Below are 57,671 nucleotides of genomic sequence, written 5' to 3' on the forward strand. Positions count from 1 at the left end.
ACCCCAGCAAAAAATGGTTACAGATATTACTTACATTTCAGATGGTTCGAAGTTCTATTATCTATCTGTTATTCAAGATCTATTTAACAATGAAATTGTCGCTTGGCAATTGTCTGAACGAAACGATGTGGAACTTGTACTTAATACTATTGAAAAGTGGACAAAAAAAAGAGACGTAGCGGAAGCTGTTCTCCATTCGGATCAAGGCTTCCAGTATACGTCTCAGGCGTACAACACGCGATTAGAAGCATTCGGCGTTAAAGGCAGCCACTCTCGCAAAGCAACCTGCCTGGATAACGCATGCATCGAATCCTTTTTCTCGCATCTCAAGACTGAGAAGTTGTATCTTAACCAGTGTAAATCAGGAACTGACATTCATCAAGCCGTGGAAGATTATATTTACTTTTATAACTACCAACGGTTCAATCCAAACTGAAAAAACGCGCACCGATTGAGTATCGATGCGCTTTGGCAGCATAGCTTTTTTCATTTGTCTACTTGACAGGGGTATGACCATTTCTATGGCCATAAACGGTCTTTTACTTTTCTGCCTAACCTCACTTAAAAAACGCTATCACAAACTCGCGGAAATGAATGGCCGCCTGAGAGAGGTAATGTTTGCGATTCCAGGCGATACCGAAGGTGCGATGGCAGTAGGGTTCCGTTATTTTTAACTGAATGATGTCAGGATTGGAGGCTCTCTTCCCTAAGGATAGGGGAAGTGTGAAGGTGATGCCTAGCCCCATTTCGACTAAGGTTTGAATGGCGCTTACTTCTTCGAGTTCGAATGCGATGAGAGGTTCAAAACCAGCCTGACGACAGAAGCCATCGGTAATTTCCCGGAAATTCGATTGAGAGGAAACGGATATGAAGGGTTCGTTTGCGGCTTCAATTAAACGAATACTGTCTCTAGAGGCAAAACGGTGCCTCTTCGGGACGGTCAAGTACAGTTCCTCTTCGACAAGCGTTAGCCATTCGATATCCGGTCCGATCACCGGCGTAGAAGAGATACAGAAATCGATTTCGGCATTCTCGAGATCATTCTTCATTTCCAAGGCAGAAGCCAACTGACGCTGGATGACTCTTACATGAGGGTGGAGGGTCAGGAATTCTTTGAGAAGGGTCGGCAGCACATACGGAAGCGTTACGAAAAGGGAGACGACGCCATGATCGAGTCCAGCCATATCCTTGATCTCGCGCTCGCCTTCCTTTAACTCCAAAAAAGCCTGTTCGACACGGCGAAGATAAGTCTTTCCGAATGCGTTTAACTTAACATGCCGGCCTTGACGTTCAAATAAGGGGATACCCAGCTTCTTCTCCAGCCGCTGAATCGAGTTGCTCAGTGAAGGCTGTGAGACATTGAGTTCTTTGGCTGCTTGGGTCATGTGCTCAAGGCGTGCGACAGTTTGGAAATAATGAAGCTGTAGGAATTCCATGATGAATCCTCACTTTACTTATAACTTTGATGTGATCATTCTATCATATAATATGTATTATACTTTATTGAAATTCCCTCTTATACTAGTTCAACGTACAGAAAACCTTTGTGGAGAATGGAGCACATATGTTGACTAGAGAGAGAATTTGGACCAAAAATTTCGTTGTTGTATGTATGAGCAGCTTTTTCATGTTTCTCACTTTTTATATTCTTGCTACTGCATTTCCCCTATATGTAAAGGACAGCTTGCACGGTGATCAGCAACAGATGGGATTGTCGATTACGGTTTATGTCATCGGATGCGTGTTGATTAGGCCCTTCTCGGGGCAATGGGTGGATCGATATGGTAAAAAGAAAATGGCCATCATCGGAATGGTCATTTTCTTATTGGCTTGCATCAGCTACTTTGGTGCGAAGGGGATGTTCATGTTTCTAGTGATTCGCCTCATTCATGGCATGAGTTATGCGATAGCTTCAACGGCGACGAGTACGATTGCATCATCACTCGTGCCGAATTCTCGTCAAGGTGCTGGAATGGGATATTTCAGCATGTTTATGAGCGTGGGCATGGTCATTGGGCCTGCAATGGGTCTCTTTTTATGGAAAGATAAGAACATTCATGTGCTGCTGTTGGCCATTTGTGTAATTGCTGCGCTATCACTCGTATTCACGTTAGGTATGCGAGTGCCTACGCAAAAGCAAGAAAGGGTACAGCTAGTCGCTCCTGTGAAACACGAGAAACGACGCTTGCAGTGGAGTGACTTTATCGAACTTAAGGCGGTGCCCATCTCGGTGGTGGGGTTTATTCTGGCTTTTGCCTATAGCTCGTTATCGGGCTTTATGTCCTCGTTTACGGTGGAAATTCATCAATCTCAAGTTGCGGGTACATTCTTTGTCGTGTTTGCGCTGATGATTGTGGTGTTCCGCCCGCTGATTGGGAAAGTATTCGATTCCTACAACGAACATTATCTGTATTATCCCGGGATTATCTTGTTTGCAGTGGGGATGCTGCTGTTAAGTCAAGCGCACTCTGGAACGATGGTTTTGGTGGCGGGAGTCATTATGGGCGTAGGCTATGGGGCACTCTTGCCTTGTTTTCAGGCACTAGCGATGAAGCTAGCCCCCGAACACCGCAGAGGGAGTGCGACGGGGACGTTTTTCCTATTATTTGACCTTGGCTATGGCATAGGTTCCTATGTGATGGGGCTGATCGCTTCCATGGCGGATTATCGCATGATGTATGTCGTTGCAGGGCTCGTTCCTTTGCTATCCGCAGCTTTGTACTATGTGCTGCACCATCGCCCTCGCGCGAAGATGTCACTTTCGAAGCGAAATGCGAATTTAGTCTAAATGAGCTCTAGGATTGGGAGACCCACAGCTGATAGCTGAGGGTCTTTTTGCTTACAGTTGAAGGGAAAGGGCATAAATTAGTGAATTTTGCTCAAAATAAACCATGTTCGAGAATTGCTTGCAGAGGAGAAGATTTTCATGAAAAGAAGGTTCCTATTAGTAACACTGCTCGTAACGATGGTTCTCTCCTTCACTTTGATGCCGATGGGCGCACATGCAGCTGGGAAAGAGCCTGGTTCTGCGCTTTGTATGAGCCCTTCGAAAGTAAAGCTTAAGCAGGACATGAGGAGACTTTGGGTTGATCATGTGGGCTGGACGAGGAGCTACATTGTCAGCGCAATCGCTGGGTTAGAGGATCAGAAGGATGTTTTGGCTAGACTGCTGAAGAATCAGCAGGACATCGGAGATGCAGTCAAGCCATTTTACGGAGATGCGGCGGGTAATAAGTTGGCTGAACTCTTGAGGGAACACATCCAATTAGCAGGAGCTGTAGTAGACGCGGCCAAAGCTGGCAATCAAGCCGATCTAGCCAAATTTAACAAAGAATGGTACCGGAATGCGGATGATATCGCCAAATTTCTAAGCGCCGCTAACCCGAACTGGTCACAGAAAGAACAGCAGGACATGCTGTACACACATTTGCAGTTTGTTACTGATCAAGCTACGGCACGGCTGAAAAAGGATTGGACAGCCGATATCCTTGCCTACGACAAGGGTGAGGATCATATGATGATGTACGCCGATATGTTAGCGGAGGGAATTATCAAGCAGTTTCCCGCTAAGTTCAAATAAGTTCGAAAGCCAAGCTGATACTGGATGCATCCGGTGTCAGCTTGTTTGTGCTAACGGTGCGCAGAGGAGGGCTGCCGTGCTATAATCGTGCCATATGAACGAGAGGAGAGGAAAGGTCGAATGTTGTCGGCTTTTCACACCATATGGATATCAAAGAGCTCTTATCCTATTTAACTGAAGACAATCTGATGCTGCTTTTGGACAAGTACCGTTCCTTCGGTCCGCTGCCGGGGCTGCTGCTTCCTTTTATGAAATCCTTCATTCCACCGCTCCCAACACTGGTAATCATTAGCGTGAACGCAGCTGTGTATGGGCTGTGGCTCGGCTTTCTTTACTCCTGGATAGGTATTGTGTGCGGTTGCTTGGTGACGTTTGCGATTGTTAAAAAGGTGGCAGGCCACCCCTACCTCGTGCGCTGGTCGCAGAAGCCGGGCGTGCAAAAGAGCCTCAACTGGGCGCGGCGCCAAGCTTTTAATTACGTCTTTATTCTTAGTTTATTCCCTCTGGGACCCTTCGTGGTGATTAACATGGCGGCAGGGCTGGTACGGATGCGTTTTCGCTCTTTCTTGGTCGCGGTTGCTGCGGGGAAAGCGGTGATGGTGATGTCCGTTAGCTTTATTGGGTATGATCTGAAGCGGTTCGTGAATCATCCATTCGAGTTGATTTATGTGGCCTTATTCATCGGTATTTCGCTAGTTATTAGCAAAAAAGTGGAGAAACGGTTTATGTGATGGCCAATGATGACCCCCACCCTGCAGCAAAGGAGGTGCCCCAACTCATAGGAGGCGATGCCTTAGCTAGGGCCGGGGTCATTTCTATTCATTTTAGGCAAAATTATTGCGAATCGCTCCACACGAACGCTTGCTGAAAAATGCGTCCATCTCGCTTAATCATTCCAGAAAGCCAGGAATATGGCAATAAATGAGGGAAATAGCTGTAGGTAATCCATCTAACGTGAATGCCCCCAACCCCAGCACCAACTAAAAAAGAAGAACCAACGCCTAATGCAGCGTCAGTTCTTCTTTTTCGGGCGTGTCCAGTCCCGTGTACACGCGGATATGGTCTTGATCATCGATGGTTGCGAGCACGACGTGCTCGAGTTCAACTTGTGCAGCTTGCATCTGAGCCTCCAGCCATGCTAGATCTTTCCCCTGCTGCGCGAGCAGCTTTTTATCATAGGCACCCTGTATGATAATCGGCTTCACGAGGGAGAAGGGATCGCTAGGGATTGCCATATCTTTTGCGGTCACTGTCTGATGCTGCGGCTCGAGGAAGACGGAGATCATCCCGCCAGGCTCCCACAGAGCAAGCGCAACTTTCTTGATATCCTCAACTTGTTGCTTGCGCAGCTCAGAGAAGAGGTGGTCGACTGAGATTTTGGCTTTGCGCAGGCCGCTCATACGGAGCTGTCCGTGCTCAATAAGCGTCAGTGGTGACGGTTCAAAGAGATGTTTGAGGAAATTCCATTTTAGACTCAGCCATGAGGTTATGAGATATAGCACAACGAGCGCAAGGGTGGTGACCATGGAGCCTTTTAAGGCTAAGTGCTCGTCAGAGAGCGGGTGTGCCATGATATTGCCTAGAATGAGTGCAATGACGAAATCGAGAAAACGCAACTGAGAGATCGAGCGTTGGCCTAATGCTTTGGCGGTGATAAGCAGGAAAGAGTAGCCTACGATGGCGCGTAGAATCCACTGTACGGTAGTTAGTGATTCTTGACTGTGAAAAAAGTCCAAGGGTCGTCACACTCCAAAATATAGGTAAATGCTCCATATAACGTACCCTTATATATCCTCAGCTATCCGCGGTTTCTGCAGGAGGAGGGGGCGGGGAGTAAGCCCTCTAGATCCTATTAATCTCGCAAGTACGGCCTTCCCGAACCCGGTGTCGCGATCGACACCGATGTTCGTGCCCACGGCTCCCGGATGCAGCGAGTTGGCCGTGGCTGAAGTGCCTGCGGGCCGCTTCGCGAGCTCGCGGGTGAAAAGGCTATTCGCCAGCTTCGACTGGGCGTATCCGTTCCAAACCCGGAACCGTCGCTGCAGATATGGTAAAATAATTGATAAGAAATCCGATAACGGAAATGAGGGGCGTGCACATATGGAAGCGAAAAAAATAGCTGCGGAGCTTGCTGTAGATGACATCCAAGATGGGATGATCGTTGGTCTGGGGACCGGTTCGACGGCCTACTGGGCGATTCAAGGGCTTGGTGTTAGGGTGCAAAAGGGCTTGCAAATTCGGGCTGTCGCCACCTCAGTGGCTTCCGAGAATCTAGCCAAAGAGCTGGGCATTCCGCTCATTTCATTTGCAGATATCTCAGAAATCGATGTCACTATCGATGGTGCCGACGAAGTCGACCCCAACTGGAGCTTAATCAAAGGCGGAGGCGGCGCGTTGCTGAGAGAGAAAATCGTCGCTTTTTCGAGTAAGAAGCTGATCGTGGTTGTGGATGAAAGCAAGTTGGTCGCGCGACTCGGCACGTTTCCTCTACCTGTTGAAATTGTGAAATTTGGTTATGAACTTACACTGAAAAAGCTCCGTGCCTTAGGCTGCGAGCCTAACATCAGAGTCGCCGACGGACAGACGTATGTGACGGACAACGGGAATTATATCATCGATTGCCAATTCGGGAGCATCTCCAATCCCACTGAGCTTCACCAAGTCATCAACGGAATTCCTGGTGTTGTGGGGAATGGGCTTTTTATCGGGATGGCGAGTCAGGTGATCGTGGGCTATAGGGATGGTTCAGTGGCGAGGCTTTGACGATGGCAGGGTTTCTATCAAGCCCAAAAAGAGTTGTCCCACCAGTAAGGTTACTTGAGGAGACAACTCTTTTTATGATGTCCTTATCCTCCACAACGGAACGAGAGGACGCTATTTTGACAAAAAAGCTGCAAATGCCTGAGATGCGGAACGTAGGGACGCTATTTGTGCAAAAATGGAGGTTTTGCATCTAATTTTGGGCAAATAGCGGAACCACGTTCCCTTTTGGAATGAAAAGGGCAGTATTTCGCGAAATAAGGGATCTACGTTCCGTTACGCTTTCCTGGGTGTTTAACCCGTCAATCCCTCATCTATGCCTACACCAACGGCTGCATCCCACGCTCAATCCAATCTTCCCGTGTCGGACCGTAAATGTCCGGAACGCGCAGTCCGGCTTGGCGCATCAGCACGATCATTTCACCACGGTGGTGAATCTCGTGCGAGAGGAAGATCCGCAACGTAAGTCCGTTAGGCCACTGCTCGCCGTACATGTCACTGCTTTCGGACAGCTTCGCATCAGTCCATTGCGACTGAATCGCTTCGATGACTGCGGAAGCGGAGGAGCGGTAGGTGTCAGCGATGGTTTTGGCGGAAGCGGGAGCATGTTCTCCCCCTTCAGGCGCGACAAATGTTAGCCCAGTGCGCGAAAGCATTTCGTGTATCGTTGTGGCGATATGCCAACCGATTTGTCCAAGGGAACGGAAATCAGACGCAATCTGCTGAGAAAGCGAAGCATCTGTCAGGTTATCCAACACGCGCTGAGTTGCTTTCGATTCATTTGTCCATTCATTTACAAAATCTTCAATTGTTCTAAACATGGGGGGCCTCCTAAAAGTTTTTTCGCCAAAAAAAAACTGACGTCATAAGTACTTGTCGTAAGCATGGCATCTATGTAGTAGTCCAATGATGTCTGTTTCGCATACTTCATATCCCCAGTATAGACAAACTTCACTGACAACATAGTGTCAGTGAGTCGAATAGAGGGCAACTATTTTTTCGGCCTTCTCTTTGACTGCGGTTGCGATATGCGCAGGCTCTAGAATTCGCAGGCTAGGACCATAACTGAGCAGCATGCCGTGCAGCCAGGGTTCATCCGGTTGCGTAGCTTTAACAAGCAGCGTGCCGTCGGGTTGCATGGTCACATGCTCAGGACGGAAATAGTCTTCGATCTGCGCCCTGACATTCGGCTGTGCGTGCAGCACTAGCGTAATTAAGCTGGCGGGGTCTCTTTTGCCCCAACGATAATCGAGTTGCTCCAGCGTTTCTGGTTTGCGTTCGAACGTTTGGGGAAGCACGTCGACTTCATGCATACGGGATAATCGGAAAACCCGGAAATCCTCACGCAGCAAGCAGTATCCGTACAAATACCAGCCGAAGCCTTTGACCACGATACCCATGGGTTCCACGGTTCGCGCGGACGATTTACTTTGCGATGAAATATAGGAAAAAGAGACGAGCTTCGACTCTCGAATCGCGGTGCGCAGGGCTGTTAGCTGATCTATATTTTGATGGCCATTGCGCCATGGATTGATGTCGAGAATGAGTTGGTTGCCCAATTGAGCCGCAGCTGGTTGCTCGGATTTAGCCACTAACGCGCCAACCTTATCTAGCAAGCTGCTGATTTCTTGATCGCCGACGGAAGCGCGGATCCCTTTGAGGCCGACGATGATCGATTGCAGCTCTTCTAGGGATAGAAACTGACGGTCGAGCCGGTACTGGTCCATGATTTCATAACCACCGCTGATCCCTGCATAGGAAACGACGGGAATACCAGCTTGATTGATGGTTTCGACATCCCGATAAATGGTGCGCAAAGACACCTCAAACCGCTCGGAGAGCTCCTTCGCGCTAATACGGCGGCGATTGAGCAGCAGCATGGTGATGGCGAGTAAACGATCTATTTTCAAAAGGAGCACCTCATTGATCTAAGTAATGTTCTCCTTTAGTATTCGATTTCGGAGGGGAAATCCCTTTGAGACAAACTGGTACTTGTAGCTTTTAGGAAAACCCTGACGCCTAGCAGGTAAACCCGAAAGCCTAGGGAATTAGTGTAGCATGAATAGCGGAAGGGTGGCGGCGAAAAGGTGACGCATAGATCGAATAACTGGATAGCAGACGCGGATATTCTAACACTTCAACTTGCGATGGAACGGCAGGAGATAAGCTCGGTAGATTTGGTTACCTATTATAAGGAGCGCATAGAAACCTATGATGGCAAGATTAATGCGGTACTGGAGCTGAATCCAGATGCGCTAGAGATTGCGGAAGCATTGGATCAGGAGTGTAGAGAAGGTGGAAAGCGCGGCCCTCTGCATGGGATTCCTATTTTGCTCAAAGACAATATTCAGACGGCTGACCGCATGCATACTAGTGCAGGTTCGATTTGCTTGGCGGAGCATGTGGCGACGGAGGATGCTTATGTGGCTGCTAAGCTGCGTGAGGCTGGTGCGGTGCTGCTCGGCAAAGTGAATATGACGGAATGGGCCAATTTCATGGCCGTTGCGATGCCTTCGGGTTACAGCTCAAGAGGCGGACAGGTGGCAAATCCTTATGGGCCTGGTCTGTTTGAGGTTGGTGGCTCCAGCTCGGGTTCTGGTGCTGCGGTTGCGGCGGGTTTTGCGGTGGGGGCCATCGGCACAGAAACATCGGGATCCATCGTCAATCCAGCGGGTCATAACAGCTTAGTCGGTTTGAAGCCGACAGTTGGGTTGTTAAGTCGTTCGGGCATTATTCCGCTGGCCAGCTCCCAGGATACACCGGGCCCAATGACACGAACCGTAAGTGACGCAGCTGTAATGCTTGGAGCGATGACAGGTGTAGATGATTCGGATTCACATAGTCTTGCAAGTGATGGGCAGGGGCATCTAGATTATACGCCATGTCTCGACCGCGGAGGTCTTCATCAAGCTAGAATAGGGATTCCACGCTGGTATTATCGGCATTTGGACGAGGAAGAGCGCCTGCTTGCGGAGCATGCCATTCAAGTTTTGCGCGATGAGGGTGCGATTGTCATTGATGATGTGTCGCTTCCTTGCCAAGATGCCGTGTGGAACTATGATGTACTATTCTACGAGTTCCAAAGAGATCTCAACGCCTACCTGCAAAAGCTAGATCCGTCCAAGACCCCAGTACACTCGTTACAGGAGGTTATCGCGTTCAATGAAGCGCATGCGGAGAAGGCGCTTGTCTACGGGCAGGATACGCTGATTGGGTCACAGGATACGAGCGGAATATTGACAGAAGAGGCATATCTGACGAGTTTCCATAGATACAGAGAGCTCACGCGTGCACAAGGAATTGACCATGCTCTTCAAGCATATCAACTAGATGCGTTGTTCTTTCCGAGGGATGAGGGATACGATCTCGCTGCCCGTGCAGGCTATCCGCTGCTCATCGTACCCGCCGGTTACACAAGCAAAGGTCCTATGGGTGTTATGTTTTCGGCGGGGGCATTCAGTGAGCCTATGCTGATTAAGCTTGCGTATGCGTATGAACAGGCAACGCTTCATCGTCGACCGCCAATTTTGTAGTCCTTCTTCGCATACCCCATGGAAAAATTTGAAATAATAAACCGAATTCAATTCCATGATGGGAAGTGCGATGAATGTTTCGGATTAGAAAAAGGTTTAAAATCGTGCTGCACACGGCAGCAATCAGTGTTTTCTTGAGCGGGGGCTTGGTTTTAAGCGGACCTGTAGAAGCTTTTAACCAAGCGGAGCCTCCGCCTCCTTCACAACTAGCACCACCGCAGGGTGGGCAGGGCCAACTCATCCAAACGCGTGAAATCGATGTGACCGGCGATGGCAAATTTGAAATGGTTTCTCTTGTTGGTTTAAAATCGGACATGAACAGTCCCTATTATGAAAAGCTATTTATCTCCGTCGTTGGCCAGGGACAGGCTCAGGTGGTCATTCCGCTGGAGGGCGGATATAACCCGAGAATGGACTTTTGTGATTTTATCCACGACAAGCTCCCTCAGATCTATGTGACCTCTGATACCGGCGGTAGTGGTGGTTTTACTTCGAATTACATCTATTCGCTCAAAAATAATGTGCCAACCGCAATTCCGATGCCGGAACCGCTGCATGTTAAAGCGACCTTTAAGAATAACTATAAGGTGAAGATGAAAATTGAGGAGACCGGCAAATCGTTCACCCTCGATATTGCGGATCGGAAGGACGCATATGAGCGATTTGGCATCTACAACCAGGGGAAGATTGTGAAACCTATCATCGTTAATGTCGATGCGTATAGTTTGTTGAAGCCCGTTGATGTGGATCGGGACGGCTTCTGTGAGCTGAAGGGTGTTCAGCGAATCACCGGTATTGCGAATGCGGATACCCTCGGTTATGTCACCTCGGTGTGGAAATGGCACAAAGACAAGTGGAAGCTGAAAGAGGCCGCCGTCGTCCAAACCTTAAAGACCAGCATGATGCTTGCTCCGAGTCCAGAAGACGAGGACTAGGGGACGTGAAAAAAGACCGCACTTACTCGGAGAGGACTCCAAGTAGATGCGGTCTTTATACGTTGTGCAGAGGGCTTTCGTCGTAGCCTTAAGCCCAGTTCCCATTACGGAATAGCGGCTCACGCGTACCATCTGCTAGAATGCCGTCAATCGCCATCTCCGCAGAGCCGATCATGAAGTCCACGTGGATTAAGCTTTTGTTATAGCCGTTCTGGGTGAGTTCCTCGGCACTCATCGCAGTTCCGCCCTCAATCGTGAATGGGTAGGAATTACCGAGCGCGACGTGACAGGAAGCATTTTCGTCAAATAGGGTGTTGTAATAGATGAGGCCTGACTGTGAAATTGGTGAGTCATAAGGCACGAGGGCCACTTCACCCAAATAACGAGCGCCTTCATCCATGTTCAGCATGTTGTTAAGTACTTCTTGACCCACTTCTGCGTTGGCTTCGACGACGCGGCCATCTTTGAAGGTTAGGGAGAAGCCATCGATCAACGAGCCTTGGTAGCTCAGCGGCAGGGTGCTGCGAACAGTACCGTTCGTTCCGTTACGGGCCGGCATCGTGAACACTTCTTCGGTCGGAATGTTCGGCACGAAGAAAATGCCCTTCTCGGATTCGCTGCCTGCGGCAACCCATTGATGCTTCTGTGCTAGCTCTATGTACAGGTCCGTGCCTGGTGCTTGAAAGTGTAATTGCTTGAACTTCTTGCTGTTGAGCAGGTTTTGCTTTGCGGTTAATGTACCAATATGCTCTTTCCATGCCGCAACAGGATCGGCTTTATCTACACGCGTCAGCTTGAAAATTTGCTCCCACAGCTTCGTAATGCGCTCGGACTCGCTCAATTTGGGGAATACCTTGGCAGACCATTCTGCCGTTGGGTAGGAAACTAACAGCCAATTGACTTGGTTGCTGCGCATGTATTTAAGGAATCCTTCGCGTGCAGTAGCTGCTGTTTTGCTGGAAATCGCTACGCGTTCAGGAGCAACATCTTTGAGTAGATCCGAGTTGGGTGCATAAATTTGCAGGAAAGCTGCGCCTTCCTTGGCCAGTTCCTCCAAACCTGTCGCGCGCCACATAGGGTACGTTCGAAGGGTATCCTCCGGAGCGTGTTTAAGGCGTAGCGCCTTCACCTCATCATCGTCCCAGTCTACGACAACGTCTTTGGCACCGGCCTCATAAGCTTTCTTCGTAAGCTTGCGAACGAAATCAGCACAGGCAATCGGCGTCGTGATGACGACCGTTTGATCCTTTTGTACATTTAATCCGACGCGTATGGCAAGCTCTGCATATTGATCTAAGTAATGCTCGAATGATTCCATCTCATTGGCTCCTTTATATTTGAGTACCATTTAGTGTATGATAGAAAATAAAACTTTAACCCGTGGGAGAAAGGCTGGGCACATATGGAAACGAAGAGTACAGTAGCAACGGCAAGTACACCCTCTAATTTCATTAAGAACATTGTAAACGAAGATTTGAAATCAGGCAAAGTTAGTCAGATCGTGACCCGATTTCCCCCGGAGCCGAACGGTTACCTTCATATAGGACATGCGAAGTCAATTTGTTTGAATTTCGAGCTAGCGGATGAATTCAAAGGGAGAACGAACCTGCGATTTGATGATACCAATCCGGTTAAGGAAGATACCGAATACGTGGAGTCCATTAAAGCGGATGTTGCTTGGCTCGGCTTTGAGTGGGACGGCTTGTTTTTTGCATCGGATTATTTCGAGGAAATGTACCAACGCGCGCTTATTTTGATTCGCAAAGGTTTGGCTTTCGTAGATGACCAAACGGCAGACGAAATCCGTGAAACGCGTGGAACACTGACTCAACCGGGAACGAACAGCCCTCACCGTGATCGTACAGTAGAAGAGAATCTTGCGCTGTTTGAGCGTATGCGTGCAGGTGAATTTAAGGATGGAGAGCGGGTGCTTCGTGCCAAAATTGATATGTCCTCACCGAATATCAACTTGCGCGATCCGATCATTTACCGTGTTGTTCATGCGCATCATCATAACACAGGGGACGCTTGGTGTATCTACCCGATGTATGCTTATGCGCATCCGTTGGAGGACGCCATTGAAGGCGTGACGCACTCCATTTGTACGCTGGAATTTGAAGATCAACGTCCGTTCTACGACTGGGTCATTCGTGAGTGCGAGATGCCGAATGTGCCGAGACAGTATGAATTTGCACGCTTGAACTTAACGAATACGGTGATGAGCAAAAGAAAGCTGAAACAGCTCGTCGACGAGAAAGCCGTTGACGGTTGGGACGATCCGCGGATGCCGACCATCTCTGGTCTTCGCCGCAGAGGCTACACAGCGGAATCCATCCGCAATTTCGCACGCGAAATCGGTGTTGCCCGCAGCTACAGCGTTGTCGATGCGAAAATGCTCGATCATTTCATCCGCGAGGATTTGAAGCTGAAGGCGATGCGAACGATGGGCGTGCTGAATCCGCTCAAAGTGGTCATCACCAACTACCCAGAGGATGGGGTTGAGATGCTGGAAGCGGAGAATAACTCCGAGAATCCGGAAATGGGCAATCGCCAAATTCCGTTCTCCCGCGAGATCTACATCGAGCAAGATGATTTCATGGAAAATCCGCCGGCCAAATATTTCCGTCTCTTCCCTGGCAACGAAGTACGTTTGAAAAACGCCTACTTCATCAAGTGCAACGACTTCATCAAGGATGCCGATGGCAACGTTGTTGAGTTGCATTGCACCTATGATGTGGAGACGAAAAGCGGCAGCGGCTTCACCGGCCGTAAAGTCAAAGGCACCATCCACTGGGTGGATGCGAAAAGCGCCGTACCAGCGGAATTCCGCCTGTACGAGCCGCTGATCTTGGACGATGAGGAAGGCGAAGAAGGGGCATCGTTCCTCGAGAACTTGAACCCGAACTCCTTGCAAATCGTGCAAGGCTTCGTCGAAGACAACATGAAGAGCGCGAACCCGCATGATAAGTTCCAGTTCTTCCGCCACGGCTACTTCAATGTGGATCCGAAGTATACAACACCGGATCATCTGGTGTTCAACTTGATCGTTTCGTTGAAGAGCTCATTCGTGGTGTAACGAACGGATATAGATCTTACCCCCTAGCTGTTGCTAGGGGGGGTGCCTTACCGAAAGCCCACAAAACCTGCGAAAGTGCAGGCTTTGTGGGGCTTTTTATATGAAAAGGACAGGAAACCTGGAAATGCAGGTATTCACCATTTTTATGCGAGCAATTAATTAGAAAACGAAGCCCGCAAAAAAACCGCGTGGCTTCGTTTTCTTTGGTTCCAAATGCATTAGAATTTGAGTATCTCCTCGGAAGGAATACTTATTTGACCACAACACGTACGCGGCATATATTCAACACTTGTGTATACAAGTCACTGCTATTACCTTCTCTGCTTGACCCCGCGCGCAATACGGGAAAGTACGTGCCGGGTTTGGTGAACGCATAGGTTGCCTCGACAACCGCTTGGGATCTCTCTTCGTTGACGTAGCTGATGGTCGCATCGATTGGATAGGTAGCATCCCCTTCAAAATCCCATTGTGCAGATACGATCTTACCTGTATTTGATGGGACTTCGACCTCGGCCTTGAAGAAGACTGTTTCGCCCACTGAAACTTCTGTACGCTCGCCGCCGTCTGCTTTCAGCGTAATAACAGGCTGAATGCCCCTACGTTCTAAGGCTTTGGACGGAACAACAACCTGGCCATCCACAACTTCGTAGCTTGTACTAGCAGGAGGAGTTACCCCTCTTTCTACCCAAGCACTCAGATCGCGAAGCGCCTGATGAAGCGCGGGGATGTAGGTTACGATATGTAGTCCGTCTAAAACATCATTCGAACTCGTATCGGCGTGCAAAGCGTGATCCACGAACCAAAGTCTAAACCGGTCATCCAACTTCTCTCCGAGCGATTCTTTGACTTTGGCACGATACCAGTCGGCTTGCCAAGGGAATGCGCTTTCGTCCATCAGCGTCTGCACAACGATCATTTTGCCTTCATAACGGCCGCTTTGAACCGAGCCAGCCCCACCGAAGGCAACGGCAGGCCCCACCAGGATTGGACGCTGCGGATACAATGGCTCGCCATTGTCGTCCCGAAACTGATCCCATACGAGGTAATCGCGGGTCGGAACCTGGTGCCGGTGATAGGTTTGGAGAGCAAGATAGTCCGAGTTATCCAGTACGATCTCGTCGCCCGGCTTAATTTTGTCCAAACTTTGAGCTGACAGATAATAACCAAATGCGGATCCGATCGTAACGACGTTTCCTTTCATCTCGCCTAAAGGGATTTTCTCGCCGGCGGCATCGCCACTAGTTATGTGTATAAATGCACCATCTAGATAGACATCCCCCTTAGGAACATTATCCAAGCGGAAGGAAGGCACTTTCCCCTCAGCCTCCGTAAGCATTTTCCAAGCTTCGTCGACTCCCATATTCACCGATTTGTCAGAATCCGAAGTACCTTGCTTTTGGGGACGAATAACCTCCGTTATTATGCTCTTGAATGTAAGACGTGCCCGAGAGACTGTACTTTCGGGATCGGACCCAAGGTATCCGGGAACGGTCCAGAAATCCTCGAAATAAGAGGGGTCCATCTTCATGACGGCGGGAGCAAGTACCGTAAGCGCTCCATCACCAATTTCTTTGTAGGCAAACCATGCCTTAGGCGGGAATCCCATTCTGGTCACTTCTTCAAGTGCTTGTCTTTCTTCTTCATTCAATCCGTCATACATATCTCCACTGCCGCCGGGCTCAATCGCGTCAAGGATTGCAGGAAACTTATCCTTAAGGATTCGCATCGCGTGGACGCGGACCGTGAAGACATTTGGGATCGCCATAGGCGTTCCGATGACAAAGGGTACCGCACCGTCCCATATGCCTGTCGTGTTCTCCATAAAGCTTATGGTTTTAAATCCACCGCCGCTTCCGCCGTAAATATAACCGTAAGGGCGGTGTGAGCCGTATAACTCCGCCGCTTTAACCCGCGAATACTGTGCCACGGCAGCGCTTGCACGATAAACAAGGGTAGGGTCAGGAGACATTCCGCCCATATTGGTTTCTACCAAATAAGCGCCGCTGGAAATGGCAAAGCCAATTTTGTTATCCACACCGTCGCAATGGCTTTGCGCTGCGTTTTCACTGCCTTGAACAGGGTAGACAGGCTGAAAAAAGCGTCCCTCATAAACCTCTTTGGATGGGAAGTAAAACGAAAATCTGGTATCGTTCCCTTGGAATCCACCGTGAATGTACCGATGGCGCTCGGGCTCATTCCGCCACTCATCGATGTCCACATAGGGATGTTGGAACTGCGCGTCTTGTAACCCATTATAGAGCGAGTTTCCAGTTTTCGCATTTTCGGTTTCATGCATTGGCATAAATCTTCCTCCTACTTCAAATTATGATTTTATTATTTCTTGTCTCTTCGATTACGTTATTGACATTGCCAACATTGGCATCTTTCCTTCTAGCTTCAAGGTCCCTTGCAATTAGGGCTTGTTTTTCTTCTGTAAGATCAAACCATATCACGCATATTGAAAGTGCACCGAAAACAGCAGGAAGTACACCGGTTATTAGCCTAAACCCAAACAGAGTTGAACTGCTTTGCTCGACTCCGGGTACATAGCCAATAACGCTTAGTGCAACAGCAGCTAGTGCACCTGAAAGAGCAGTTGCAAGGGTTTGGACAAATCCATTGAAGGAACTCATAAATGCATTCAACTTCAATCCAGTCTTCCACTCGGTATAATCGATTGCAGCCGGCATCATAGCCCCTTGAGCAGGGCTGCCAAATCCACCGATGATACAAGTGATAACTGTTATAACAATAAGAATGATGAGACCCGTATTATTGGCTGGAATGAATAAGATGATGGGACATGTTGCCAAATTAACGATCACACCGGCCAAAACGGTGGTTTTTAAACCAAAACGCTTGATGATCGGTTGACTGAAGACTACGCCAATAAGCGTTGGAATCAACGCAACGATTCCCATAATCGCCATTAAGCCTTCATTATTGAAAAAATATTTATAGAAATGGATTTGGACACCAGCCCGGATCCCGGCGGATAAAGCGTTTGCAAACAAAAATACATATACGATTACAGCAGCTTTATTTGTAAAAGTAGCTGCGACCATTTGTTTGACTGAAGGTCTCTTCTCGTCTTTGTTATTTTCTACTACGTATCTTTCTTTAACTTTCATCCATTGAAAGATGGATAGTAGGATTGTAATGACAGCTGCCGCTGCCATAAATAAGGAGAAGCCTCTAGCATCATTTCCTCCACCTAAAGCTTTGTATATAGGTACTGTGCCTACTTGAACGATCACAGCTCCTGCAAGAATAAAAAGGAAACTTAACTGACCTATTGATATTCTTTCATCAACTCTTTTGGTAACGGCCGGTACTGCTGCATTGCCTGGTATCGTGATGATTGAGGAGAAAATACTATAAACCGCATAGGTGACAACAGCATAGACTAACTTTCCTGTGGTGCTTAGATCAGGAACTGTGAAAGTTAACCATCCGAAAATGCCAAACGGGACGCCTAAGATGACGAACCAGGGTGTGTATTTCCCCCATGGTGTCTTTAACTTATCCATCAAAGCTCCAAAGAATGGCGCAGCGAAAGCATCGACAATACGAACAACTAGAAATAACCCCGCTATGAAAGCCGGATTTATTTTCATCATGTCAGTGTAGAAAAATAACAAATAGACCTGAATGATTTGATAATGAATCGTATTAGGCGCGTTACCGCTGACTAGGGCGAGCTTTTCACTTAATTTAAGTTTTGGATGTTCATGCTCAGTGGCGACTAGCTGCGGGACCACCGCCTCTACAGTTGCCATAATATCCCCCCCCGGCAAATCATGATTTGTAAGTACTTACATATGCATTATGACATACATTCAGATCTTAATATGGTATGCTATTTAGAAAAATTGTATGGAATCGAGTTGCATGCATGGTTACAATGAGTGATTTTCCTAATTTGTCTTATTTATGTAAATTGGTTCATGAAAGTCTGCAGCTTCCGGTTTTTTGCAAAACGGATGCGGACTTACATGAGGAATTGATCTGGATCACCGGCATGCCAATGCATCCCTTCATTTCTGATCCATATGAGCTTTTCCGTTCTGTGGTCAATCAAGAAAAGGGTATAAATGGTCCGGTGCTTCATGAAACCCATTTCATGGAGCAGTTTGTCGTTTTGCCGGTAAGTAGAAACGGCCAGCGTCAGGCCGTCATCGTCATCGGTCCAGCCACCCGACAAAAGCCGAGCGATCAGTTGTGCACCAAACTCTTGAACGATTATGGAATTCCGAGCCAAGAGCGGTCGAAATGGATGGATTATTGGTGCAACCTTCCTTTTATGAACCGCCTCCGACTACTCCATATCTGCGTGTCGGCAAACTGGATGATTAATCAGGAGGTTCTGGAGATTACGGACGTGTTCCAATCCAGCTTTCAATATGGATTGTCTAATCAACAGAAGGAGAACGAGCTTGTGCTTGCGGAACGTCGAGAGTATTCCATCTTCCATGAGGGAATGGAGGATACGAATCACATGTTTGCTTTAATCCGAAATGGGAATAAAACCGAGTTGATGAAGATGCTGGCAAAAGCTACGAATGATAACAGCCAGGCCGGGAGGCAGTCTAAAAAAAGCTACCTTCGCAGCGTGAAAAATCTCGCTATAGGCGGAATTACTTTAAGCAGTCATGCTGCCGTAGAAGGAGGGTTGAATGAGGAATTAGCCGCTACGCTGTGCGAATTACATGTTCAGCATATCGAAGAGTTGAACGATCTGACGATGATAGAGGCTGCCGCATTCGGAGCCATTGTGGATTTTGTCGATCGTGTCGACCAGTGCCGCAAAAACAGATCATCAAAACCGATTCAAGCATGTAAGGAATATATCTACCTTCATCTGTTCGAAGAAATTACGTTTCAGCAGCTCGTAGTTGTGTCTGGACTCAACCCTAGCTATTTATCTCAGTTGTTCAAAAAGGAAACCGGATTGACATTGACGAACTACATCCAGAGGGAACGAATCGAAGAGTCAAAGAAGCTGCTCGACCATACCAATGACACGATGTCAAGGATCGGTGCAAGGCTCACCTTCTATGACCAAGCCCATTTTGTTAAAGTATTCAAGAAACACGCGGGAGTAACGCCAAAGCAATACAGAAACCGTAGTCGAACGATACAGTGAATTTTGTAACCATTGATTTCACCTCCTCCCGTTTTCTAATCTGCTTATGTGTGTATGGATCAGAAGGCGACTACGAGAACGCGCTTAAAAATAAATTTTTCCTTCACAATTAACCAGTATGATAAAGAGGATGAGTTGTAAAAAAGGGAGCGTGTGCGCGCGTGACAACGGTATTAGTCGTAGATGATGATTTGAATATATGTAAAATTACGAAGCTGTATCTGGAGAAAAACGGCTACGAGGTGGCCACGGCGAACGACGGGGAGCAGGCGCTCACGAGGTTCAAGGAGGTGCAGCCCGATTTCATCGTGCTGGACATTATGCTGCCGAAGCGCGACGGTTGGTCGGTCTGTCAGAATATCCGCGCGCAGAGTGATGTGCCGATTCTGATGCTGACGGCGAGGGGCCACGTGGATGAGCGAGTCGAGGGCTTGCAGATGGGGGCTGACGACTATCTGGTGAAGCCATTTGACCCGAACGAGTTGGTCGCACGCGTAACATCGATCCTTCGTCGGACGGGGCTTCGCACTCAAGTTGTGCCTGCGGCAAACGTATATGAGATCGGCAGCTTGCGCATAGACAGCATGGGCCATGAAGTAACGGTCGAAGGGCAGGTAGTACCACTTCCGAAGAAAGAGTACGAGCTGCTGCTGTTTTTCGTGCGGAATCCGAATCAAGTATTTACCCGTGAGGATCTGATCACCAAGATCTGGGGGTGGGATTTCGAGGGCGAGGACCGTGTAGTTGATTTATATATCAAACGATTAAGACAGAAGCTTTCGGTACTAACGGAGCGTAAAGATGACTGGAGTATCCGCACCGTATGGGGCGTTGGTTATAAGTTTGAGGGGCCTGGCGCATGCTGAACTCCTTTTATCGCAAGCTGTTATTTATGTATATTTCCATTACGGTGGTGTCGATTCTAGCGATTTCGGGCACGATCGGCTACACCATGAAACAGAAGACGTATGCTCGGAGCGAGAAGCTCTTGCTGGAGAAGGTGGAGCAAGTGGAGGAGCTGGCGAAGGATTTGTTCGATAATTCGACGGCTCAGAAGGATTTCCGCAAGCAAATTACTGCCATCGAGAAAACATCGAATGTGCGTGTTTCCGTGATTAGGCATCCCAAGGTTGCCTTGGATAAAATCCAGACCATTGGCGAAGTACCTGCGCGACTCGGTTGGGTGGAGAAGGTACTCTCGGGTAATCCGGTGACGGTGAGGAGTAATTTTACACAGAATAGTAATGTCAAAATGCTCATCGTCGGACGTCCTGTCCTACAGGACAGCCGGGTCGTTGGGGCGATTTTCCTATACACGCCGATTGTCAACATTCAAGGCACGATTCGGGAGATCAACCGGGCGATTTATGCATCTGCGCTAGTGGTTGCCCTACTGGCCATTGCCCTCCTGTACTTCGTGTCGAGGCATTTTGTGAAGCCTTTACAGCAGATGAGTAAGACGGCGGAGGCACTGGCGCTCGGGGATTTTGGCGGCAGGGTCCCTGTGCGCGGAAAAGATGAGATCGCCTCGTTGTCCGTTTCACTAAACCGAATGGCCGGGAAGCTGCAAAAGGTCGAGGAAGGCCGCAAGCGGTTCCTCTCTGAAATTTCTCACGAGCTGCGGACCCCGCTGACGACGATTCGGGCCTCCCTGCAGGGGATCACCGATGGTATCGTGGAGCCGGAGGATGCGAGGGAGTTCATCGATATCTCCCTCCAGGAGACACTTCGATTGAGTCATCTGGTGGATGATCTGCTGGAGTTGTCTTCTTTTGAAGAGAAGCAGGTGAAGTTGACTATGCAAGCTGTGGATCTTCCCGATCTGATCGGACTCGTCGTGACGCAGCTGAAGATGAAGGCGAAAGGCAAAGGGATTGAGCTGAGTGCCGATGCGGACGGGCCATATACGGTAAGGGCTGACGCAGACCGGCTAAGGCAGGTATTCATCAATTTACTGGACAATGCGATTAACCACATTCCAGAGGGCTCACAAGCGGGGATCCGAGTGAAGGCGGTCAGGCAGGAACGTTGGGTCGAGGTGTGGGATCACGGGCAAGGTATTGCGCCGGAGAAGCTGCCGCATCTGTTTGACCGGTTCTACAAGGCGGACGAAAGCCGCAACCGCACTGGCGCGGGGCTGGGTTTGACGATTTGTAAACACATCGTAGAGGCACACGGGGGCTCGATTCGCGTGGAGTCGCAGCTCGGGGCTGGGACGGTTTTCAAAATCTTTTTGCCCATCGCATAAATGACCTCACATGACAAACTTATGACATAACTATGGGATAAGATAGGATTCGTAGGGTGAAGGAAAACAACCCATTAAACGAATCGAGGAGTGATTCCACATGTTGAAGAAGTTAGCAGGACTCGTGTTGGTAGGTGCGATTGTATGTTCAGTTCCGGTTGCGGCTTTCGCCGAAGGAGATACAACTGCGCCTTCGACAAGCAAAGTTCATCCCGTGAAGCAACTTTTACTAGAAAAAGCGCATGCTTTTGGCATATCGACGGATGGGAAAACAAGTAAGGAGATTAAAGCGGAGCTGAAAACGGCTAGCACCGCTAAACACACGGAGCATTTGAATGCGGCGGCAGCCAAGCTAGGTATCTCCATAGATGGCAAAACAGCGGAGCAATTGAAAACGGAGATCAAAGCCGCTGTTGGCGTGAAGCTGCAAGCGAAGGCAACGAAGCTCGGCGTGAGTGCGGACGGGTTGACGAATAAAGAGCTGAGAGCAGCGCTGAAAGCTGCCGCTTTGACCAAGCTGCAAGCGAAAGCGACCGAAGCGGGTATCGCGACGGACGGCAAAACAGCGAAGGAAATTCGCGCAGCTTTGAAAGCCGCTAAAGAGGCAAAGAAATCGACAGCGGTGAACAAGAGAGCAGCCAAATTAGGTATCTCCACGGATGGTAATAGCAGGACATAGCAAGAAACCCCAGTGCCACAATGAACTTGGCGCAGGGGTTTTTGTCTATATGGCAGCTTTATCAATAATTATGAAAGATCAAATGACATTAAATCTCTAGCCATCGTTATTCGTCCCGAGTAGATGTCTCGCATGCCTTCTGTATAGGCGGCCTCCGCCTCCTCATTGGCAGCAGGCGCAGGAATATGGTGGGTGAGAACCAAATGGGCTACACCTGCTTCACGAGCGATTTCAGCCACTTGGTGCGTAGTGGAATGATACTTAGCTGGGTTGGAAAGGCCAATGGTCTGCTCAGGGAATTTGGCAATAAGCGCGTCCAGCCATGCTTTGTTGTAAGATTCATGTACAAGTAAATCCACGCCGCGACTATGTTTGATCATATTCTCAACAGGGATCGTATCCCCCGAAATGACAACCGACTTCCCGTTGAATTCGAATTTATAGGCGATGGCTGGATAAACAGGTCGATGATCCACTTCGAAAGCGGTGATTTTAATACCGCCTTGGTCATAAACGACACCGTCGTTGCTTTCGAAATAATGAATGTCCGCCCCTTCACCCGCAGAGAAGTTATAGTTCACTCGGAGATTCACGTCGAAATCGAAAGACGCTCTCATTTTGCCGATAATTGCTTTCGTCGTGGTGGGTCCATACACATTCATAGGACCTTTCCGCCCCTCAAATACCCGATCCGCGATCACGTGTGTCCGCCAGCTCGTAATGAATACATCGAAAAACCCAGAATTATGGTCGCTATGATGATGAGTAAAAAAGACATCCGAAATCCGTTGCGGCATGATCCCGGCCTTAATCAGTTGATCAACGGTCGCACCTCCGCAATCGAATAGAAAGGCTTTATCCCCTGCGAGTACAGCGACGCCTGCTTTAGCCCTTCCATAAAAGGCCCTCGGTGTGCCTGTGCCAAGGATTACGACTTTGATATGCTCATGAAAATCCGGCAATAGGTTTTCTTGTGGTTGTATATACATAGGAAGACCTCCTCAGTCACATAAGGTTATTTTTCTTTTCGCGCTTCATTCAACAGCGATAAATCCAGGAATTTACTGAAATCCAGCTCTTCTGCTTTCACTTTTAAGTACCCTGCATCAAAAGAGGCTTTGGCTTGCTCGTTGATATCATCTAACGTGATATCTTCCGTTAATTTCAAATGATCAATGGCTGCTTTGATGAGCGCCGGGTCCATTCCTTTGCCGGTTAACTGTTTCAGTTCATCACTAATCAGATCATAAGCTTTGCTCGGATTTTGCTGGATGAAATCGATCGCTTGTTTGTTGGCTTTCACGGCTTTTTTGGCCAAGTCACGGTGATCCTTCAGGAACGTATCGCTGGCTACGAGAATCGTTAACGGGTAATTGCCGTCTTTTGGTGGAATCTTATTCCAATCTACTAAAATCGTACCTGACCCTTCTTGGATAATCTGTGTACCCCAAGGCTCTGCAATTAAGGTGGCATCTACTTCTTTCTGACGTATCGCAACTAATGTATCTGCCGGGGCGCGTGTAACGATTTGGACGCCAGAAGTATCGGTCGACACTTTCAATCCTTCCTGTTTGAGCAGCAAGCGAAGAGATAGATCTGGCGTGCCTCCTTTGGCAGCAACAGCTACCGTTTTTCCAACGAGATCCTTAACGGAACGGATGCCTGCATCCTTGCGTGCAACCAATACCGCTCCGCCGTTATTCGCCCCAGAAATAACCCTGATATTTTTGCTTTTCAAATATTGATTGATGACCGGTCCCGGGCCCACGTAGCCCAAGTCGATTTGATCCGTGGCAATCGCCGTTGCGAAGTCTGCTCCGTTGTCAAAGGCAGTGACTTCAATCTTGGCATTTTGGCCAAAAGCTTGCTGAAAATAGTTGTTTTGCAGCGCAATAAATCCTGGAGCGTGGGTGACATTTTTCAAAATACCGATTTTCACAGTCGTACTGACAGCACTTGAAGCTGCTTCTTTACTCTGACCGCAGGCCGACAAAACCAATGATACGAATAAGACCAAACTCATGATCCAACCTAATTTTTTCAAAATAATTCCCCCTTATTGGTTCTATGGAACGTCATTTATTTCTTTAGCTGAAAGCGAAGGACAATTTTATCCTCGAGCTGTTTAAAACAAAAATGATCAGAAATCGTACCGATAACGGCGATGATAATGACCACGCACAGGATCGTTGCCGTATCCCCCAGTCCTCGCCCATCTTGCAGCAATTGCCCTAGGCCTACGCCTTTGGCAATCAGCTCCCCAGCTACAAGTGCCCGCCAAGCGAAGGCCCAAGCCACGCGGATCCCGGTGATCCAATGGGGGAATGCCGCCGGCAGCTGCACTTGGAAGAACAAGCGGTATCCGCTGCCTGTTCCCAGCATTTGCGCAGCTCGCAGATGAATCGGCGAAATATTCATGATCCCTGTACGGCTCGCCATCGACATCGTCCATGTCGCACCGATCGTCGTAATGAAAATGACCGAAGTGTCATTAAGTCCAAACCAGATAATTGCGAAGGGAAGCCATGCGATACTTGGGACGGTCTGGAGGGCAACAACGACAAAGCCGAAGGTTTCGTCAAAATACCGGTATCGTGCAAATAAATAGCCTAATATCGTTCCGATCCCAATAGATAAGGCAAAGGAGATGAGCAAACGACGAAGACTAGCCCCAATGGCGTTAAGGAGATGCCCGTGTGCAAAGCCATCATAGAAGGCCTGGAAGGTTTGCAACGGTGAAGGAAACTTCCACCCCCACTGGAAAACCCTAAATCCCAACTCCCATATGATCAGCAGAAGAATTAGAAATAGTGTTCTTCTTAAGGCTGTATTCATGGCCCAACTCCTCTCTGACAACCTTTTCGAGCTCATCCGTCAGAGCTTCCATAATTCTACTCTCCAAGGCGTGAATGAGCGGGTCACCGCTTTGATGAGGTCTTGCCGCCTGCACGGCAAATTCCTTCTTGACCCTGCCTGGCTGTGTCGCCATCACGACAACTCGATCTGACAGCAGGACGGCTTCACGAATGTTGTGCGTAATAAACAAGATGGTTTTACCCGTTTTAAGCCAAATCTCTTCCAAATCCTTAAGTAGAATCAAGCGCGTTTGCTCATCCAATGCGGCAAAGGGTTCATCCATCAAAAGAATATCAGGATCCATAACGAGCGCTCTGGCAATAGCGACTCTTTGCTTCATCCCCCCGGACAGTTCATGTGGATAACGATCGATAAACTTGCTCAAGTGAACGGCTTTAATTTGCTCCGCAGAAAGGGCATATCGTTCTTTCTGCGATAACCCTTTTTGCTTCAAGCCGAAGGCCACATTATCAAGCACCGTAAGCCAAGGAAACAAGCCGTGCTCTTGGAAAACAACAATACGGTCGGCTCCTGGTGCCGTAATTTTGTGCCCATTGACGGTAATTGTGCCACTACTCGCTTTGTCGAAACCAGCTATTAGGTTTAGAAGCGTAGACTTCCCGCAGCCCGAAGGTCCTACGACGGAGACGAATTCCCCTTTCCCAATCGTGAGAGAAACTTGATCTAGAGCCGTGTAGGCATTGCCCTTCCGCTGCGAAAAGGATTTATTCACATTGCTGATCGTAATCATGTGGTCAACCTCCAGGCTGATGTTGGTCTATAGGTCTGAGAAGAAACGGTTCGGATGAAAAATAACGATCTTCTTTTTGGAGTAATCAATGAGCGCTTTATCTCGCCATTTATTGAGTGTTTCCGTGACGGTTTGTCTGCTGCAGCCAATGACGTAGGAGATTTCTTCATGACTGAGCGGCACCTGAACCTCAAGCTTTTCGTTCGTCGGTTTACCCAGCTGCAGGAGGAACCAAGCTAGCCGCCAAGCGACGGGGCGGGAGATTAGTGTTTCAACCATTTTCTGTGTTTGCAGGAGTCTGCGAGCGCTTAGAACGGCAACGGAATAGGAAAACTCAGCATTCTCCTTGGCCAATTCGAGAAATTTTCGACTGTCTAGCGTCATGATTTGGCTGTCCACGAGGCACTTGGCGTAGCGCTTCCGAGGAATGTTCGTCAACACCTCCGCATTACCGAAAACTTCCCCCTCATAGCGAAGAAATAAGGTAATTCCTTGCCCTTCCTCGGAGGATTGGGAAATTTTAATTAATCCCGATTGCACATAATAAACACCGCCGGGCAGATCATTCTCTTGAAAAACAAACTCATTCTTCTTGTAAGTATGGATAACACCATGACTTCGGAAAGCCGCCACCATGACTTCTTTAGTTGGGTCCTTTTCCTGAAGTTCGGCAAGTTCATTCAATGGGTCCATAGGATAAATCCCCTTTTCCTTGTTCAACTGACCATGCACTCGTTTAATGTTGAGTATTCCGATGAGATATATGTATATTATCACATGAAATCGCGTGAGAATGTCGGATTCCCGACAAATTTTAAAAAATTCGTTCCATGATGCTTTTCAGGATTTGCTGAAAAAGGGGGCCACACTGATCTCAGATGGGGAGCATCTGAATATTAACAAGAGGCTCCATGAGAAGATTCCACAGGGAGCTAGGCTGTTCGTCATTTGTGATAAGGAAACTTACGGACGGCTGAACGGATAGGGAAAAGAGCCAGGAGGGTGACCTCTTGGCTCTTTTTTGAGCTGTTTGTGGTGGGGCGCCTACGAAGTTGTACAACGTACAACATTATGTTGCTGATTCGAAGGTTTTACGGTAGGATGTTGTATTTTATACAACAAAAGGAGCACATTTGGGCTGATTTGGCCATTTCGGAGCAATATTGTTGCACAAAGTGCAGCATTATCTCCAGATGATCTTAAAATCGGCCATAATGTTGCACAACGTACAACTTCCAGCTCGCGGAGGCTGTGAACTTAGGCGCTGGCGAAAAGGCTCTCCATGTGCCTTTGTCCCTCACTTCACCTTCAAAAGCCTAACCAACCGGCTCAACGTCGTCCCTTGAACTAACAGCGAGAACACCACATTGCTGAAGGTCATCGCGAGAAGTAAGTCGCGACCCTCGAAATCCGGCGAAACGCCCAGCAGGAGCGCAATCGACAGCGAGCCCTTGAGTCCGCCCCAGGCAATGATGGGCTTCCACGCTTTTGGCATGTCGCGATCCATAGCGAGACTTACATAGACGGCGATGAAACGTGCAACTAGGACGACCAGAATGCTTCCGCCAATGACAGGCCATTTGTCTGTGAAGTCGATGTTCGATATTTCCAAGCCGACCATGAGGAAAATGAGCGCATTGCCGATGAAGGCGATGACCTCCCAGAAGGAGTCCATTTTCTCCAGGGTGATGTCGGACATGCCGATGTTTTTGCCGTAGGTGCCTAGTAACAGCCCGGCAAAAACGACCGAGATCACACCGGATAGATGGAACATCTCGGCGATCTCGAAAACGCCATAGAACAGCACAATGGAAAGGCCGATTTCAACGAGATAGTTATCGATGCGCGAGGTGATTCTGGAAGCTAGGAAGCCGCCGGCAATCCCGATCAGCATCCCGCCAAGCACCACCTTGGCAAACTCTAAGGTGCCATCCATGAGACTGGACATGCTGAGCATCGTGGTGACTAGCGCGATTTTGAACAGGACGACGGCGACGCCGTCATTGGCTAAGCTTTCGCCTTCGACGATGGTAGATAATTTCGAATTGAGCCCGAGCGATTTGAATATACTGAGCACGGAAACCGGATCGGTGGCCGCCATGAGGGCGCCGAATACAAGCGATTTTTGTAAGGAAAGACCTAAGAAGAGAGAACACATTACGGCAACGAGAACAAAGGTAATCAACGTGCCAAGCAGGGAGAGAAGCAGGATCGGACGTTTGCTCTCTTTTACCTCATGGAAGTGCAGCTTAATCGCGGCATCCCCTATGAGGGCTGATAAGAAAATAAGGATAACCGTCGTTTGGAACACGTGATCCGATGCGATATAATCCTTCAGCTCCTGCATGGCAGGAATGGGTAGGAGTCCAAGGAGTAAACCCGCTATAACCAGCAGAGTTGGATAAGGTTGCTTCGTTTTATCAGCCAAATACGCAATGGCCACCGCGATGGCAAGTAGGACAAGCCAGTAGTGGATCATGTAGTTCCTCCTTTCATCGAAGTGTTCAAAGAATCCGTCACATTGACTTTATTCCATGTTTGCCAGAATTGTCCTGAGTTATGTGAAAAAGACAAAAAGAGCCCGCTGTTGGCAGGCTCCTCCGGGTCAATCCGTATTTAGCGTAACTATACCTGTTCGATAGGAAGTTGTAAAGAAAATGTCATGGGGGGCTCGGACGCTTAGCGATCACCTAAGGCAGCGACGACAGATCTTATTTGTTCATGTTGTAGGAAACTTATTAAGGGTTAGTTCTTGATTCTGCCTCTCCGGTCTTTACCTCAAGTCCAAGTTTTCGAGCCACAAAGGCCGTTGTACTAGCCTGGAATAAGATCGTAATCAGCACAGCCATGAAGGTAACACTGGCTATTAGCTCGCTATGTTGGACTCCCATACCTGCCACCATCCCGCACAAAGCCGCGGGAATTACACCTGTTTCTCGCACCCAAAACATAAAAACAATTTCATTCCATTTCCACTTGGCTTTACGATCTGGTAACGTGCAAAGTAATACCGTTAGAGGACGCGCAATAAACATAAAGACAAAAATAACCCCCAAACTTGTCCAGAAGTGCTCTAAAATAACGGTGAAGTTGACTTGACTCCCGAGAAGAATGAAAATCAGCATACGCATAATCAGCGTAATATTTTCGGAAAAATGCTCCATTTCGTGCAGCTTATCATTCATATCCAACTTGAATGTTCCCGCATTTCCCCAAATGAGTCCCGCTGTAAAAGTCGCCATGAAGCCGCTGACTCCTATCAGTTCCCCGGCTATATAAGCACCCAAGGAAGTTACTACCATTGCAATCGTAGCATAATCTCTGAGGAAACCTAACTTCAAATGCGCAGTCATATAAGTCATTACATACCCGATGATACCACCAAGAAGAAGTCCGCCCAGCGCTGTTTTCGCAAATTCACCGACACCGGATGAGAGGGATACGGCCTGGGTTCCCATAATAATAGCCAGCAGTGAAAAGGTAAGAATCGAACCGGTCGCATCATTAAAAGCCGACTCACTCTCTACGGTTTCCCTAACTCTCGTACGAATTCGCACCTGTTTAAACACCGGAATGAGCGTAGCAGGATCTGTCGAACTGATAATAGCTCCCAACAGTAGCGCATATAACCACGGAAGATCCAAAAGCAGATGCGAGGTAATCGCAACAGCTCCGCAAGTCACGATAACACCTGGAATACTGAGTAAGCTCACTGTTATCCATACTTGGCGAAGACCCGATAGTCTGATATTGCGACCACCATCAAATAAAATAAGCGTAGAGCCAATGACTAAAATAAATTGATTCGTAAAAGATGTGCTGGATTCATTAATCCAATGAAAACCTTGACCGATTAACATACCAGCAACTAGAAAGAGTGCAACATCTGGCAGTTTTAGAAGTTGGGCGATTTTACCGAACAGCATCCCCAACCCAAAAATTAAAACAAGAAGAATAATGATATGGTCAATCAGGACTGAAGTCGTATTTTCCATTAGCCGATCACTTCTCTCTCGAACTCTTCAATATGATCATTCGTTCCGATGATGACCATAATATCTTGTTCATTGCTAATATCTGTTGCGGTTGGGGCAATGATCACGCCAGTTTTCTTGTTAATGGCTACGACGCTGCAGCCATATTTCGCACGCTCGGAACTCAACTCATTTACTATTTCTTCATCCTTATCAATCCCAAGCACTTCGTTTCCAAGCTTGATGAGTTCTTTGGAAATACTAGCATCGAATCTACCTAAGCCAATCACCGTATATTGATTCTTCATTTTTCCTTATCCCCTATCCAATGGCTTTAACGGTATGGTTCCTGGCGTAAGGCTACGAGGTTTTATCAATTAATATGAATTATATAACTGTTTACGTTCACGCACAAAGTTTAGACCGTTGTCGCAATAAAAAGAGGCATTGCCCTTAAGACAACGCCGATTACTCCAATCCATGAACAGACAGTTCGAGGGGTGTTTTTTTGCTTCCTGCGCTTCGTTGGATAGGTTCCTCTATCTTTTACAAATTCTTAACTATACAAATATAATCAAGTAATTATATAATAATAAACAGATGGAAAGTGGATTTACTAAAAGGCTTGAATGTACCATTGTAAGGAGGATAATGATGATTGAAATTGAAAATATGGTCGATACTTTAAAGTTAGTTAGTGATAAATGCAGACTATCTATCCTTCTATTACTTCAAGAAAGAGACTTATGTGTCTGCGAAATTGTAGAGATTTTACAAACCAGCCAGCCTAATATTAGCCAGCATATGCGCAAATTAAAAGATGGCGGTCTCGTCAAAGAAACAAGAAAAGGTCAGTGGGTATACTATTCACTTTCTATCCAAGATAAGCCTTTCCTGACTGACTTATTCAAGCACCTCCCTTCCCAAAAAGATAAAGTGGAGAAGCTAACCTGTGAAGATTCAAACTGCTGCGATTAAGGGGATAATTGAATGTTAAAAAAGAAGTTGATTGCTGAGTTTATTGGTACTTATTTTTTAGTTTTTGCAGGTCCAGGAGCGATGGTTATTGACGATATCACGAAAAGCATCTCCCATGTTGGTGTCGCAATTACCTTTGGACTTGTCATTATGGCTCTGATTTATACGTTTGGACATATTTCAGGCGCCCATTTTAATCCTGCTGTCACGATTGGCTTTTTGGTTAGAGGAGATATCTCTTTGCGAGACAGCATCTGTTATATAGTCGTACAATTTGCAGGGGCGCTTTTTGCGAGTTTTACTACGTTACTTCTTTTTGGCAATGTCGCCAATTTAGGGGCTACTCTTCCCAGCTTTTCGGAAGGGCAATCCTTCACTTTGGAATTCATTTTAACCTTTGTTCTAATGATGGTTATTTTGGGTTCTGCTGTACATGGTAAAGCGATTAAAGAATTTGCTGGTGTTGCTATTGGAGGTACCGTTGGTCTAATGGCTATGTTTGCAGGTCCGATTTGCGGAGCTTCCATGAACCCAGCGCGTTCACTTGGACCTGCTATCGTATCGGGTGCAACACAACATTTATGGTTATACCTAGTTGCAACAGTTCTTGGAGCTATCTTTGCTTCACTAGTTTATAAAACAATACAGGAATAAGGAGATGTTCCTCATGGACAAAAAATTAGTTTATTTTCTTTGCACAGGAAACTCATGCCGCAGCCAAATCGCTGATGGATTTTTGAAAACTTTAGGCAGTGATCAATACGAAGTAAAAAGCGCCGGTTTGGAAGCGCACGGATTGAACCCAAGAGCGGTTGCCACGATGAAAGAAGCAGGCATCGATATCTCGAACAACACCTCTGACGTGATTGATTCTGAGCTCCTAGGTCGCGCTGACTTTATCATTACGCTATGCGGTCATGCGGACGAACACTGCCCAGTTGTACGCAACGAGAAGGCGGAGAGATGGCACTGGGGCTTCGATGATCCTGCGAAAGCAACTGGAACAGAAGAAGAAATCACGGCTCAATTCCGTAAAGTTCGTGATGCCATTAAGAGTCGGATCGAGCAATTCTTGAAGGAAGGCAAGTAATATGACCGTAAGAGAGAATTATGCTAAATTTGAACTAACAGTGCCCCACCCTCTGCGCCATCCGCGCCTATAGCCATTGAATTTACATCTTTCAAGAAAAAATAAGGAGTACATCATCATGCAGAAAAACTATCAGGCATTAATCGAGGATCGTATCTTTTTAGGCGGAGCCACCGACGTCGAAGCTATGGTCAAAAATGAAGGCGTTGAAGTCATCGTGGATTTGCGAGGCGAAGCAACGGAGTGTGCCTACCCTGCGGGTAATGTAGAATGGCTTCAAGTTCCCCTAGGAGACAATGCAGAAGGACCTCAGGAAGTGCTATTCCAACAAGCCATCCATCACGTTATCGAAGCGTACCAAAGCGGCAAAAAAGTCGGATTCCACTGCGGTGGCGGCAAAGGACGAACAGGCGCTGTTGCAATTGGAACGCTGATAACGTTAGGTAAGAGCCACACCATTGAAGAAGCTGAGAAGGTGGCGCAAAGCATTCGCCCCCTTATCAACATTCGACAGCCTCAACGGGAGGCGCTAGAGAAATTGTTTAAGAAGTGATACCCCGAGGAGTCCCTCTAGCATGAATATTGCTGGCGGGGCTATTTTTCTGTTTGGATTGTTCCCTATTTACCGATAAAATAGAATAAAGACTTTTAACTTGTCAAAAGTGGTGGGGAAATGATTTCAGTAGGACTTGCTGGATGGGGAGATCACGACGAGATTTATACACCTGGGGTTAGAGCGCAAGATAAGCTCAGAGCCTATAACAACTACTTTTCGGTGGTTGAAGTAGATAGCTCTTATTACGCGATTCACAAAGAGGGCCTATATCAGAAGTGGGCTTCAGATACCTCGGCGAACTTCTCTTTTGTAATCAAAGCCTTTCAGGGGATGACGGGTCATACGCGTCAAACCTATTCGGAAGCGGAAACAGAGGGCATGTTTCAAAGCTTTAAGGAATCGATCAAGCCTGCGCTAGAAGCGGACAAAGTGAAAGCAGTGCTTTTTCAATATCCACCGTGGTTTGAGTGCAACCGTGAGAATGTAGCCTTGCTGCGAGCAGCTAAAGAGCGAATGGAAGGGATCCCGGTAGCTCTGGAATTTCGCCACCAAAGCTGGTTCACCCCAGAAATGACCGAAAAGACAGTCTCCTTCATGCGCGAGGAAGGCTGGATTCATAGCATTTGTGATGAGCCGCAGGTTTTTCCTGGGTCGGTGCCGACGGTCTTGAAGCCAACCTATGATCGGTTAACCATTGTTCGATTTCACGGCAGAAACACGTCAGGTTGGACCTCAAATGGAGCACGGGAGCGGGATTGGCGAGAAGTGCGATACCTGTATAGGTATAGTGAAGAAGAGCTAATCGAGTGGAAGGAGAACCTCCTTGCGATTGAGAGAGAGACCGATGAAGTTTGTGTTATTTTCAATAACAACTCCGGTGGGGATGCGGCAGCAAACGCTTTGCGACTCATGGAAATGCTCGATATAGAGCGTAAAGAGTTTCCACCGCAGCAAATGGATATGTTCGAGTAAGGGTCAATTCGTGCTGTCGTTGAATTGTCGAAGTCAGCGCGGTTCATGTAGGTAACTTTTGTTACAATGAGTGTAAGAGCAAATGAGGGGGAAGTGTGGCAGATGGTTGGTGCGGTTATCGGAAGTGTGTTTGCGATTATCATCGTGATTGGGTTGACGATTTGGATAACGAAGAAGGCGTACTCACGTAAATGGGAGGAAGAGGAGTAAAAGGTTAAAAGACGTGCAAATGCCCCTGTAGGGAGCACTTTACTTAAAGTGCTTACCTGCAGGGGCATTGTTTGTAGCGGGATACTAAAGCTCGCTGCGCTTTTGAGCGAAGTCTGATGCAAGCTGTAACGGGCACAAGCAGAGTAGCGATTAGCCACTCCACTTGTACGGTGTATTAATGCTTTTAATGTGCGCTGACTTCCGATGATTTGCTAATCTTCGTCAACTCTTTATTCAGTGCGTACATCAGTGTTTCGCTGAAAGCACCACCTGAAAGTGAAGCCAGTATATCGAGTTTCATTGCTTTTGTCATACCAAACGTCGGTTGCTCATAGAACTTGCCAAGATATTTCTCAAGCACAGCTCGCGCCGCATCATTCTCCATCATTTCGCCCATAGAGCAGCGAGTGGAGTAAACGTCATCCGTGATGACAAGCTCTTCGATCTGAACATCGGAAAGATCAGGGCCCTGGAACCAGTTCTTCACGGACCCATCTTTGTTCCCAGGTGCTTCATAGCTTGGGTTCGCTACTGCCACTTTGTTGAAGAAGGCTGTATCTTCGATCGTCTTGCCGTCTTGGTGAGATACGACGTTGATTTCATTGTTGCCAGCATGTAGGGCCACGTTCTCGAAGGTGAAAATACGATTCTCGCTCGTTTGTGTAGCCAACTCTGTACCATTCACATAGAGCGTAACAGTATCACAGTTCGAGTAAACTTTCATTTTGATGACGTCGTCCGCACGGTCGATATAGCGTTTGCTCGTGATATGCACGAACTTCTCATCGGACCAGTTCGCTTTATACATATAGAAGGCATCCTTCTTGATCTTACGATCGTAAGTGACCAAGCCTTTGTTATTACGGCCTTTCACGCCGCCTTCATCTCGAATGTTGGCACCGAAATCGAACATATTCCATACATACGTTGCCCAGAGGAAAGGACGTTTGGCGAAAATATCCCACACAATTTCATGGTACAATGCATGGTATTCTTCGGTGTAATCTTTGACCTTTGGATCGTTGCTGTGGTACTGGATAATCCCTTCAGCACCGTATTCCGAGATCCCTAGCTTCGCGGTTGGGTTCGTCTTGCGGAAGCCATCGATCCATTCTGCGAAATCTTCGGCCTTCCCGTTGTACCAACCATAGTATTTATTATAGCCAATAATATCTGTGACTCTGTTGTAGTCATCGTTATCTTCAACGAACAACACGTTCGCCATCGTCGTCAACCGCGTAGGATCTTCCTTCTTCGTTAACTCATTCAATTCACGAACAAGCTTGCGAAGCGCTGGCGTGTCCCCGCCGATTTGAATTTCATTTTGGATTCCCCAGAACATGATGGACGGATGGTTAAAGTTTTGGCGAATCAATTCGATCATCTGTTGCTTCGCGTTGATGCCTTCCAGCTCTGTTTTGGACATGACTGAAATGAACGGAATCTCTGCCCAAATGACCATACCCTCTTGATCGCACAAATTGTAGAAATGTTGATCGTGTTGGTAATGAGCCAAGCGGATGGAAGTGGCCCCAACCTCTTTAATCAAAGCCATATCTTCTTCATGCTCTTTCGGCGTAATCGCCCAGCCCATATCCTTGCGATCCTGATGGCGGGAAACACCATTCAAGGCAAGATGCTCGCCGTTCAAAAAGAAACCTTTATCTGCATCTACTTCAAAATAACGCACACCGAATGGAATTGTAAGTGCATCAATCGTATCGTTAAAAGAGATCAAGGATACGTTCGCTGTGTACAGGTAAGCATTTTTGAGGCCATTCCATAGCGTTGGGTTCGTGATCACAATCGGCACGTCAACTTCCTGTGTTTCCCCAGCGGTTAGCACCACTTCTTTGGCTGCATAAGCCGCATGCCCGCCAGTTGCATCGTGAATATCGACCCAAAGTCTTACTTTTTTATCTGCAGATTCATTATTGGTTAGTTTAGACTTGATCGTAAGTACCGCTTTCGCATGGCTAATGTCCTCTTGAATCACATAAACACCCGTAGAACCATAATCCATGAGGTCGAAATGGACAGGACTCGCAATGATCATGTTCACATTCCGGTAGATCCCGCCGAAAAACGTGAAATCGGCCCTTTGCGGATACACATCATCTACAACCGTGTTGTCGACTTTTACACTTAGTGTGTTCAGAGCGTCAAACGTAATCGCATCGGTCATATCAAAACGGAATGCAGAGTACCCACCGCGGTGCTGTCCTAAATGCTGACCGTTTACATATACGTCTGTGATACTATTGGAGCCTTCGAATTCGATAAATACTTTATTCCCTTGAGCCGAAGGATCGACCACAAATGTTTTGCGGTACCAACAAGCACCTTTATAAAAATCGAAACCGTTTGCACCATCGATGGCGTTCCAGGTATGAGGGACGGTAACCGATTCCCACTGGCTGTCGTCATGTGCGGCTTCCATAGCGGTTAGATCGGCTTGCTTGCTAAATTTCCAAGAGGCATTCATATTTATGAGTTTTCTCATCGTACCTATCCCTTCCTTTTCGTTTTGTAGTATGACGCTCTAACTGAAAACGATTACAACATCATATTAATATTAATGGATTTCACATCTCCCTGATCGCACGATTTTGATTAAATTAGCACAGAAATTGCTTTCTGCGATTGGTAAGTTTTAAAATAAAGAAAGGACGACAAGGAGGGTGATCGTGGTGGAAGAAGAGGCTGATTTCGATATAAAAGATTTCAGTAAAATCTTCAATTTGTTGCATACCATGACAAGAATGGATGCCAGGTTTATTGATAGAGAGAATCAGGTGGCGCTGCAAATGGTCGATCATCGTATTCCGGCGGTTATTCAACCGTCAGACACGGTGTACCACTCCCTTGGAGAAACGCTTAGGTCCTCAAAGCCGAATTGCTATTTTTACTATACGAATGCCTTCAATCTCGAATATCTAGCGGTTGGTGTGTGGCGAAATCAAGCCTTCCATGGATTCGTACTGCTCGGTCCTTTCCTTTCCATTTATCCCGATACAGCTTTCATCAGTGATCTGATTGCTGGGCATTATTTGCCCGTCAGTGAGCGTAAGCAGCTCCAAGAATTTTATAGCTCCTTAACGGTGATCAGCTCGAACGATTCGAACAGCTTGGGTGATCTTCTTGTTAATTTGTGCGCCCATCCGCATACGGATTCTCAGCTGATTACTGCAGATGTGATCCAACCTGTGCTCAATAAGGAGCAACAAACAACAGATATTGCGGATAATAAAACGACGATCGAGCGCAGATACCTCAACGAAAAGAAACTCATGGAAGCGATTGCTAGAGGGGATAGGGAAGAAATAGCGACAATGATGAGCGAAATGATCAGCTATTCGAACCTGCCAGATCGTATTCCGGAAAGCCCGATTCGGTCAACCAAAAACCTGCTAATTACACTCAATACCTTGTGCAGAATTGCAGCCGAAAGAGGCGGGATTCATCCCGTGTATCTGCATCATATTTCCGAGAAATTTTCTATCATGATTGAAAGATCAAAGAATCTTCCGAAACTTAAGAAGCTAGGCACTGTTATGATTGTAGAGTATTGCGAAGCCGTTCATACTTTCTCAACACGGAACTACAGTGCTATTGTCAAAAACGCCGTCAATCATATTGTTTTAAACCTGGAAAAGCCGTTAACCCTGCAAGGAATTGCCGCAGATATCCATGTAAATGCTTCGCATCTTTCGCGGAAGTTCAAGCAAGAGGTCGGGATGACGATGATGGATTTCATTAACCATAAGCGGGTCGAGGAATCCAAGCTGTATTTACAAAGAGGGAATACTGCCATCACGGAAATTGCGTTCATGGTAGGTTTTAATGATCTGAACTATTTCGCTAGAGTGTTCAAAAAGTTCACCATGATGACGCCTTCCCAGTATGTGAAAGCTAGTAGATAGGCGGTAGAAGTAGTGCCTTAGGGTGTTGTCAGCTAAGGGCTTTCTTGCTATGATGAAATGAGTACAAGCTAGTAAACATAAAGGTGGCTGGCCGATGAACCGTATGGAGGCCGAATTCAGTAATCTCGTGAAGGCGTATCGCAAGAGGCATATGGGCAAAGGGCCTGAACGTGTGATCACGACCTTCTGTAAAAGCTGGGCGATCTGTGAAATGGCAGGGAACCTTTCTCCTGTTGAGAAGTTTATGGCGAAGACGGGCGATGGCAGACAAATGCTCCGCACGACGCGCACGGAAATGGTCAAAGAGATCTACAAGGATCATCCTCCTGTAGAGATGGAAGCGCTGCTTGGCGCGAAATTCGTCCAGCTATTCGTCGATATCGATATTGAGCAGGATGTGGGCATGTCGATATTCGTCTTTGATGAAGATTTGGAAAAGAAATTTGGTACAAGAATCGGATAACTAACCGCTCGTACATCTACATATACATAAGTAAGGTGCTTGGCACTTGGTAGCGAACCTGCCGGAGACTAACCACTGTGAGACAACTTGAGACTTCTCTTAAAAGAGAGGGGCTTGGGGTTGTTTTGCGGTGGTTTTTTGCTTTCTGGAGCTGAGGAGCACTGGCGATGAGCGGAATAGAATAGGGAGAATCAGATTTACATAATAGGAGAGCGGGATGGATGAGGTTGGCGAGATGAACGAGACGAAATAGAAGAACAAGATCAGTGAGATGAAAAATGCAAAGAAAAATAACAAGTCAGAGATGAAAGAGCAAAGAAAAATATCATGAATCTAGGAGGTGTTTCACTTGGGGAAAACGAAGCATACGGGGCCGATTAAGCTGCCCGCGAAGCCGGATCCGAAGCTCTGGGTCAGCAAAATACCGTTTGGACTGGGCAAGGTGAAGCCGAAGCATATTCGGGAAACAGCCAAAATCGCTTGGCAAAATCGGGATAACCTGCCCTATGCTGTGAGGATTCTGACACAGGGGGTGTGCGATGGCTGCGCGCTTGGTGTGTCCGGACTCTACGACCAAACGCTGGCTGGGCCGCATATCTGTACGACGCGACTGAACGTACTGCGGCTGAATACGATGCCAGCCATTCGCGAGGAGCTGCTTCATGCGGACATTGACAAGCTCAGCCGCTTGAGCTCCACCGAGCTTCGCCAGCTCGGTCGTATTCCGTATCCGCTCATCCGCAGGAAGGGAGAGCGGAAGTTCCGCCGCGCCACTTGGGACGAGGCGCTGGACACGATTGCAGCCAAGATGCGCGGGTTGAACCCGAAGCAGATGGCGTTCTATTTGACAGCGAGAGGCATCACGAACGAGTCGTACTACGTGGCAGCGAAGGTCGCGAGATTACTCGGCACGAACAACATCGACAACGCTTCGCGCATCTGCCACTCGCCGTCGAAGACGGCTCTGAAGCGCTCCGTAGGCGTGGGCGCTTCGACTTGCAATTACAAGGACTGGATCGGCACGGACGTCCTTGTGTTCTGGGGCAGCGTGGCCGCGAACAATCAGCCGGTTTCGACGAAGTATATGTATGCGGCCAAGCGCAAAGGGACGAAGATCATTGTCATTAACCCGTACTACGAGCCATCGATGGAGCAGTACTGGATCCCTTCGATTGCCGAATCAGCTCTATTCGGCACCAAGCTGGCGGACGATGTGTACCAAGTGAACATCGGCGGAGATATTGCCTTCATGAACGGCATCATGAAGGTGTGGTTCGAGATGGAGGCGTGCGAGCCTGGCTCCGCGATTGACCATGCGTTCGTTGAGGCGCACACGAACGGCTTCGAAGAGCTGCGTGCCCATGTGGCGCAGCAGGATTGGACGACGCTGGAGCAGTCGTCCGGACTCACCCGCGAGCGCATGAGCGAGCTCGCGGAGCTGCTGGCGCGTGCCGCTAGCGCGGTTTTCGTGTGGAGCATGGGGCTCACACAGCACCGCTTTGGCACGGACAACATCTCGCAGGTGGCGAATCTCGCCCTCCTGCGGGGTTTCCTCGGCCGCGAGCACTGCGGGCTGATGCCCATACGCGGCCACAGCGGCGTGCAGGGATCCGGCGAAATGGGCGCCGATCCGTTCTCCTTGCCGGGCGGCGAGATCTCTAGCGCCGCCGACCGCAAACGCATCGAGCAGCTCTGGGGCTTCGAGCTGCCGAGCTGGCAAGGTGACATCGTCGGTGTCACCCTCGAGAACGCGCTCCTGCCCGAGGAGCAGGAGCGGAAGCTCCGGCTGTTTTACACATCCGGAGGCAACTTCCTAGAGACGATGCCGGACCCGGATTTCGTCCGCCAATCCCTTACAAGCATGGATGTCCGTGTTCACCAGGACATCATTCTCAACACTTCCACGCTGCTCGACGCGCGGGAGGCTGTGGTGGTGCTGCCCGCGATGACGCGTTACGAGCAGCCTGGCGGAGGCACATCCACCTCGACGGAGCGGATGGTGTACTTCTCGCCCGAGATCGCCGGTCCCCGCATCGGCGAAGCCCGCGCGGAGTGGGACATCTACGTCGATCTCGCCCGCCGCGTGAAGCTCGAAGCCGCCGCGCTGTTGGGCTGCACAAGCGCGGAAGCGATCCGCGCGGAGATCGCGCTGGCCGCGCCGAGCTACGACGGCATTCAGCACCTGCGTGAGCGCGGTGATGTGTTTCAGTCCGGCGGCGCGTGGCTGTGCGAGGACGGCGTCTGTCCGACGCCGGACGGCCGCGGCGCGCTGCTGCCGATCGAGCTTCCGGAGCTGCGGAAGCCGGAGGGGCATTTCGCGGTGACGACGCGCCGCGGCAAGCAATTCAATTCGATGATCTACAGCGACATCGATCCCTTCAATGAAGCGGAACGCTACGATGTGCTGATGCATAAAGAAGACGCGAAGGCGCTCTCTTTGAACGAAGGGGAAGCCATTGTGGTATATAACAGCTTCGGCAGCATGCATGGCAGAGTGAAGCAGGATGAGGTCAAGCCAGGCAACATCGAAGTACACTGGCCTGAGGGTAACTGTTTGATACCCAAGGGCGTATATGAGCCATTTGCGGGCATCCCGGAGTATAACACAGCTGTCATTGTTGAAAAGGCAGAAACCTATCACGCCCACAAAGACACACGTTATGTCGAGAAGCGCATTTTAGAGCTAGAAACGGAGATGGAGGGATAAGGATGGAGGAGAAGGAGCTAGACCATTTGCAACCAGATAGTTGTTCACAGCATGAAATAGGGGATATCACGCTTCCCGCACGCTCCTTATCAACGGATCCTGACACGCTTCCCTCGGACTCCCTAGCTACAGATTCTGCCGCCCTTCCATCTACAACCATGTGGTCCATCCACCGCTATAACGGCTCGGAGGTGCTTTCCCAAGAAGATGCGATCGCGATTGAAGCGCCACTGACGATCCTACTCGATGGCGAAGAATTCGCCACCCTCGTCTATACACCAAGTGACACAGTCGATCTGGTTACTGGTTTTCTTGCCTCCGAAGGCATGATCCGGTTCGTGGATCAGATTGAATCCCTATCACTGGAGGAGGACCGAGGCTTCGCCCACGTGAAGCTGCGCCATCTTCACCAGCTGAGTCGTGAAATGGTATCTAAGCGATTCATTGGGTCTTGCTGCGGGAAGAGCCGTCAGTTCTATTTTCACAATGATATGCGCACGGCCAAAACAGTGACGACCAAGCTCAGCCTCACCATTCCCCAATGTTTTCATCTGATGAACGAGATGCAGGAGCAATCGGCGGAATTTCGTCTTACGGGAGGTTTGCATAATGCGGCGTTGTGCACAGTGAACGAGCTTCTTATCACGAGAGCAGACATCGGCAGGCATAACGCGTTGGATAAAATATACGGGCACATCCTTCGGGAGCGGATACCCGTTCGGGATAAGGTTCTTGCTTTTAGTGGAAGAGTCTCTTCCGAGGTGGCGCTTAAGGCGGCGAAGATCGGCGTTGGCATTCTTTTGTCCAAATCAGCCCCAACCGATCTAGCCCTTCGTTTAGCTCAGGATCTAGGGATTACGGTTGTCGGCTTCATTCGGAGGGACCATTTAACTGTGTATACGCATCCAGAACGCATTGCGGAATGTCACTGAAGTTACCTTTTTGTGGAAATATTTATATTGTCTCTCTACCAGAATTGTGCTAGATTCTAGCTATTGCCAACTTTTGTTAAGAGAGGAACGACACAATGGGGAAATGGACAGCTTGGATGAAAAAAGGAGGCATAACGCTGGTTGCGGCCTTCGTACTAGTAACGTTTGCACAGCCTATGTCTTCGCGTGTTTACGCAGCTGAAGTGAATGCAGAGATTCCGCAGGTGATTGAGAAAGCCTCGCCTTCCGTGGTCGCCATTATTGGGAAGCCGTCCTCGGAGATGGACAAGTCGTTAGAGAAGAATCGCTTTAACCTCGCACACGGTACAGGTGTGATTGTGGCATCAAATGGCGTAATTGTAACGAATGCACATGTTGTGAAAAATATGAAAAATATCGTCGTCGTGACCTCAGAGGGGACTACCTATCGCGGGCACGCGTCGAATATCGATGAGGAGAGCGATCTTGCACTAGTCAAAATCGACGCTGTCGGTTTAAAGCCTGCCACTTTTGCATCCTCCTCGGATATTAAAGTTGGTGAAACGGTTGCGGCGATAGGTACGCCGATTTCGTTCGCCTTACGGAACTCCGTTACGGTCGGTATCGTCAGCGGTCTAGACCGCTCGGTAAGCTCGCAGTATCAGTTGATTCAGACCGATGCAGCCATTAACCCTGGTAATAGCGGCGGGGCTTTGATCAATATGAAGGGCGAAGTCATTGGGATTAATACGATGAAATACGCCGATATTGGCGTCGAAAATCTCGGTTTTGCGATTCCGGTAGATACCGTGAAGTATGTGTTGAAGCATTTTGAACTGTATGGCAAAGTGAAACGCGCCTACACAGGACTGGAATTGGAAGAAAGCTGGGAGGCCGTTGTTGGTTTGCCAAGCTCAACAGGGTTAAGAATAGCTTACGTTGATGCTGATTCGCCGGCGGCAGAGGCAGGGATCGAACAAGACGAGGTGTTAGTCTCTATTGGCCCTAATTCTGTGAAAACACTCGTGGATTACAACGAGGCGATCAAATCGTATTTGCCTGGCCAGACCGTGGAGATTACGCTGCAGACCGCTAGTGGTACAACGATTACCAAAACGGTAAAGCTAGGCGAGCTGCACAGCGCTGAAGCTACGTTAACCGAGGACACCGAGGGCAGCTCTTTGGACACGGATAGCGGCAAAACGAAGATCGGCGACAGCCACTTCGGTTGGTCCATGAAATATCCTGCGGGTCTTGTCAAAACACGACAATCCGATGATGGCGATTCGGTTAGCTTCGTCGACGCGAAGGGTGAATTCGCGCTTTCGATTCGCGTAGACAGCGATCAAAGTGAATTGTCGCCTTCTGCGCTGCTGAACAAAGTAGCCGGTGACAATGGTGATGATTATTCAGGTTATGGGTACGGCGCGACGATTTTGGAGCGACAGTACGTGAAACGTGTGGAAAGTCCCTATGCCAAGATTGTTAGCCGATCTGGGCAAAATGGTTACATTCAAACACGTGGGTACTTGCACGGCGGCCGCTTGTATACGGTGCAATTATACGTAACCAAAGAGCAGTACGCGAATCGTTCCAAACAAAATAGCTATAATGATCTACTGGATAGCTTCAAACTTGCTTTTAATACGGGAGATAGCTCCCTGAAGGATATTTCCGTGTTTAATTCCGATGATGTGACATATACCAGTGAGTATGGGCTATCGATTGATTTGCCTGCGGATTGGGAGCAGGATTATCGCGGAAGCACGTCTTTCAATAACGATGATAAATCACAAACGCTCCATGTCAAAGTCACTTCTGCGTCTTCTGGTGATACGCTGCAAGATTGGCTTGATCGGGCGATTGAGGAGTTTGAAACGCAATATACGCCCGATTATCGTCGTGTGGATAAGCCAGTTGAATTGACTGTAGATGGTGTGCCTGCATGGAAGGTAAGCTATGCGAGTTCCTTGGGGGATGAGTGGGATGCGGGTATTTCGCTCTTTTTTATCAAAGACAAGTACAAATATGAAGTGCAAATGACGTACCCTGAAGCTGAGCAAGATGATGAGTTGGAGAAGGTTTGGAATAAAGTGGTAGCATCCATCACCGTGGATAAAGAGACGATGGATGGGGAGCTCGGCTTCATTCAGGATCTGGATGAGCTCACGGATCTGGAACAGACAACGCTGTATAAGAACGAGAAGTTCAATTACTCCTTGCGTATCCCAGAAAAATGGATAACGAACAGATCTTTCGGTGGCAACGATCAGGAGTTTAAGTCTTTCAACTTCACAGGCGGTTATTTGCGCGTGATGACAGATAGCAAAAAAGCCTACACGGATGTGTTGAAGGATGCCGAAGACGAGCACAAGGAAGGTCAAGCCAATGACAGTGACTATAAGTACACGTCAGAGGACGTCACGCTTTTCGGGGATGTGAAGGCGAAGAAGTATACCGTGAGCTACATCAAAGGACATATTCCGTACTCCGAAACAGTGTATCTATTTAACCGTAAACAGATCACCTACACGGTGACGCTTCGTATCGATGATGCGGTGCGCACGGACGCGAATGTTGCGCGGTTGAACAAAGCCTTTGAATCGTTCACCTTTGTGGACGGTTCGGGTGGGAAATAGCGTGTCGCTGGTACGCGATATCCATATTCGCGATTCCCACCGGAACGGAACATCAGTTCGCTATTTGTGGGAAAGAAGCTGATTTCGGGGTTATAGGGAACGTAGATCCGCTATTTTCCACTTTTGGTGGGTTTAGCGACGCTTTATAAGCAAATAAGGTACTGACGTTCCGTTTCGAGGCGATTTTCGCGATTTTGGTTGAAATAAGGGATCTACGTTCCCTTTCATGGTTGCTCAAGCATGTTGTTGGGAAACTATTGCGCAATAGATATTAGCTAACCTTTGGACCTATCCATCCGAACCTGCATCGACATCCCCCCAACTAGCCAAAACCAACCAAAGCCCCCAAGGAAAACACCTTGGGGGCTTAATCTTTATATGCTCTTTGACCGTACTTGTCTCACTTACGATACAACGCATAGCCAGGATCCTCAGGCACATCGATAGCAATGATGCGCAGTCCTTGCTCGCTGCCCGCCTGCAGGTGAAGGGCTTCGCCTTCACCCGTCGCTTGCGCCACCACAAAATCCTTGTGGGACAAGGTCTTCCGCTCTTCGCCTTGCTCTTGCTCTTGCCCTCGCTCTTGCCCTACCGCAGCAACTACCCCCGCGCCTTCCCCGCGAATCACGAGCATAGCCAGCCTGCGGCCCTGCTCCAATCCATAGCTAAACGCCGCGCCAGGCTCTATTGCCCAATCATACATCCGTACATCGGTATCCAGCTGGATAGGAGCATCGCCGCCGATCACGGTTTTGAGGGTTGCACCAACCTCCTGGCTTACTGGGAACTGCTCGTGTTCATATTGGTGATAGGCAGCAGGTTTCTTCACGGTCTCGCTCAAATGAGGCTCGAACCAAATCTGCATCGCTTCACTGCCCGCTCTGCGGAACGCTTCGGAGTGATAGACGCCAGAACCAGCCTGAATCACTTGCGCGCCGCCGTTCGTCACAGTTTCCAAGGAACCGAGGGAGTCGCGGTGTTCCACAAGCCCGTCGATCACATACGTAAGGATCTCGAACGCTTTGTGCGGGTGCATGCCGATTTCCGATACATCGGATGCTTTGCCCCATGCCCAATAGAATAGAGGGCCGACGCGATCTACCGCCGTCTTTTCGCCAGGGAAGCTGATGGCCCGTTGTTCGACAAATTTTCCTCCATCAAATGCGCCCACGCCCTGTTCACTTGCGGAATATATATGAATGCTCATGAGAATCACTCCTTAACTATACAATATTTAATAACTAACTTTATGTAAGTAGTATATCAATGTTTATCTCCAATGTCAAAAGTATTTCCTTACGCACCGCGATGATTCTTGACTTCCCCCTATGCTCACACTACAATCTATAGTGTAAGGAGTGTGGCCTAACATGAAGATGCAAAACTTTAAATTAAAGGAAAGCGGACTTAACCGCTTTTTCGGTCCTCTCGAGTCCAAAATCATGGAAATTCTCTGGACCAGCTCCTCAGAAATGACCATCAAAGACGTCCAACAGAAGCTGGACGAAGACAAAGCGATCAATTTCAATACCGTGATGACGGTTATGAACCGTCTAGTGGACAAAAAGATTTTACAGAAGCATTCAGTTGCAAGATCGTTTCACTATAAGCCGGTTGTGACCATCGACGCGTTCATGGAAATGCAATCCAAAGAGCTGGCGTATGACCTCATTGAACAATTTGGCTCATTAGCGGTTACCCATATGGTTGATGCGCTAGATAAAGTTGACCCTGAACTTCTTGACCAGTTGGAGCAGCACATTCTACTTCTGAAAAAGGATCGATAACGATGACGGAATCGCGGTTCAAATGGCTGTACGCGGCTGCACTGGTGATTGGAGGCACGATTGTATGGCAGATGGTTGCCTTCCTGCTAGGGCATTTGTTTCACTGGAAACCTTCTCACAATCTATTTGATTTGTGTATGATTCTCTTTCGCTATCTGCATGTGCCGGGCCCTGTGCCTATGACCTTGGTAAACCTATTGATCCTCTACACGATGGGGACGATGGGGTGGCTCGCTGTTAAGCATGGCTATGATGTCGTCAAGGCGAATAAGCTCGTGAAGAAATATCATGACGCTGCCCTGTCCGCAGAGTATGCGGAGAACTTCCAGCTTGCAGGGCATCAACTCCAAATCGTCCGCTACAAGGCACCGCTCGCCATGACTATTGGGCTATGGAAGCCGCGAATTCTAGTCTCGACGGGACTCATGGACATGCTGGAGCCGAACGAACTTCGCGCGGTTATTGAGCATGAGAAATGCCATGTCCAGCACCGAGACCCTGCGGCTATTTTCCTGCTTGCGCTGATCTCGAAGTCGATGCGGTATATCCCTATTTTTGAATGGATTGCGCATAAATATCCCATGATGATCGAACTCCGTGCGGATAAGTATGCCATCGAACAGATGGAGCAAGCCGCGGACTTGGGCAGTGCGCTGCTGAAGCTGCTCAAACAAACAACGAAGCCTCGGTTTCCGCTCTCGCATGCTTCCTTTGCAGAGACCTCAATGAATGTGCGTATTCAGCATATTTTGGACCCGCAGAGGGAAGTTACCTTGCGCTGGCCGCATATTCGGCTGGCAATGTCTGCACTCATTTTTATAGTTGTGATGGGGCTTATTTAAATAAGCCCTTTTTCGCATGTTTTTGCCCGTGTGGCGGGGTTTGTCAGAAAAGAATTGACAATTTCAACATTAAACACTACACTTTGTAGTGTAAATTATTTTCCGAGATGTGAAGGAGAGAATAGCATGGACTACATACTAAAAAATCTACATTTTATATTTACACACGTACCGATCGCGCTATTAATTTTCAGCTTTGTTTTTGATGTGGTGGCTCTTATTTTTAAGAAGAAAGAATGGCACTCAGCAGGTATGCTTTGCCTTGTAGTTGGTGCACTTGGCGCAATTGCCAGCGTTTTGACGGGACCGGAATCACGGAATACGCTTGTTGGCTCCCATGAATTCTACGCCAAAATAACGATGATACTTGCCATTGTGCTGGCTGTTGTGCGCGTAGGCTTTCTTGTTTGGAAAAAGCTCGAGCTAGGCCGCAACCCCATCTACCTCGTTGCTTCTCTTGCCGCGGTGCTTCTCGTTAGCTATACGGGGCATCTTGGCGGAAAAATGGTGCATCGCGACATGCAAGGCGGTCCTGGGATGATGCAGGGCGGACCTGGCGGCGGTGGAAATGGCGGATTTCAGGGTGGACAAGGTGGACAAGGACAGGGTCAAGGTCAAGGCGGCCCTGGTACAGGCGGGCAAGGAGCCCAGGCTTCCGCTGCGCCAGCGAAATAACGAGGATTCGTAAGGGGTTAACTCCGGGGAAGATAGTCCTCGGGTTAGCTCTTTTTTTTACTTGGAGGTTAATAAGTATAAAATAGGCCGAAATATCTCATGATAGCGGTTGTAGTACATACTGTTGAGGAGGTAACGACCACAATATGACAAAGGTTGACTCAAGCTTACAATCGCAAAATCCGATCTCATCCGCACAAAATTCCGTCGATAACGTTCACCAAGCAGTAAATCATGCCCTATCTCACCCGACTGCTCAAACAACGGAAGAAGCTCAAAATGCCATTTCCAAGGCAGAAAATTCTGTGGATCAGGCGTGTGACCAATCAGATAGCCCTGCTGTGCAGCAAGCCGTGGAATCCTTGGACGAGGACAAGGCAAGGCTGAGCAATTTGGAATAAAATCATTAAAACCCCGACGCACCTCACACATGAGGGCTCGGGGTTATTTGCCTACTATTTTAGAACAATCGTTCATCCCGCTAGTTACTTTCTCTGCAGTTCTAATTCCTCCAACGTAAACCGGTTGTCCCACACGAAGATCATGTCATACTGTGTTGAGTCCCTCGAGACGAACCTAGCGATGGCTGCAATGACACCGCCTATGATCACTCCGAATCCCGCAATCCATCCCATCAACGCAAACACTTGATCGATCATGTACATTCACTCCTTTGAGGCGTGATGAACTCCTAATCTAACAATATGCTCGTCGATTTTGAAACATGTGTGACATTTGAAAGGCCGATCATCACGATTGTGTAACAATTGAAAGCCCTCTCATCACAAGTATAGACATCGGAAATGTCGGGCTCTGATAGTTACGTTATAGTTTTTTTCTCCGATTGACACGTTCGGAAGAGGGATGGTAAGATCACCCTGTAAGGTTCGAAAATACATCTTTTGGAAAAGTTGGCGGGCACGCTACGTGCTTATTCAAAAAACGCAAAGGGGGGTTTCACGATGGATATTATGGTTGTTGCATTTAACACACATCATAAGCGGACACACGTCCAACCTAATTTCATACATGGTAACCCGCTGGCTGGCCCGAGCATCTGATTTGCATGCTCAGCTGCTAGCACCCCTTCTTATACGCTAAGTCATGAAGCGCGGGTTACGAAGAAGTTCGTAACGAGCGCTTTTCTGTTTCATAGAAGGCATATCGCTGCGTGCGGTATGTCTTTTTGCGTCTATAGGCGTATATGCAAGACTTGAGAGGAGTGAAATCACACATGTTTACGGTTTTAAAGAAATTAGCTTGGTTTTTCAAAATGAATTGGAAACGCTACAGCATCGCAATAGGGCTGCTCATCATCGTGGGAATTATTGATGTCATGCCGCCGAAGCTGATTGGTTATGCGATTGATGGTATACACATGGGCACGTTAACGGGGTCCAAAATGGTCCAATTACTCGCCTTCTGGGGCGTACTTATCGTAGCGGGCTACGGGCTGTCTTATGTTTGGTTGTATCAACTGTTTGGCGGCGCTTTCGTACTCGAGCGGGTGCTTCGATCCCGATTCATGAGGCAGCTGTTGAAGATGACACCAACGTTCTATGAACGTAACCGTACGGGCGATCTGATGGCGAGAGCAACGAACGATCTGCAAGCGGTATCGACGACAGCCGGTTTTGGCATTTTGACCTTCGTGGATTCCACGCTGTTCATGTTAACCATCCTGAGCATGATGGGCTTTTTCATCAGCTGGAAGCTGACCCTTGCTTCAATTTTGCCACTGCCGATCATGGCCGTAGCTATTACGATCTATGGGGGGCGTATCCACGAACGATTTATTCTTGCTCAGGATGCTTTTGGGCAAATGAATGACCGCGTTTTGGAGACTATTGCAGGTGTGCGGGTCATCCGTGCTTTTGTACAGGAGAAGGCTAGTGAACATAATTTCGCGACGATGACGGACGACGTTTATCGGAAAAATATCGCCGTAGCGGTTATTGATGCTCTTTTTGAACCAACGGTCAAAATTTTGGTAGGAATTTCCTATCTGATCGGGCTGTGTTATGGAGGCTATCTGGTGTTCCACAGTGAATTGACGCTAGGAGAGTTGGTGTCTTTCAATACCTTCCTAGGTATGCTGATCTGGCCGATGTTTGCCATTGGTGAGCTAATGAATATTATGCAGCGAGGTAATGCATCCTTAGATCGCGTCAATGAGACCCTTGGCTACAAGCCAGATGTCAAAGAAGTGCCGAATGCTGCTACGCAGCTGAAGCCGGATTCTATCTATTTTGAAAATGTAACCTTCCGGTACCCGTCCTCATCCATTGATAATTTAGTGGGCATGACATTCCGCTTAGAACGCGGACAGACGCTCGGCATTGTCGGCCGCACAGGCAGTGGTAAAACAACCCTCCTGAAGCAACTGCTGCGCGAGTACCCTGTTGGTCAGGGCAGCATCACGATTACGGATACGCCGATCGAGCAGATCGCAATCGACACGCTTCATGGCTGGATCGGTTATGTGCCGCAGGAGCCGATTCTTTTCTCCAAAAGTGTGCGAGAAAACATCATGTTCGGCAAGGGGCAAGGCACCGAAGAAGAACTGCATCGAGCTCTTGATTTAGCTGCATTCCGCAAGGACGTCGAGTTCCTGCCGGAAGGCTTGCAAACACTCGTCGGGGAAAAAGGCGTCGCCTTATCCGGTGGACAGAAGCAGCGCGTTTCCATCGCGCGGGCGCTATATGTCGATCCGGAGATTCTCCTACTCGATGATGCGCTCTCTGCGGTCGATGCGAAGACCGAAGCCGAGATCATTCGCGGCATTCGCTCCGAGCGCGCTGGTAAAACGACCCTGATCACCACGCACCGTCTCTCCGCCGTGCAGCATGCCGATTGGATTGTCGTGCTGGATGAGGGATATATCATCGAAGAAGGCACACATGAGCATCTGCTTGCGCTTGGTGGCTGGTATAAAGAGCAGTATGACCGGCAGCAGTTGGAAGAACAAACGGTTGGGTAAATCCTAACCCTAGCTATACGAAACAAAAGAAAAGTAGGTGAGACTCCTGATGAAACAAACGGGGAAGCGTTTATTCCAATATGCAGTAAAATTCAAGAAAACCTTGCTCATCGCCCTGGTATTCTTATCCTTGGCTGTAGCGACCGAGCTGGCGGGACCGTTCATTGCCAAGCACATGATCGATACCCACATTCTTGGCATCGAGAAGCCGTGGTATGAGACCCAGTCCGCGACGAAGAGCGATAAGGCTGTTGCGTATGAAGCAACTTTTTATAAGCGGAGTGATAACTTCGCGGAAGGCGAGCCGAAGGGGAGAGAGGTTCGTATTCTACAAGTGGGGGGCAAATTCGTATGGCTAGATGGGGCACTCCCTTGGGACGGTGTACGCAAGTTAACGGACGATGGCAAGCTGCTCGTCACACAAGATGGTAAGCAGGCCGAATATGTGGTGAAGAAGCTGAGTGTGCAGGAACTATATAGCTTTTATAAACCGCAATGGGCGGATCTAATGACGCTGGCGGGATTCTATGTGATCCTGATTTTCGTAGGAGCCGGCTTTACGTATGGGCAGAAATTTCTGCTCCAATCCGCGGCGAATCGCATCATTCAGCGTATGCGCAGGGACGTGTTCGCGCAAATCCAGCGACTGCCGATCAATTATTTTGATAATCAGCCTGCGGGCAAAATCGTTTCACGCATCACCAATGATACCGAATCTGTTCGGGATCTGTATGTGCAGGTGTTAGCGAACTTTTTTACGGGTACGATCTATATCGTTGGTATTATCGCCGCTATTTTTATTTTGGACTATCGCTTGGCGCTCTTCACACTGCCGGTTATCCCTTTGTTGATAGCGTGGATTATCGTTTATCGGAAGTATGCTTCCACCATCAATCACGAAATCCGGGAGCGCATTAGCGCAATCAACGGTATGATCAATGAGGCGATTCAAGGGATGACGATCATTCGTGCTTTTCGCCGACAAAAGGAAACGACCGAAGAGTTTGAAATTCTGAACGAGGAATATACACGGTACCAAAATAAGCTGCTCAGCCTGAACTCTTTGACCTCTCATAATCTGATGAACGTGGTACGGAACTTGTTCTTCTTTGGATTGATCTGGTATGTCGGCGGCAGTTCGCTGAATGCGTTGATTACCGTGGGCGTGCTCTACGCCTTCGTTGATTATCTCAACCGGATGTTCCATCCCATGGTAGGTATCGTGAATCAGCTGCCAAATTTGGAGCGAGCGCTTGTGTCGGCTGACCGGGTATTCGAGCTGTTAGATGAGCAAGGCATCGACGTTGTAGCTGAAAAAGACGACCGTTACAAAGGTCACGTGAGTTTCGAGCACGTTCGCTTCGCCTACAAAGAAGGGGAAGATGTGCTGAAAGACATCTCCTTCGAGGCCAAACAAGGGCAAACCATTGCGCTGGTCGGGCACACCGGCTCAGGCAAAAGCTCCATCCTGAACCTCCTCTTCCGTTTCTACGAGGTCAGCGAAGGGCGCATTACGGTGGATGGCCGGGACATCCGCGAGCTATCGAAGCAGCAGCTTCGGCAGCACATGGGCATCGTGCTGCAGGATCCGTTCCTGTTCACGGGGACGATTGCGTCCAATGTTTCCTTGGACGATCCGTCCATCACCCGGGAACGGGTGGAGGCGGCGCTGCGCGAGGTTGGCGCAGCGGAAATGCTTGGGGCGCTGCCGCACGGCCTCGATGAGCCTGTCATCGAGAAGGGCAGCACGCTGTCTGCTGGGCAGCGGCAGCTGATTTCTTTTGCCCGGGCGCTGGCGTTCGACCCAGCAATCTTGATCCTCGATGAGGCGACGGCCTCCATCGACACCGAGACCGAGGCCGTCATTCAGGCCGCGCTCGATGTGTTGAAGAAGGGGCGGACCACCTTCATCATTGCGCACCGACTGTCGACGATCCGAAGCGCCGACATGATTCTTGTCCTCGATCACGGCGAGATCGTCGAGCGTGGCAACCATGAGGAGCTCATGGGGCTCCTCGGGCGGTACTACCAGATGTACCAGCTGCAGGCTGGACATCCGGAAATTGCTGCGGCTGCGGAGGACGCAGAGCCGAGCCGTTTGTAGGCGGGGCGGATTGGGCGTAAGGACTAGGTCGCGAGTCGTGGACGAAGCTCGACAAAAGGCTAACGACTCCGACTTTCCATTATGTTACAATGAAACCAATTCAGGTTTGCACGAAATGGAGGAGTCGTTATGCGTTCCGATACGAAACGTTTGTTAAACTTGTTGCAGTTGCTATCCGAAATTGCGATTGCAGCAGGGTATTTGCTTGGCCTTATTCCATTTGTTTATGCGTGGTCATGTTCATGGGTGATCCCGCTCGTCTTCGTCAATCTGGTATTTGCCATCCTCACGGGCAATGGGACTACGGTGAAAACGATCATTAATATTGTCATGGCGTTCCTCAGTCTGATCCCTCTGCTCGGATACCTTTTCCGATTCGGCGGACTACTGATGTCAGGACTAAATTTGAAAGAGTTGTCCAAGGCAAGAAACAGCTAAATAGAAGTGGTGAGAAAAACGGATGGTGCCGACTTGGCGCTCATCCGTTTTTTATGTATGGCGTGGTGAATTCAAGCAGAGGATGTAGGGACAATAAGGGAGCGCCAGTAATTTTCGCGGCAGGCTCAGCCTGTGGAGAGCTAATACGCCAGCCCCACGCGGCAGCCCACATACGTGCCCTCCACCGCGACGCGGTAGGTGAATGCCGCCGTGTCGCCGACGGAGATGGACGTGCCGCCATCTGGCAAGAAGTCGCGCTCCGCGCGGAACTGACCCTGCGCCTCGCCGTCGGGCAAATAAGTTGGACACACAACGGTCCAACTGAGTCCCGACGCGGCGAGCAGCGCCCACGCCTTGCGGTGCTCCTCGGCCGCGCGTGTGGAGGAGCGCCGCGTGTCCGGCGCCTCAAAGCGCAGCAGCCCCGGATGCTCCCGGCTCTGCAGGATGCCGGCGGTGCCGACGGTCACCACGCGGCTCACGCCGGCAGCCTTCATCGCCCCGATGAGCAGGGGCGTCGCCTCGGTCAGCACCGTGCCGCCATCGGTGCCAAGGCAGCTCACGACCACGTCTACGTGCACACCGTTCATGGCCTGCTCAAGATCCGCTGCGGAACAAGCATCACCTTGCAGCAAGGTGAGTCGATCGGATCGCAGGGTTACTTTTTCGACATTCCGCACGACTGCTGTAACTTCATGGCCATCCTGCAAAGCCTGCACAAGAATGCGCTGCCCCACACGGCCAGTTGCTCCTAATAATAGAAAATGCATAATTGTTCTCCTTCAATATGTAGTCTGTTTTACGTTATTGTCATATGCGTCTTTCTAGGCACTTCCCGTCTTATTTGCCCTCTTATACCCCCAGTATAACAAACAAAGTACACAATGAAGAAAACCCCGATCATACCTTTTCGGGCATGAGGGGGCTATCCTGGTTGCTTCTTCTCAGTTGATCGAGTCCCCTATTACAGTTTAGCTACGAATGTAAAGGCGATAGAACGTGTGAAAATGGTTGGGTTGAACACGGTGATGACATAAACAGTGTCGGATTGGTTGTAGAAGCTAGTTGCGTAAGCAGGCAAGGAGTTTTGATTGGCGATGAAAAATCCGGCACTTACAGGTTTGAAAGCTCCGCCTCGGAACGTGAAAGTAAAGAAGGTGTTCGGCGAGATGGTACGGAAGAAAGTGAAACGTTGGAACCCGTTACCTAAATCTGTTTTGCGATTCGCTTTTTGAGGCGTGGAAACAGCTTTAACGATTTTTGCTTTTTTTACGCTCATGGGTCATCCCTCCTTCTAATCTAGTAGATGCTAAATTGCGAGATTTGGTGTGGATGAATCTACCAGTCGGTTCATATCATTTTTGGTAAGAAGAGACCAGACTCTCGCTTTCATTGGAAGGTTTGGAAGGGCGACTTGAATCGAAGTTGCGAATCCAGCATAATAGAAGGTATTGAGTTCGATGAAGACGGGATAGAAGGGAATTTCGGGGGCATGAGAATTAATAAATTTATTAGTGAAACTGGCGTTTGCTCCAGACGTGAGGCAGACAAATGGGTTGAAGCGCGGCGTGTAACGATTAATGGTGAAGTTGCTGGGCTGGGCAGTGTAGTAGGTCCTGGTGATGAGGTAAAAGTCGATGGTCGTGCGATTGGTGAGAAGAAAGAACACGTTTATATTGCGCTTAATAAGCCTGTGGGGATCACGAGTACGACAGAAGCGCATATTCGTGGGAATATCGTGGATTTCGTGGGGCATTCGGAGCGGATTTTCCCTATCGGCAGATTGGACAAGGACTCGGAAGGACTCATCCTGCTGACGAATAACGGGGATATTGTGAATCAGATTCTCCGTGCGGAGAACAATCATGATAAAGAGTATATCGTTACCGTGAATCGGCCGATTACGCAGATGTTTTTGCGGGGCATGGCAAGCGGGGTACGTATTCTAGGCACGATGACGAAGCCTTGTGAAATCGTTCAAGTGAATGAACGGGTGTTTCGCATCATACTGACCCAAGGCTTGAATCGGCAAATCCGGCGAATGTGTGAGGCCTTTGGCTATCGCGTAGTGCGTCTGCAGCGTGTTCGGATTATGCATATTCATTTGGGTGCTTTGAAGGTGGGTAAATGGCGGGATTTAACGCAGGGCGAGCTGAAGGATCTCATGCAGACACTTAGCCAAGAGAATGCCAAATCCAATCCGTAGCTTCATAAAATCATAGCCATCTAACGTAGGAACGCAAGCATGATCATTCACTTAAAGGGATGATTATGCTTGTGTTTTTTTGTTAAAAATTTCTTGGAGCGACTGCAACCTTTTTCCAGAATTCACCGTCAAGTACTATATGGCAATTGGACACGTCTAAGCAGCTGCCAGTCATGTGGATCCACATGTTGTATGGAGAACACTAAGGAGGAAGATGACTTTGAAATTATTGAAACAAGCAGGCACGATGGTACTCGCTTCGACATTGCTGCTCACGGTTGCCCCAGTCGGGGTATGGGCGGATATGGCATCTGGTACAGAAATGGTTTCTATGACTTCTCCTGCCTTCCCTGGACAAGTCGATGCGTCCGCGCTCGATGCCAAAATTACGAAAGATCAAGCTCTTGCACGTGTCAAAACCTACATAACATTACCCGATGACTATACATTTCAATCGATTAGTTTGAATGCTTACTACGGAATGAACGGCAAAAATATCCCAAACTGGAACATTAGCTATGTCAAAAAGGTGAAAGATCGTTATTATGGCTCTGCGAATGTCTCCATTAATGCGCTGGACGGGACGTTGACTTCGTATTCCATGAATGACAATGATCCTGAGCATAAGCCAAGTTATCCGCCAAAGGTGGATTTCCAAGCTGCGAAGGAGCTGGCTGCTGCTTTCGTTGCGAAAGTGAACCCGGAGAAGCAGAAAGAGCTTCTCTACGATGACACCGTAGAAAAGTCGTTCCGCACACCGCTCGATGGCAATTATCAATATAATATCCGTTATGATCGTTCCGTAGGGGGAGTGCCTTTTTCAGGAAACGGACTCAATGTCAATGTCAATGGAGACGGTCAGATCACAAGTTATTGGTACAATTGGGACGATAATGTGATTTTTGATGGGGCGAGTACACCGATTTCGAAGGAGAAGGCGGTTCAGCTTTTCCGTGATAAGACCGATCTTTCCTTGCAGTATCAAATTCCTTATAACGCCAGAGGGAAGAGAGCTCCGATCATTACGTATTCGATGAATGGTTTTGCTCTGGATGCTGTAACAGGAGAAGTGTGGAGCCCAACGCCAGTAGTGAATCCTGGAAAGGGGAAGCCTTTAACCGATAAACCGCTTGGCGCCAAGCCTCATGCTACCTTGAATCTGACGAAGGAAGAAGCGATTAAGAAGATTACAACGACGTTTAACCTGTCTTCCGATTATATGCTGCAAGAAGCCTCTTATAATGAATCCACAGATGCTGAAACAGGTGAGACAACTTCGAGCTGGAATATGAGTTGGAACAAGTCTTCCGCGGATGCATCGGCTAGCGGCAAAATGATTTCGGGCAGCTCCATCTGGGCAAATGTAAATAGTAAAACCGGAGAAATCACCAATTTCAACTCCTACGTGCCATATAGTCCTGAAAACGACAAACCTGTTGAGGGTAAAGTTTCTTTGGATGATGCGATTAAGAAAAGCACGGATTTTGTTAAGGCGCAGCTGCCTGCTTCTACAGATCAACTCGTGCTTAATGTTCAGAAGGAGTACTCCGAAGATATGTTGAAGCAAATGCGCACATGGGAAATTCACTTTACGCGTGAACTTGATGGCGTCAGCGTCAATAATGAAGAGGTAAGGGTAAGTATTGATCGTGTAACTGGAGAAATTACGAATTATTATGTATCTCTAAGCAATGTGGCTTACCCAACGCAAAAGCCAGAGGTCATTTCCATCGATAAGGCGAAGGATCTGTGGCTTGGACAATTTGATATAAAGCTGGGCTATGTGCTGGAGAGCAATGGTTACCTCGGTGCGATTCCAATTGAGAAATACCGCGTGATGGTGGCAGCAGGAGATCTTCCTAAGTCAGCTATAAATGAAAAGGGAGAATTGAAGGCGAAGCTTGTATACTCCCTTATTTCCAAAAACAATAACCGTGAGGCATTCCTTCTGGATGCGCAAACCGGTCAATGGCGCAGTGCGCAATCTGGTGATGTTATTTCCTTGGATAAGATCACGGTGAGTGATATAGATAACCATTGGGGCCAAAAAGAATTACAACTCATGCTTGATTATCAAGCATTGGATGTGAAAGATGGGAAGGTAAATCCGGATCAGACGATCAAGCGCGGTGAGTTGGTCAAAATGCTTGTTATCGCCATGAATGGCGGAAACGGTGGCATTTATTACGGCGCGGAACGGAAAGCTTCCTTCTCGGATGTAAACAATGGCTCGCAGTATTTTGCCTACGTTGAAAATGCTGTCGATCGTGGTTTGCTGGATGCAGGTACAGAATTTAATCCTGAAGCTATGATGGATCGTGAAGCCATGGCGCAATTGATCGTGAAGGCGCTCGGCTACAAAAACCTAACGAAATATGACGGTGTATTTAACAGTCAATTCGCTGATGCTGGAAAACTGGCACACGTGGGTGATGCTGCTATCGTCGTTGGACTGAATATTATGTCGCTTACCGACGGTTATTTTGCTCCACAAGAAGAAGTGACGAAAGCACAGGCCGCAAGCGCGTTCTACCGTTTCTTACAAAAAAGAGCTGAACTGCAAGATAAACCGGGATATTACTACTAATCGAAACCGATACTAAACTACGATTTTGATATAGGTAGAACGACAAAAGACCTCTCAAATGAGAGGTC

General features: G+C 48.4%; 52 protein-coding genes and 1 pseudogene. 32 read left to right on the forward strand and 21 right to left on the reverse strand.

The window, feature by feature from the left end:
- Nucleotides 1-436, forward strand: a 436-nt coding sequence (locus AC58P7_RS16790; RefSeq protein ID WP_497344756.1) for an IS3 family transposase, incomplete at its 5' end; no start/stop codon positions are given.
- A 121-nt stretch (nucleotides 437-557) separates the two neighbouring features.
- On the opposite strand, the gene AC58P7_RS16795 is transcribed toward AC58P7_RS16790, so the two are convergent.
- Nucleotides 558-1,436 (reverse strand): LysR family transcriptional regulator, encoded by an 879-nt coding sequence (locus tag AC58P7_RS16795; protein WP_497344758.1) that lies wholly within the window; start codon nucleotides 1,434-1,436, stop codon nucleotides 558-560.
- 128 nt (nucleotides 1,437-1,564) lie between these two features.
- On the opposite strand from AC58P7_RS16795, the gene AC58P7_RS16800 reads away from it, so the two are divergent.
- From AC58P7_RS16800 to AC58P7_RS16810, 3 genes are all read left to right on the forward strand, one after another.
- Nucleotides 1,565-2,788, forward strand: a complete 1,224-nt coding sequence (locus AC58P7_RS16800; protein WP_497344760.1) for an MFS transporter — start codon at nucleotides 1,565-1,567, stop codon at nucleotides 2,786-2,788.
- A gap of 138 nt (nucleotides 2,789-2,926) precedes the next feature.
- Complete coding sequence (locus AC58P7_RS16805) at nucleotides 2,927-3,580, forward strand: glycosyltransferase (protein ID WP_497344762.1); 654 nt, start codon at nucleotides 2,927-2,929, stop codon at nucleotides 3,578-3,580.
- Nucleotides 3,581-3,723: 143 nt separating this feature from the next.
- A complete protein-coding gene (locus AC58P7_RS16810) occupies nucleotides 3,724-4,311 on the forward strand; it encodes a TVP38/TMEM64 family protein (RefSeq protein WP_497344764.1) in 588 nt (195 codons plus the stop codon).
- 270 nt (nucleotides 4,312-4,581) lie between these two features.
- Here AC58P7_RS16810 and AC58P7_RS16815 read toward each other — a convergent pair whose 3' ends face one another.
- Together AC58P7_RS16815 and AC58P7_RS16820 are read right to left on the reverse strand one after the other, a co-directional pair.
- Nucleotides 4,582-5,316, reverse strand: coding sequence for a DUF421 domain-containing protein (locus tag AC58P7_RS16815; RefSeq protein ID WP_497344766.1), 735 nt, complete (start codon nucleotides 5,314-5,316; stop codon nucleotides 4,582-4,584).
- A gap of 93 nt (nucleotides 5,317-5,409) precedes the next feature.
- A pseudogene (locus AC58P7_RS16820) lies at nucleotides 5,410-5,631 on the reverse strand (short-chain dehydrogenase); the annotation flags it as partial.
- Between the two features lie 49 nt (nucleotides 5,632-5,680).
- Here AC58P7_RS16820 and rpiA point away from each other — a divergent pair.
- Nucleotides 5,681-6,343, forward strand: a complete 663-nt coding sequence (gene rpiA, locus AC58P7_RS16825; RefSeq protein ID WP_497344768.1) for a ribose-5-phosphate isomerase RpiA — start codon at nucleotides 5,681-5,683, stop codon at nucleotides 6,341-6,343.
- A gap of 317 nt (nucleotides 6,344-6,660) precedes the next feature.
- On the opposite strand, the gene AC58P7_RS16830 is transcribed toward rpiA, so the two are convergent.
- Entirely contained in the window at nucleotides 6,661-7,161 is a 501-nt protein-coding gene (locus AC58P7_RS16830) for a DinB family protein (protein WP_497344770.1), read from the reverse strand.
- Nucleotides 7,162-7,308: 147 nt separating this feature from the next.
- Complete coding sequence (locus AC58P7_RS16835) at nucleotides 7,309-8,259, reverse strand: helix-turn-helix transcriptional regulator (protein WP_497344772.1); 951 nt, start codon at nucleotides 8,257-8,259, stop codon at nucleotides 7,309-7,311.
- A 168-nt stretch (nucleotides 8,260-8,427) separates the two neighbouring features.
- On the opposite strand from AC58P7_RS16835, the gene AC58P7_RS16840 reads away from it, so the two are divergent.
- Together AC58P7_RS16840 and AC58P7_RS16845 are read left to right on the forward strand one after the other, a co-directional pair.
- The gene (locus AC58P7_RS16840) at nucleotides 8,428-9,873 is read left to right on the forward strand and encodes an amidase family protein (RefSeq protein WP_497344774.1); all 1,446 of its coding nucleotides are present in this window, start codon (nucleotides 8,428-8,430) and stop codon (nucleotides 9,871-9,873) included.
- 74 nt (nucleotides 9,874-9,947) lie between these two features.
- Nucleotides 9,948-10,808 (forward strand): YybI family spore inner coat protein, encoded by an 861-nt coding sequence (locus AC58P7_RS16845; RefSeq protein ID WP_497344776.1) that lies wholly within the window; start codon nucleotides 9,948-9,950, stop codon nucleotides 10,806-10,808.
- Nucleotides 10,809-10,896: 88 nt separating this feature from the next.
- Here the strand turns inward: AC58P7_RS16845 and AC58P7_RS16850 are convergent, their stop codons facing one another.
- Nucleotides 10,897-12,126, reverse strand: coding sequence for an aminopeptidase (locus tag AC58P7_RS16850; RefSeq protein ID WP_497344778.1), 1,230 nt, complete (start codon nucleotides 12,124-12,126; stop codon nucleotides 10,897-10,899).
- Between the two features lie 84 nt (nucleotides 12,127-12,210).
- On the opposite strand from AC58P7_RS16850, the gene AC58P7_RS16855 reads away from it, so the two are divergent.
- Entirely contained in the window at nucleotides 12,211-13,884 is a 1,674-nt protein-coding gene (locus AC58P7_RS16855; protein ID WP_497344780.1) for a glutamine--tRNA ligase/YqeY domain fusion protein, read from the forward strand.
- Nucleotides 13,885-14,134: 250 nt separating this feature from the next.
- On the opposite strand, the gene AC58P7_RS16860 is transcribed toward AC58P7_RS16855, so the two are convergent.
- Together AC58P7_RS16860 and AC58P7_RS16865 are read right to left on the reverse strand one after the other, a co-directional pair.
- A complete protein-coding gene (locus AC58P7_RS16860; RefSeq protein WP_497344782.1) occupies nucleotides 14,135-16,186 on the reverse strand; it encodes a Tat pathway signal sequence domain protein in 2,052 nt (683 codons plus the stop codon).
- 16 nt (nucleotides 16,187-16,202) lie between these two features.
- Nucleotides 16,203-17,663, reverse strand: a complete 1,461-nt coding sequence (locus AC58P7_RS16865) for a glycoside-pentoside-hexuronide (GPH):cation symporter (RefSeq protein ID WP_497344784.1) — start codon at nucleotides 17,661-17,663, stop codon at nucleotides 16,203-16,205.
- 125 nt (nucleotides 17,664-17,788) lie between these two features.
- Here AC58P7_RS16865 and AC58P7_RS16870 point away from each other — a divergent pair, with 125 nt between their 5' ends.
- The 4 genes from AC58P7_RS16870 to AC58P7_RS16885 all read left to right on the forward strand — a co-directional run bounded on the left by AC58P7_RS16870 (nucleotide 17,789) and on the right by AC58P7_RS16885 (nucleotide 21,957).
- Nucleotides 17,789-19,030, forward strand: a complete 1,242-nt coding sequence (locus AC58P7_RS16870) for a helix-turn-helix domain-containing protein (RefSeq protein WP_497344786.1) — start codon at nucleotides 17,789-17,791, stop codon at nucleotides 19,028-19,030.
- 161 nt (nucleotides 19,031-19,191) lie between these two features.
- Nucleotides 19,192-19,896 carry a response regulator transcription factor gene (locus tag AC58P7_RS16875; RefSeq protein ID WP_497344788.1) on the forward strand — a complete coding sequence of 235 codons (705 nt, stop codon included), beginning with the start codon at nucleotides 19,192-19,194 and terminating at the stop codon, nucleotides 19,894-19,896.
- The gene (locus tag AC58P7_RS16880) at nucleotides 19,890-21,278 is read left to right on the forward strand and encodes a sensor histidine kinase (protein WP_497344790.1); all 1,389 of its coding nucleotides are present in this window, start codon (nucleotides 19,890-19,892) and stop codon (nucleotides 21,276-21,278) included. Before AC58P7_RS16875 ends, AC58P7_RS16880 begins: the two co-directional genes overlap by 7 nt.
- Nucleotides 21,279-21,378: 100 nt before the next feature.
- Nucleotides 21,379-21,957 carry a hypothetical protein gene (locus AC58P7_RS16885; RefSeq protein WP_497344792.1) on the forward strand — a complete coding sequence of 193 codons (579 nt, stop codon included), beginning with the start codon at nucleotides 21,379-21,381 and terminating at the stop codon, nucleotides 21,955-21,957.
- A gap of 68 nt (nucleotides 21,958-22,025) precedes the next feature.
- Here the strand turns inward: AC58P7_RS16885 and AC58P7_RS16890 are convergent, their stop codons facing one another.
- From AC58P7_RS16890 to AC58P7_RS16925, 8 genes are all read right to left on the reverse strand, one after another.
- On the reverse strand, nucleotides 22,026-22,946 hold the full coding sequence (locus AC58P7_RS16890; protein WP_497344794.1) for an MBL fold metallo-hydrolase: 921 nt from the start codon (nucleotides 22,944-22,946) through the stop codon (nucleotides 22,026-22,028).
- A gap of 26 nt (nucleotides 22,947-22,972) precedes the next feature.
- Nucleotides 22,973-24,001: an ABC transporter substrate-binding protein gene (locus tag AC58P7_RS16895; RefSeq protein WP_497344796.1), complete on the reverse strand. Its 1,029-nt coding sequence runs from the start codon at nucleotides 23,999-24,001 to the stop codon at nucleotides 22,973-22,975.
- A gap of 35 nt (nucleotides 24,002-24,036) precedes the next feature.
- Nucleotides 24,037-24,792: an ABC transporter permease gene (locus AC58P7_RS16900; RefSeq protein ID WP_497344798.1), complete on the reverse strand. Its 756-nt coding sequence runs from the start codon at nucleotides 24,790-24,792 to the stop codon at nucleotides 24,037-24,039.
- Complete coding sequence (locus AC58P7_RS16905) at nucleotides 24,725-25,564, reverse strand: ABC transporter ATP-binding protein (RefSeq protein WP_497344800.1); 840 nt, start codon at nucleotides 25,562-25,564, stop codon at nucleotides 24,725-24,727. The genes AC58P7_RS16900 and AC58P7_RS16905 overlap by 68 nt, the downstream gene beginning before the upstream one ends.
- A gap of 27 nt (nucleotides 25,565-25,591) precedes the next feature.
- Nucleotides 25,592-26,257 carry a Crp/Fnr family transcriptional regulator gene (locus AC58P7_RS16910; RefSeq protein ID WP_497344802.1) on the reverse strand — a complete coding sequence of 222 codons (666 nt, stop codon included), beginning with the start codon at nucleotides 26,255-26,257 and terminating at the stop codon, nucleotides 25,592-25,594.
- A 604-nt stretch (nucleotides 26,258-26,861) separates the two neighbouring features.
- Nucleotides 26,862-28,043 carry a cation:proton antiporter gene (locus AC58P7_RS16915; RefSeq protein ID WP_497344804.1) on the reverse strand — a complete coding sequence of 394 codons (1,182 nt, stop codon included), beginning with the start codon at nucleotides 28,041-28,043 and terminating at the stop codon, nucleotides 26,862-26,864.
- Nucleotides 28,044-28,302: 259 nt separating this feature from the next.
- On the reverse strand, nucleotides 28,303-29,559 hold the full coding sequence (locus tag AC58P7_RS16920; RefSeq protein ID WP_497344806.1) for a cation:proton antiporter: 1,257 nt from the start codon (nucleotides 29,557-29,559) through the stop codon (nucleotides 28,303-28,305).
- Nucleotides 29,559-29,846, reverse strand: coding sequence for an NAD-binding protein (locus AC58P7_RS16925; RefSeq protein ID WP_497344808.1), 288 nt, complete (start codon nucleotides 29,844-29,846; stop codon nucleotides 29,559-29,561). The genes AC58P7_RS16920 and AC58P7_RS16925 overlap by 1 nt, the downstream gene beginning before the upstream one ends.
- Nucleotides 29,847-30,192: 346 nt before the next feature.
- On the opposite strand from AC58P7_RS16925, the gene AC58P7_RS16930 reads away from it, so the two are divergent.
- The 6 genes from AC58P7_RS16930 (at nucleotide 30,193) to AC58P7_RS16955 (ending at nucleotide 33,344) form a co-directional block, all read left to right on the forward strand.
- Nucleotides 30,193-30,516, forward strand: a complete 324-nt coding sequence (locus AC58P7_RS16930; protein WP_497344810.1) for an ArsR/SmtB family transcription factor — start codon at nucleotides 30,193-30,195, stop codon at nucleotides 30,514-30,516.
- Nucleotides 30,517-30,528: 12 nt separating this feature from the next.
- A complete protein-coding gene (locus AC58P7_RS16935; protein ID WP_497344812.1) occupies nucleotides 30,529-31,170 on the forward strand; it encodes an aquaporin in 642 nt (213 codons plus the stop codon).
- 13 nt (nucleotides 31,171-31,183) lie between these two features.
- Complete coding sequence (arsC, locus tag AC58P7_RS16940) at nucleotides 31,184-31,606, forward strand: arsenate reductase (thioredoxin) (protein WP_497344814.1); 423 nt, start codon at nucleotides 31,184-31,186, stop codon at nucleotides 31,604-31,606.
- Between the two features lie 118 nt (nucleotides 31,607-31,724).
- Nucleotides 31,725-32,159, forward strand: coding sequence for a protein-tyrosine phosphatase family protein (locus tag AC58P7_RS16945; RefSeq protein ID WP_497344816.1), 435 nt, complete (start codon nucleotides 31,725-31,727; stop codon nucleotides 32,157-32,159).
- A gap of 120 nt (nucleotides 32,160-32,279) precedes the next feature.
- Entirely contained in the window at nucleotides 32,280-33,134 is an 855-nt protein-coding gene (locus tag AC58P7_RS16950; protein WP_497344818.1) for a DUF72 domain-containing protein, read from the forward strand.
- Nucleotides 33,135-33,200: 66 nt separating this feature from the next.
- The gene (locus AC58P7_RS16955) at nucleotides 33,201-33,344 is read left to right on the forward strand and encodes a hypothetical protein (protein WP_497344820.1); all 144 of its coding nucleotides are present in this window, start codon (nucleotides 33,201-33,203) and stop codon (nucleotides 33,342-33,344) included.
- A gap of 184 nt (nucleotides 33,345-33,528) precedes the next feature.
- Here the strand turns inward: AC58P7_RS16955 and AC58P7_RS16960 are convergent, their stop codons facing one another.
- Complete coding sequence (locus tag AC58P7_RS16960) at nucleotides 33,529-35,847, reverse strand: glycoside hydrolase family 2 protein (protein WP_497344822.1); 2,319 nt, start codon at nucleotides 35,845-35,847, stop codon at nucleotides 33,529-33,531.
- Nucleotides 35,848-36,031: 184 nt separating this feature from the next.
- On the opposite strand from AC58P7_RS16960, the gene AC58P7_RS16965 reads away from it, so the two are divergent.
- The 5 genes from AC58P7_RS16965 (at nucleotide 36,032) to AC58P7_RS16985 (ending at nucleotide 43,987) form a co-directional block, all read left to right on the forward strand.
- On the forward strand, nucleotides 36,032-37,267 hold the full coding sequence (locus tag AC58P7_RS16965) for a helix-turn-helix transcriptional regulator (protein WP_497344824.1): 1,236 nt from the start codon (nucleotides 36,032-36,034) through the stop codon (nucleotides 37,265-37,267).
- A gap of 94 nt (nucleotides 37,268-37,361) precedes the next feature.
- Nucleotides 37,362-37,730, forward strand: a complete 369-nt coding sequence (locus tag AC58P7_RS16970; protein WP_497344826.1) for a Na-translocating system protein MpsC family protein — start codon at nucleotides 37,362-37,364, stop codon at nucleotides 37,728-37,730.
- A gap of 349 nt (nucleotides 37,731-38,079) precedes the next feature.
- Nucleotides 38,080-40,437, forward strand: coding sequence for an FdhF/YdeP family oxidoreductase (locus AC58P7_RS16975; RefSeq protein WP_497344827.1), 2,358 nt, complete (start codon nucleotides 38,080-38,082; stop codon nucleotides 40,435-40,437).
- Between the two features lie 2 nt (nucleotides 40,438-40,439).
- Nucleotides 40,440-41,369 (forward strand): formate dehydrogenase accessory sulfurtransferase FdhD, encoded by a 930-nt coding sequence (fdhD, locus tag AC58P7_RS16980; protein ID WP_497344829.1) that lies wholly within the window; start codon nucleotides 40,440-40,442, stop codon nucleotides 41,367-41,369.
- Between the two features lie 95 nt (nucleotides 41,370-41,464).
- Nucleotides 41,465-43,987, forward strand: coding sequence for a trypsin-like peptidase domain-containing protein (locus AC58P7_RS16985; protein WP_497344831.1), 2,523 nt, complete (start codon nucleotides 41,465-41,467; stop codon nucleotides 43,985-43,987).
- 400 nt (nucleotides 43,988-44,387) lie between these two features.
- Here the strand turns inward: AC58P7_RS16985 and AC58P7_RS16990 are convergent, their stop codons facing one another.
- Nucleotides 44,388-45,194, reverse strand: coding sequence for a pirin family protein (locus AC58P7_RS16990; RefSeq protein WP_497344833.1), 807 nt, complete (start codon nucleotides 45,192-45,194; stop codon nucleotides 44,388-44,390).
- A 163-nt stretch (nucleotides 45,195-45,357) separates the two neighbouring features.
- Here AC58P7_RS16990 and AC58P7_RS16995 point away from each other — a divergent pair, with 163 nt between their 5' ends.
- From AC58P7_RS16995 to AC58P7_RS17010, 4 genes are all read left to right on the forward strand, one after another.
- A complete protein-coding gene (locus AC58P7_RS16995) occupies nucleotides 45,358-45,774 on the forward strand; it encodes a BlaI/MecI/CopY family transcriptional regulator (RefSeq protein ID WP_497344835.1) in 417 nt (138 codons plus the stop codon).
- A 2-nt stretch (nucleotides 45,775-45,776) separates the two neighbouring features.
- Nucleotides 45,777-46,616, forward strand: coding sequence for a M56 family metallopeptidase (locus AC58P7_RS17000; protein WP_497344837.1), 840 nt, complete (start codon nucleotides 45,777-45,779; stop codon nucleotides 46,614-46,616).
- A 126-nt stretch (nucleotides 46,617-46,742) separates the two neighbouring features.
- Nucleotides 46,743-47,291 (forward strand): DUF2231 domain-containing protein, encoded by a 549-nt coding sequence (locus tag AC58P7_RS17005; RefSeq protein ID WP_497344839.1) that lies wholly within the window; start codon nucleotides 46,743-46,745, stop codon nucleotides 47,289-47,291.
- Between the two features lie 146 nt (nucleotides 47,292-47,437).
- Nucleotides 47,438-47,692 carry a hypothetical protein gene (locus AC58P7_RS17010; RefSeq protein ID WP_497344841.1) on the forward strand — a complete coding sequence of 85 codons (255 nt, stop codon included), beginning with the start codon at nucleotides 47,438-47,440 and terminating at the stop codon, nucleotides 47,690-47,692.
- 84 nt (nucleotides 47,693-47,776) lie between these two features.
- Here AC58P7_RS17010 and AC58P7_RS17015 read toward each other — a convergent pair whose 3' ends face one another.
- Nucleotides 47,777-47,950, reverse strand: a complete 174-nt coding sequence (locus AC58P7_RS17015; protein WP_497344843.1) for a hypothetical protein — start codon at nucleotides 47,948-47,950, stop codon at nucleotides 47,777-47,779.
- Nucleotides 47,951-48,525: 575 nt separating this feature from the next.
- On the opposite strand from AC58P7_RS17015, the gene AC58P7_RS17020 reads away from it, so the two are divergent.
- The 3 genes from AC58P7_RS17020 (at nucleotide 48,526) to AC58P7_RS17030 (ending at nucleotide 52,813) form a co-directional block, all read left to right on the forward strand.
- Nucleotides 48,526-50,271 (forward strand): ABC transporter ATP-binding protein, encoded by a 1,746-nt coding sequence (locus tag AC58P7_RS17020; protein WP_497344845.1) that lies wholly within the window; start codon nucleotides 48,526-48,528, stop codon nucleotides 50,269-50,271.
- 49 nt (nucleotides 50,272-50,320) lie between these two features.
- Nucleotides 50,321-52,375, forward strand: a complete 2,055-nt coding sequence (locus AC58P7_RS17025; protein ID WP_497344847.1) for an ABC transporter ATP-binding protein — start codon at nucleotides 50,321-50,323, stop codon at nucleotides 52,373-52,375.
- A 129-nt stretch (nucleotides 52,376-52,504) separates the two neighbouring features.
- Nucleotides 52,505-52,813, forward strand: coding sequence for a hypothetical protein (locus AC58P7_RS17030; protein WP_497344849.1), 309 nt, complete (start codon nucleotides 52,505-52,507; stop codon nucleotides 52,811-52,813).
- Between the two features lie 140 nt (nucleotides 52,814-52,953).
- Here AC58P7_RS17030 and AC58P7_RS17035 read toward each other — a convergent pair whose 3' ends face one another.
- Both AC58P7_RS17035 and AC58P7_RS17040 read right to left on the reverse strand, forming a co-directional pair.
- Entirely contained in the window at nucleotides 52,954-53,580 is a 627-nt protein-coding gene (locus tag AC58P7_RS17035) for an NAD(P)-dependent oxidoreductase (RefSeq protein ID WP_497344851.1), read from the reverse strand.
- Nucleotides 53,581-53,774: 194 nt separating this feature from the next.
- A complete protein-coding gene (locus AC58P7_RS17040; RefSeq protein WP_497344853.1) occupies nucleotides 53,775-54,089 on the reverse strand; it encodes a hypothetical protein in 315 nt (104 codons plus the stop codon).
- A 213-nt stretch (nucleotides 54,090-54,302) separates the two neighbouring features.
- On the opposite strand from AC58P7_RS17040, the gene rluF reads away from it, so the two are divergent.
- A complete protein-coding gene (gene rluF / locus AC58P7_RS17045) occupies nucleotides 54,303-55,016 on the forward strand; it encodes a 23S rRNA pseudouridine(2604) synthase RluF (RefSeq protein ID WP_497344855.1) in 714 nt (237 codons plus the stop codon).
- A gap of 220 nt (nucleotides 55,017-55,236) precedes the next feature.
- Nucleotides 55,237-57,603: a YcdB/YcdC domain-containing protein gene (locus AC58P7_RS17050; protein WP_497344857.1), complete on the forward strand. Its 2,367-nt coding sequence runs from the start codon at nucleotides 55,237-55,239 to the stop codon at nucleotides 57,601-57,603.
- The last annotated feature ends 68 nt before the right edge of the window (nucleotides 57,604-57,671 follow it).

The organism is Paenibacillus sp. J22FR5 (assembly GCF_059691975.1).

What these genes read in the sequence shown, in the direction of transcription:
- AC58P7_RS17030 (WP_497344849.1), top strand. Translation starts at nt 52,505, where the DNA reads ATGCGTTCCGATACGAAACGTTTGTTAAACTTGTTGCAGTTGCTATCC.
- AC58P7_RS17000 (WP_497344837.1), top strand. Translation starts at nt 45,777, where the DNA reads ATGACGGAATCGCGGTTCAAATGGCTGTACGCGGCTGCACTGGTGATT.
- AC58P7_RS16850 (WP_497344778.1), bottom strand. Translation starts at nt 12,126, where the DNA reads ATGGAATCATTCGAGCATTACTTAGATCAATATGCAGAGCTTGCCATA.
- fdhD (WP_497344829.1), top strand. Translation starts at nt 40,440, where the DNA reads ATGGAGGAGAAGGAGCTAGACCATTTGCAACCAGATAGTTGTTCACAG.
- AC58P7_RS16930 (WP_497344810.1), top strand. Translation starts at nt 30,193, where the DNA reads ATGATTGAAATTGAAAATATGGTCGATACTTTAAAGTTAGTTAGTGAT.
- AC58P7_RS16925 (WP_497344808.1), bottom strand. Translation starts at nt 29,846, where the DNA reads ATGAAGAATCAATATACGGTGATTGGCTTAGGTAGATTCGATGCTAGT.
- AC58P7_RS16900 (WP_497344798.1), bottom strand. Translation starts at nt 24,792, where the DNA reads ATGAATACAGCCTTAAGAAGAACACTATTTCTAATTCTTCTGCTGATC.
- AC58P7_RS16995 (WP_497344835.1), top strand. Translation starts at nt 45,358, where the DNA reads ATGAAGATGCAAAACTTTAAATTAAAGGAAAGCGGACTTAACCGCTTT.
- arsC (WP_497344814.1), top strand. Translation starts at nt 31,184, where the DNA reads ATGGACAAAAAATTAGTTTATTTTCTTTGCACAGGAAACTCATGCCGC.
- rpiA (WP_497344768.1), top strand. Translation starts at nt 5,681, where the DNA reads ATGGAAGCGAAAAAAATAGCTGCGGAGCTTGCTGTAGATGACATCCAA.
- AC58P7_RS16810 (WP_497344764.1), top strand. Translation starts at nt 3,724, where the DNA reads ATGGATATCAAAGAGCTCTTATCCTATTTAACTGAAGACAATCTGATG.
- AC58P7_RS16915 (WP_497344804.1), bottom strand. Translation starts at nt 28,043, where the DNA reads ATGATCCACTACTGGCTTGTCCTACTTGCCATCGCGGTGGCCATTGCG.
- AC58P7_RS16855 (WP_497344780.1), top strand. Translation starts at nt 12,211, where the DNA reads ATGGAAACGAAGAGTACAGTAGCAACGGCAAGTACACCCTCTAATTTC.
- AC58P7_RS16905 (WP_497344800.1), bottom strand. Translation starts at nt 25,564, where the DNA reads ATGATTACGATCAGCAATGTGAATAAATCCTTTTCGCAGCGGAAGGGC.
- AC58P7_RS16880 (WP_497344790.1), top strand. Translation starts at nt 19,890, where the DNA reads ATGCTGAACTCCTTTTATCGCAAGCTGTTATTTATGTATATTTCCATT.
- rluF (WP_497344855.1), top strand. Translation starts at nt 54,303, where the DNA reads ATGAGAATTAATAAATTTATTAGTGAAACTGGCGTTTGCTCCAGACGT.
- AC58P7_RS16830 (WP_497344770.1), bottom strand. Translation starts at nt 7,161, where the DNA reads ATGTTTAGAACAATTGAAGATTTTGTAAATGAATGGACAAATGAATCG.
- AC58P7_RS16985 (WP_497344831.1), top strand. Translation starts at nt 41,465, where the DNA reads ATGGGGAAATGGACAGCTTGGATGAAAAAAGGAGGCATAACGCTGGTT.
- AC58P7_RS16860 (WP_497344782.1), bottom strand. Translation starts at nt 16,186, where the DNA reads ATGCCAATGCATGAAACCGAAAATGCGAAAACTGGAAACTCGCTCTAT.
- AC58P7_RS16890 (WP_497344794.1), bottom strand. Translation starts at nt 22,946, where the DNA reads ATGTATATACAACCACAAGAAAACCTATTGCCGGATTTTCATGAGCAT.
- AC58P7_RS16960 (WP_497344822.1), bottom strand. Translation starts at nt 35,847, where the DNA reads ATGAGAAAACTCATAAATATGAATGCCTCTTGGAAATTTAGCAAGCAA.
- AC58P7_RS17015 (WP_497344843.1), bottom strand. Translation starts at nt 47,950, where the DNA reads ATGATCGATCAAGTGTTTGCGTTGATGGGATGGATTGCGGGATTCGGA.
- AC58P7_RS17010 (WP_497344841.1), top strand. Translation starts at nt 47,438, where the DNA reads ATGACAAAGGTTGACTCAAGCTTACAATCGCAAAATCCGATCTCATCC.
- AC58P7_RS17040 (WP_497344853.1), bottom strand. Translation starts at nt 54,089, where the DNA reads ATGAGCGTAAAAAAAGCAAAAATCGTTAAAGCTGTTTCCACGCCTCAA.
- AC58P7_RS16865 (WP_497344784.1), bottom strand. Translation starts at nt 17,663, where the DNA reads ATGGCAACTGTAGAGGCGGTGGTCCCGCAGCTAGTCGCCACTGAGCAT.
- AC58P7_RS16955 (WP_497344820.1), top strand. Translation starts at nt 33,201, where the DNA reads ATGAGTGTAAGAGCAAATGAGGGGGAAGTGTGGCAGATGGTTGGTGCG.
- AC58P7_RS16970 (WP_497344826.1), top strand. Translation starts at nt 37,362, where the DNA reads ATGAACCGTATGGAGGCCGAATTCAGTAATCTCGTGAAGGCGTATCGC.
- AC58P7_RS16950 (WP_497344818.1), top strand. Translation starts at nt 32,280, where the DNA reads ATGATTTCAGTAGGACTTGCTGGATGGGGAGATCACGACGAGATTTAT.
- AC58P7_RS17005 (WP_497344839.1), top strand. Translation starts at nt 46,743, where the DNA reads ATGGACTACATACTAAAAAATCTACATTTTATATTTACACACGTACCG.
- AC58P7_RS16795 (WP_497344758.1), bottom strand. Translation starts at nt 1,436, where the DNA reads ATGGAATTCCTACAGCTTCATTATTTCCAAACTGTCGCACGCCTTGAG.
- AC58P7_RS16800 (WP_497344760.1), top strand. Translation starts at nt 1,565, where the DNA reads ATGTTGACTAGAGAGAGAATTTGGACCAAAAATTTCGTTGTTGTATGT.
- AC58P7_RS16845 (WP_497344776.1), top strand. Translation starts at nt 9,948, where the DNA reads ATGTTTCGGATTAGAAAAAGGTTTAAAATCGTGCTGCACACGGCAGCA.
- AC58P7_RS17020 (WP_497344845.1), top strand. Translation starts at nt 48,526, where the DNA reads ATGTTTACGGTTTTAAAGAAATTAGCTTGGTTTTTCAAAATGAATTGG.
- AC58P7_RS16990 (WP_497344833.1), bottom strand. Translation starts at nt 45,194, where the DNA reads ATGAGCATTCATATATATTCCGCAAGTGAACAGGGCGTGGGCGCATTT.
- AC58P7_RS16870 (WP_497344786.1), top strand. Translation starts at nt 17,789, where the DNA reads ATGAGTGATTTTCCTAATTTGTCTTATTTATGTAAATTGGTTCATGAA.
- AC58P7_RS16885 (WP_497344792.1), top strand. Translation starts at nt 21,379, where the DNA reads ATGTTGAAGAAGTTAGCAGGACTCGTGTTGGTAGGTGCGATTGTATGT.
- AC58P7_RS16935 (WP_497344812.1), top strand. Translation starts at nt 30,529, where the DNA reads ATGTTAAAAAAGAAGTTGATTGCTGAGTTTATTGGTACTTATTTTTTA.
- AC58P7_RS17025 (WP_497344847.1), top strand. Translation starts at nt 50,321, where the DNA reads ATGAAACAAACGGGGAAGCGTTTATTCCAATATGCAGTAAAATTCAAG.
- AC58P7_RS16805 (WP_497344762.1), top strand. Translation starts at nt 2,927, where the DNA reads ATGAAAAGAAGGTTCCTATTAGTAACACTGCTCGTAACGATGGTTCTC.
- AC58P7_RS17035 (WP_497344851.1), bottom strand. Translation starts at nt 53,580, where the DNA reads ATGCATTTTCTATTATTAGGAGCAACTGGCCGTGTGGGGCAGCGCATT.
- AC58P7_RS16910 (WP_497344802.1), bottom strand. Translation starts at nt 26,257, where the DNA reads ATGGACCCATTGAATGAACTTGCCGAACTTCAGGAAAAGGACCCAACT.
- AC58P7_RS16945 (WP_497344816.1), top strand. Translation starts at nt 31,725, where the DNA reads ATGCAGAAAAACTATCAGGCATTAATCGAGGATCGTATCTTTTTAGGC.
- AC58P7_RS16920 (WP_497344806.1), bottom strand. Translation starts at nt 29,559, where the DNA reads ATGGAAAATACGACTTCAGTCCTGATTGACCATATCATTATTCTTCTT.